Raw genomic sequence first — 57,671 nt, 5'->3', positions numbered from 1 at the left:
CTTCCTTACAACCACACCAGCACCAATCGCCGCACCCTCACCAATCTTTACACCAGGCAGAATAATCGTATTTGTACCTACTATTACATGTTTACCTATGTGAACCTTTGATTTCTTAACATTTGTGTATTTACTAGGTACTGTTGGGTTGGTCATTCCCCCCCCTAAAAAGTCGTCACTACCAGTTACGATCCGACAGCCAGCGCTCAAACCAGAAAAGTCTTCCATAATAAACTCACCTCCTCCCACAACGCTGCAAAAAGATGCGATATGCACAAATCGACCTATTTCAGTTCTTTCACCAGCATTTAGAAAAACAAAATCATCAACCTGAGAGTAGTCTCCAATAGTTAGTCGATCTATATTAACGATCTTTGCTTGGTCATAAATCTTTGCTTTCATCGCGGTTACCTGTAAATGGAAATGTTGTGACTTCTCCAGCGGCACTGATACCATCACGGATTAGTACTTTTTTAACCGTCAGAAATAAAATTCTGATATCTAACCAAATCGACTGATTATCCACATACCAGACATCCAGCTTAAACTTTTCTTCCCAACTGATTGAATTCCGGCCATTGACCTGTGCCCAGCCAGTAACTCCGGGGCGTAATTCATGGCGACGGTATTGTGCTGAATTGTAGAGTGGCAAGTATTCCATTAGCAGCGGACGCGGGCCCACCAAACTCATATCACCTTTAAGTACATTCCACAGCTCAGGCAGTTCATCCAGGCTGGTTGAACGTAACCAATGACCAAAATGTGTTAAGCGCTCGGAATCGGGCAACAAGTTACCTTCCGCATCAACCGCATCACGCATAGAACGGAATTTAATCATCTCAAAGGGCTTACCATCTTTTCCAGGGCGTACTTGCTTAAACAAAACTGGTGTGCCGAGATTTTTACGGATTTTCCAAGCGACAATTGCAATAACTGGTAATAAAATCAGCAAGCCAAAGGAAGAAGAAAAAATATCAAAAAAGCGTTTCATCATTTATAAAACCTGAAGTTCATTGAAGGTCAAGGGAGATATCCCTCAATTTCTGGGCAAAATATGAAATCTGTAAACGCTTACGTACTTCATCGCGCAGCGCAAAATCCCTGGCGTCAATTTCTTCTAACATAAAGAAGCACTTAACCAACTCATCATGATCAGGCTGACAGACGATACCGACCTGTTCCTGCTTAACCCAACGAGCTACACTGGTTTGCTCGCCACACACCGCCAGTACACCGGCGCCAGAAAGCGCATAACCAGAAGACTTACTGGGAAAAGCGTACTTAGTAACCTCATCATCGATTGGCAGCAATGCCCAACGGTGTTCATTGACCAACTCAGCTGCCTCGGTAGCTGGTAACACACCAAGGTAATCTACCTGCTCATAGGCATTGGCCAACGCCTGAATGTCAGGAGCATGAACACCACCACCGGCAAAGGTAAACCGTAGCTTGCCACCTTGCTGCAAGTAAGCACGAATAGCAGACATCAGCAAAGGTATACGCTGCAACCTACCGGCATTACCGCAGTAAACAATGTCTTTAGACCGTTCTTCCGCTGGCACGGGCGTAACAGAGAAAGACGGATTATCCAGCAACAATATAGGGCTTGAGGTATCGCTACGTTGCCGAATATAAACCTTCATATCTTCCGATAACGTAACAATGGCAGCCGCATGTCGGAGCGTATAATTATCAACTGCTTTAAGAATCCGCAGTAATAACCGATTAAGCGGAATAATAATCTCTGCTGCTTCAGGGTGAATATCCTGCAGGTGATACACATACCGGGCACCAAATAACCGGCAGTAGAGTGCCACTATAAATGGCACTACCACCGGTGGATTAGTGGCGACATACACATTGGCAGGTTTGGAACGAATCAGACTGACAAACGTAAACCCCATAAAGAACAACGCTTCAGAAATTCGTTTCAGCACTCCACTGGCAGATGTCGTATAGGCCTTACACGCCCGAATGCTAAGTCCAGTCCCACGGCTAGCAGTTGCCAGCTGTGCAGAGAGATCGGTTGCGGTTTGAGTGATCACACACACACGATGTTGCTCCGAAGCCTTTTCCGCGAATTGAAGCAACCCCTCACCAATAACTTGATCATGGGGCCAAAAGCCGCGATTGACGATGGCTAAATCCGTCTTTTTTGCCATCAATACTGCTTCCACACTGTTCGCATTACGTAATCACGGTAACTGTGAATAATGCGAACTACTTTGTCGGCCACATTGGGCATGCTGTAATCAGCCACTAAGCGTAAATCACGCAGCTCGCCACGGCTTTGTGTTTCCAGAATGGCCAGCCCCTGCATCACACGTTCCACTTCCAGGCCTGCCATCATCGCGGCCGTTTCTTCCATACCTTCCGGGCGCTCATGAGCTTCACGGATATTCAGAGCGGGGAAGTTCAGAATGGACGATTCTTCGTTGATGGTACCGCTATCAGACAATACCGCTTTCGCGCTTAACTGCAGCTTGTTGTAGTCTTTAAAGCCCAGCGGCTTCAGCAGTTGCACATTCGGGTGGAAAGTAACACCCATGGTATCAACGCGCTTTTGGGTACGTGGGTGGGTAGAAACAATCACCGGCAAGTTGTAATGCGCAGCAACGGTGTCCAGCACATCCACCAGTTTCATAAAGTTTTTGTCAGAATCGACGTTTTCTTCACGGTGCGCACTCACCACAAAGAACTGCCCTTCTTTCAGGTTCAGTCGTTCCAACACAGTAGAAGCTTCAATACCTTCACGGTAATAATTCAGCACCTCGAACATCGGACTGCCGGTTTTAATAATGCGGTCAGGCGGTAACCCTTCTGCCACCAGATAATCCCGTGCGATGGTGCTGTAGCTCATATTGATATCGGCGGTATGGTCAACAATACGGCGGTTGATCTCTTCCGGTACGCGCATATCAAAGCAACGGTTACCCGCTTCCATGTGGAAGGTCGGAATCTTACGGCGTTTGGCTGGCAGTACGGCCATACAGCTATTGGTGTCGCCCAATACCAGTACAGCTTCGGGTTTAACCTCGGCCAGAACCTGGTCAACCTTAATAATCACATTGCCAATGGTTTCCGCACCGGTACTACCCGCGGCACTTAAAAAGTGGTCTGGCTTACGGATACCTAAATCCTGAAAGAAAATCTCGTTCAGTTCGTAATCATAGTTCTGGCCGGTATGCACCAGAATGTGCTCGCAGTGTTCATCCAGTTTGGCCATTACGCGCGACAAACGGATAATTTCCGGGCGGGTTCCCACCACGGTCATTATTTTTAATTTCTTAACAGCGGTTGTCATAACAAAGTACCCAAGTATTTACGGAGCAGCAGGCGTTAACGGGCAAGCGTAGGTGTCCGGCTTTTCCCGATCAAAAATTTCATTTGCCCACAGCATAACAATCATTTCATCATCACCAATGTTGGTAATGTCGTGTGTCCAGCCTGGCATGGTCTCCACAATTTCTGGCTTTTCGCCGGTGGTTTCCAGCTCGTAAAACTCACCGGTGTGCATATGGCGGAATTTAAAGCTGGCCTTGCCTTTAATTACCAAAAACTTCTCAGTTTTGGTGTGGTGGTAATGTCCGCCACGGGTAATACCAGGGTGCGCCGTGAAGTAAGAAAACTGACCGGCATCCGGAGTTTTCAGCATTTCTACAAAAACACCACGCGGATCACCGTATTTAGGCACCTCGTAAGTAAAGCGCTCTTTCGGCACATAGCTGAGGTAAGTGGAATACAAGGCCCGAACCAACCCAGTACCCACGCGCTCAGTAATTAAACTTTGGCGGCTATCGCGGAAGCGATACAACTGCTCGGCCAATTCACCCACAGTAATTTGGTACACAGGCTGTACGGTTTCGAAGGCTTCGCCCGTGTGTTGAGCATCCAGCAGTGCCAGAAAATGCTCGATCACATCATCGACGTACACCAAATTAACTACCGCTGCCGGGTCATTAATCTGAATAGGTAAATCGTTCACAATGTTATGGCAAAAAGTGGCCACAGCGGAGTTGTAGTTGGGTCTGGCCCATTTACCAAACACATTCGGCAAGCGGAATACCGAAACGGGTATCCCCAGCTCGCGCAGTGCCAGCAAAGCATTTTCCGCCGCCCGCTTAGAAATACCGTAAGAGTTATCCAATTCAGCCTGAATGGAAGAGGTATACACAACCGGTGCTTTGCACCCCGTTGCCAGCATAGCCTTTGCCAACTGTTGGCTTAAGCCCGAATTACCCGTGGTAAACTCTGCCGGGTCTTGCGGGCGGTTAATACCAGCAAAGTGAAACACAAAATCCACACCCGCCAGCATGGCTGGCAATTCAGCCTCGGTATGTTCGCGGGTAAAACGAACGACTTCAATTTCTTTACGTTCAACCAGGTGCACCAAAAGATTTTTACCAATAAAACCGTCGGCACCGGTTACCAATACACGCATGGCTCAATCCTCGGGGTCTACGTAACGACCATCGCGCAGTTCACGAATGAACTCCAGCTTTAGCAGCAGTTGCTGCATGCCCGCCAGATCCAGGCGCTGGGTATTGTGCGAGTTGTAATCTTCAGCCTGAGAAATTTCCTGCTCACCCTGCTCCACAAACTTGCCATAGTTCAGATCTCGCAGATCAGGTGGAACGCGGTAATAACCACCCAGATCTTCGGCGCAGACCATTTCTTCACGGCTTAACAGTGCTTCATAAAGTTTCTCGCCATGACGGGTACCGATGACGTCAATGGGGTATCCGGGCTTGCCCAATAAATCAGACAATGCCTGCGCAAGCACCTCTACCGTCGCTGCAGGGGCTTTTTGCACAAACATATCGCCGTTATTACCGTGCTCGAATGCGTACAAAACCAGATCTACAGCATCGGCCAGCGTCATCATAAAGCGGGTCATGTTCGGATCGGTAATGGTCAGCGGCTTATTGGCACGCATCTGGTCAACAAACAGCGGAATCACCGAACCACGAGACGCCATAACGTTACCGTAACGGGTACCACAAATAACGGTTTTGGTGGGGTCTACGTTACGTGACTTGGCCACCATGACCTTTTCCATCATCGCCTTGGAAATACCCATCGCATTAATGGGGTAAACCGCTTTATCGGTGCTTAAACATACCACGCGCTGCACTCCGTTCTGAATGGCGGCTTCCAGCACGTTTTCAGTACCCAGCACGTTGGTTTTCACCGCTTCCATCGGGTGAAACTCACACGATGGCACCTGCTTTAATGCCGCCGAATGAAAAATGTAATCCACACCACGGGTCGCATTCAGCACTGCCTGATAATCACGCACATCACCGATATAGAACTTCAGCTTAGGATTCACGTATTTTTTACGCATATCATCCTGTTTTTTTTCGTCGCGGCTGAAAATACGGATTTCAGCGATATCGGTATCCAGAAAGCTTTTAAGAACAGCATTGCCGAATGAACCAGTTCCACCAGTTATCATCAATATTTTTTGCTTAAACATAACCACCCTTACTTACAACATCCTTCAAAATGGACATTGCTCTATTAAATCGTTGAAATTGATCTCCATAATTATTCAGAACGCGCTCTCTTTCAGCATCATCAATTACAGATGAGATAGATTTACACAATGCATCTGCTGCAGACTCTGCGGAGAGCGGAGAATAGTAATTCGCATAAGTTCCACACACCTCTCTCGAAAAATCTCTATCGGCAACAACCAGAGGCTTTGCCATAGCCATAGCCTCAAGATAACTCGTAGAAAAAGTCTCCAAAATGCTTGGAATAAAAACAACATCTATACTCTCATACAATTCACGAGCATTAGCGTATGAATAAGGCCCTACATTGCAAATGTGCGAACGCAGCGGAAACCCCTCTAAACATTTGACAAAATTACTATCTGATTGGGCCGTAGTAACAAACTCAAAGTTAATACTTTCTCTAGAACTTAAAATCGATACTAATTCAAAAATTATTTCGAGATTTTTATGTGAATAATAAGCTGAAGGAACAAATATTTTGACCTGATTCCAACAAACCGACTCCTTACGAACACTTGAATGTAAAAAGGCTTCACCTATTGCATTCTGCAATAAGGAAGTCCTCTCTTTGGGCAACATGTATCTTTTACAGAAGCCAAATCGTGAACTCTCTGTTTGAAACAGAAAGAAATCCGCATGCAATCGAGCATGAACACCTTTAAGAAACTCCACAACGCCAAAGCGAAGAGCCTCAACAAATGAACGATTCAATCTAAGCGATAAAAAATCCGCATGTGTTATATAAGGATCGCTAATTCCCATAACATGTGGAGATTTGAAATTAATATATGTCGGACCTGCCATTGTATACACGATATCAGGTTGGAAAAAACGTTCGAGATCTAAAGCTACTTTTCTGGAATGCATACTCCGAGCAGGAGAATCTACTAAAACTATATTATTTCCAGCAATCCCCCATGCAGTTAAGACAGAGAACACTTGATGAGAGACCAAAAAAAAGCACTCACACTGAGAATCAGCAAACGCGTATTTTATAAAATTTGCGGAATTCTGTATTGCGCCACCAACAACATTCACTGAACAATTAAACAATATTTTCATGTTCAACCCAATACATCTTCAAATAACTAGTATATACCAAGAATACAAGAATCATAATCATAGAGTACAAGTGTCTTGCCGCAAGCACATCCTCTTTAAAATTCATAATTAACGTCATAATGATAACCAAAAGAGAAAGATTTTTTATAAAACGCCCATCATCAGTCAGTCGCACGCTTTTACAGAGTAAATACAACAACCAAAAATAATAGAAAATAATAAAAAACAGACCAATCACACCTGACATATACCAATTCTTCATATATCCTATATCCGCATTGAGCCATAATCCCTCCGTCCTACCCGCAGACGTTGTGCCAAAAAGAAAATTATTCAGTGACTCCATCTCAGGAGGGAAGTGCAGCATCGTAAATAAAGCCTCCAATGTTGAAGATGACTGACTTATTTTTTCAGAGAGGCCAAACTCAGCAAGAACCCTATCATAAACCAGATAGATAGGAGAATTATTCACATCACCACTAGATAAGAAAACCATAAACAATGTAAATAACAATAAAATAAAGAAGACCTGATATTTCAGATACAAGAAATAATATCCATAAAAAAATACAACAACCAAAAGACCAACACGACCAGTCAAGAAAACCGAGAGGATCACAGTCACATTAGCAAAAAGCAACATCCAAGACGAGCATTTCCCGTAACGAATTAAGTATACAGAAAGACCAATTGCAATTGATTGAAAAAAGCTCAGCAAAGCAGAGCCGCCACCAGAGAAGCCAGCAATTCTGTACCGCCCTACATCTGTAAACATTAAATCTGAAACAGAGCTATATTCATATACAAATAACTTTATAGTCGGTGAGACAAACATTAAAACAATAATAGCCGCATGAACTACCAGAGACCAATAGATATCATGAACAACCCTATAAATAACACCCCTCCCATATAGTTCAAAATAAACTAACACAACCATATAAGAGAAGAATGCCAATAGCAAAAACTTAAAGGTAAACAGTAAATATTCAACTGAAGCCATTCCATTTAAAGTAGTTACAATCAATGAAAGGACAAAAAAAACATATAGTATAATAAAATTAATAACTATAGAGCCTGATATAACAAAAAAACCACGCCTAATATAAAGGGCAACAATTGTGAATAGCAGACCTGACAAAATGACTAAATCAACTCCAGACTTGAATTTGAATGACACTAGAAAAAAGAACAGCAATATACCCATAAAAGCTTCACTCAATACCCAAAACTAATTTAGCACGAGAGAGCCAAGAATACTTATGACGGACAAGTATTCTCCCTGACTTCGCAGGTTTAGTATTTTTTGTAGTCCGAATAACCGAGGCCAAATCCTTACTATCGCCAGCCTTAAAATAAAAGCAGTAATCACCCTGCAGCACCTCCCTGAGAACAGGCAAATCAGAAGCTATAATTTTTTTATCAAAAGCCAAATACTCAAACATCTTCAACGGCGACGTATACTTGCCAATATCCTCCCCATTAGCTGTGGTTACATTTTTCTCATTCGGTAAAACTACAACATCAAAGGCCTTTAAATATTTTTTAGTACTTTCATGCGACACAAATCCATAAAAGAAGATATTATTCTGAAACTTATAATTCTCCTTAAACTCATCGACTTCAACTCTAGCCCCCCCTACAATATGAAATCCAATATCATGCAAATCTAATGCAGCATCGCATAACAAGCCAACTCCCTTACCAGGTAATAAACTACCTACATAACCTACATTATACTTGAAATTTCCATTAAGCCGTAAAGTCTCAATAGAATCTAAGTCATATATGTCAGCACCATCATGCGCGACAACTAACTTATCATGCTTAAGGTCAAATGAATCTTTAATGTCATGAGCCAATGATTCAGAAATAACAACAAGTCTAGTCAATGCTCTTGAACCACAAATAAACCTGTCCAATTTATCCTGAATATAATTTGCAGAGATGCCGTGCATTTCATAATAATGACAAACACCCAGCACGCTTAATATAAATGAAGCATGCCTATTTCTTGAGTAAACAATTGAATCCTGCCTCCTATTCAACACAATCCAGAAAGGAATAACAAAGAGACTAATAAAAACTGACGAAAGAGGCAACCTTAACACATTGAAGAGTTTTATCTGAAATATTGGATCAACATCATAAACATTAAATAAGGAAAACTTATTAAACTTAGATGAAATACTTTTTCCAATGAGAGTCACATCAAAGCCATTCAAAGAAAATGCATTACACATTTTCATCACATGAACACTATTTGCAAATTTAGATGGTAGAACTGAGTTTGACACATATATTAATGACTGCGGCATAATACTACTCCGATTATGACATCCATCTGCGATACCACATCTGAAACACAATGATACCCCATAGCTTTGGTGCATAATAGGAATGCCCCGCAATGAACCTTTCCTTAAGCCAATGAACATATTCAGAATTAAGAATCCCTTGCTGCTCAAGAGTCGCCCGGTCTAGATACACCTCTAAATAATCTCTCAATTCATTATTCAGCCAATCATAAATAGGAACACTAAATCCTTTCTTTGGACGATCCATTATTTGTTGCGGAACATATCTGTGCACGACTTGCTTAAGCACGTATTTCTTTTGACCGTTTCTAACTTTTAAATGCAATGGCAACCTAGCTCCGAATTCAACTAGATGATAATCTAAAAGAGGTTCCCGCCCTTCCAAACCAACAGACATAGTTGCCCTATCAACCTTGGCCAAAATATCATCGGGAAGATATGAGTTAAAATCAAATATCTGCATCTCTTCTAAAGGAGACAAGCTATCAAAATTCAGATGCAATTCATCTGAGTTTAGGCCAAATGTCTTTTTATTTAATAACTGTTGAATCTCCCCCTTTTTAAACAACCTACCTGTCTCTCGCATAATTTCTTGTGGGCTACGAGATGAGAGAATTGACATCAAGTAGTGATACCTTCCAGAAAAGTTTTGCAATACATTATCGATTCCGATTTTTTCTGGTCGTACACATTGCAATGCCTTAGATAAAAACCTACTCGGCATAACCCTATTGATATTATTATAATACTGTAGAGACTGAGTATATCGCTCATAACCAGAAAAAACCTCATCCCCACCATCAGCACTCAATGCAACACTAACGCTCGACTTAGCTAACTGGCTTACCAAGAGCGTTGGTATTGTTGAATTATCCGAAATTGGCTCATCCCAGACTTCGACGAGAGTTGGTACAAGCCTTAAAATATCATTCTTTGTACAATAGTACTCAAAATGATCCGTTCCTAAATGACTCGCAACTGTCTTTGCAAAATCAGCCTCATTATACTTTTTATTTTCAAATCCTATAGAGAATGTTTTAACTTTTTCGGTACGTCCGCTTTGAATTAAAGCTGTTACAGCAGTTGAATCATACCCCCCACTCAGGAAAATCCCAACTGGGACATCCGATATCATTCGGTACTGACAAGAGGACTTTATCAGCTTTTCTGTTTCATCAACGGCCTCCTGCTCTGATATTTCAAACTTGGGCTTTTCAAAGTGATCTCTTACACTCCAATACTCACTAATATTAATATCACTTGAATTCAGATCCAACTTTAAAATTTGTCCAGCCTTCAACTTCCTAGTATTCTCAAATATTGTATTTGGCTGAGGTATATAACCATGTTCAAAATATAACGACACACCACTTGTACATATTTTTTTAGTGAAGCCCGGATGCAAATGAAAACTTCTCAACTCACTGCCAAATATAAATAGTCCGTTTTCATAGTACCAGTAAAGAGGTTTAACACCTAAACGATCTCGAATCAGAATAAGCGAGCAATCAACTTCATCAAATATTGCCATGGCATACATACCATTAAAATACTTAATAGCATCTAAACCCCAATTATGATAAGCCTTTAATATAACTTCGGTATCAGAATCAGATGAAAATAAATAGCCCAGCTCTTCTAATCGGCATCTTATTTCTTTAAAATTGTAAACCTCTCCATTATATACAATCGTTATGTGATCAAGCGACATTGGCTGATGGCCATGTGACGATAAATCAAGTATAGATAACCGCCTATGGCCAAGACCCACCTGACCGTATGGCATAACTTTAAAGCAATACCCCGAATCATCAGGGCCACGATGCACTAAGCTATCCGTCATCCCTTTCAACAAATTCAAACTGGATTTATTACTAAAATCTATAAAACCAACAATTCCACACATCTTATGCCCCCCTTTGACGAACAACAAAGTAGCGGCATGAATAAATAATTACATGAAAAATCTGACCTACAACCCATGTATATGCCAAACCAACAGCCTCAAAATAATAAATCATAGGAAAAACTATTATCATATTTAATAGCATTGTATAAAAAACAACTAAAGACACACCTTTAGAATCACCTAAAATTAATAAAGCATTTGTAAATGAAGAACCAAACGGTGCAACTACCATGGCAACACATAAAACAGAAAGCACCTCTATTATATTGTCATTAAAACCACCAGAAAGAAGCCATACAATCTCTTGCGAATATAAATATACAACTAAAGCAAAAGTTATAGACAAGACCAGCAGAGTCATATTTAGTCTGGCAAAAACCATATAGAAATACTTTCTAGAATTTTGATATAAATTTGCAAGATATGGATAGAACGCATAAGTTACCGGGCTTAATAGACCACTGAATGCCTGAAGTATTTTCTCTGCGATACTATAATAACCAACCATGACATTATTTGTCATAGCTCCTAGAATAACTATATTTGTCGTCGTGTACAAATTAACATATACCCTACTCAGAAACACATGCCAACCATCAGAAATCTGAAACTTCATGCCTTTTGCGCTAGGCCACTTCAGCTTGATATCATAATTATTGATTGCGAACACAAGCCCGTAGAACCCGGAAAATACATAACCCAGAGATGTCAGCGCAGGTACAAGCCAATAATCTTTTGGTTCATTGACAATAACAAATATTATTAATGTGAACAGTCCTTTTGATATAAGATTGATTATAGCGATGTGCTTCATGGCCTCCATTCCCTGAAAAAACCAAACTGGAAAAAGCGCCTGTCCCAGAACCATCCCAAAGCCTAGAAACCAAATAAATCTGTATTGCTCAAAGAAATCTACAAAAGAAGCTACACTTAGCAAAACAAAAAAACAAAAAACTACTAGTATTAACTTTACACCCAGAACTTCAATAAAAATATCACTATACTTCCCTTTATCATCCCGAGCATCTGATATCTGCTTTGTGGCAGTTAAATTGAATCCATAATCACTTAGCATCAAGAAATACATATTTAAAGCTGTTGCAAAAGCCAGGAGACCAAATTTTTCAACACCTAAAACTCGAACTAAGTATGGAACAGTTAAAAGTGGCAAAATATAGCCAACAATTTGCATTGTGCCGAGAGATAATATATTTGACAGCAACCTCCGATGCTTTACAGACAACCACTTCTGTTTACTATTACCAAGCATTTAATACCCTTTGTTGTAATATCCAGTAATAACAGTACATAGCAATCCGTAGCAAATACTAACAATATTCATTAATCGCTACCAAACAAATCACGGGTATATACTTTACCCGCCACATCTTCCAGCTCGGCGGATGGCCGGTTGGCAACAATCACATCAGAAATTTTCTTAAACTCTTCAAGATTATTGATCACCCGCGAGTGGAAGAATTCTTCTTCTTCCAGTACAGGCTCATACACCACCACTTCGATGCCCTTGGCTTTAATACGCTTCATTACGCCCTGAATAGCTGAGGCGCGGAAGTTGTCTGAGCCGGTTTTCATTACCAGACGATAAATGCCAACCACTTTCGGATTACGGCGCAGAATAGAGTCGGCCACAAAGTCTTTACGGGTGGTATTGGAGTCTACAATGGCGCGGATAATGTTATTGGGTACATCATCAAAGTTGGCCAGCAGCTGTTTGGTATCTTTCGGTAGGCAGTAACCACCGTAACCAAAGGAAGGATTGTTGTAGTGGTTGCCAATACGCGGGTCGAGGCCAACACCTTGGATAATCTGCTTGGCATCCAGTCCGTGGGTTTCGGCATAGGTGTCGAGTTCGTTGAAGTAGGCCACGCGCAGTGCCAGATAGGTATTGGAAAAAAGCTTTACTGCTTCTGCTTCGGTGCTGTCGGTAAATAAAACCTGAATATCTTGTTTTATCGCGCCTTGCTTCAGCAGGCCTGCAAAGGTCTCTGCGCGCTTGCTTTGCTCACCAACAATAATCCGTGATGGGTACAGGTTATCGTACAGCGCTTTGCCTTCGCGCAGAAATTCCGGAGAAAAAATGAGGTTTTCACAGCCGAATTCTTCTTTAAGTCGCTTGGTATAACCCACAGGAATGGTAGATTTAATCACCATGACTGCTGCAGGGTTAATTGCCATTACATCTTTAATAACTGACTCAACACTTTTGGTATTGAAATAGTTCGTTTGTGGATCGTAGTCAGTTGGTGTTGCAATAATGACAAACTCTGCACCGGCGTAGGCTTCTTCTTTATTTAATGTGGCGCGGAAATTGAGTTGTTTGTTCTGCAGAAAATCTTCTATTTCGGTATCTACGATGGGAGATTGCTTGTTATTAAGCATCTCGACTTTTTCGGCAATAATATCAACCGCGACCACTTCGTTATGTTGTGCCAGTAACATGGCATTGGAAAGACCGACGTAACCGGTTCCGGCAATGGCGATTTTCATATTGGTTCCTTGCTAGCTCTCACTGATCGCGACAAAAATATTGTTTATTCAGAGAGAGTGATGATTTCTGTTGATTGATTGGTCCGCTGAAACGGACTTTCGCGGGCATGGCCCGCTCCTACGATTTATGAAAACTTGCGCAGACATCGGCCTTGCTGCTAAAAATCCGGCATTCACGCCTTCAATGGCAACGGCCGCTCCTACAAATTTTTACGGCTAATTAAAGGGTTTTAATCCACTCACTGAAGGCTTTGCCTTCTTTTTCATGGCGCATGCTGTATTCCACAAAGGCTTTCATATAGCCCAGCTTACCGCCGCAATCATGTGACTTACCCGTCATATAAAAAGCATTGACTGAATTTTTTTTCATTAAAGTAAAAATGGCATCGGTCAGCTGAATCTCATCCCCTGCACCTGGTGCAGTATGCGCAAGAATATCCCAGATATCGGCAGGTAATACATAACGACCTACGACCGCCAGATTGGAGGGTGCTTCTTTTACAGCTGGCTTTTCGACGATCGTTGAGATCGGAGCGCTTTCGCCAGGCTTAATATCCGCTCCTGATATATCAACAATGCCGTATTTGTCGACGTCTTGCTGTGCAACGGCTTCGACCAGAATCTGGCTGGCACCTGTGGTTTCATACTCGCGAATCATTGCAGCAAGGTTTTCCTGCTCCAGATTGGCACTGGCATCATCAATCAATACATCTGGCAGCACCACGGCAAAAGGAGAGTCGCCAATCAATGGCTTGGCACAGAGCACCGCATGACCAAGACCTTTGGCCTGTCCCTGGCGAATATGCATGATGGTTACACCTTTTGGTGTGATAGAGCGAACTTCATCCAGTAACTGGCGTTTTACCCGTGCTTCCAGGGTCGATTCCAACTCAAAGGAGGTATCAAAGTGATTTTCGATCGCATTCTTCGATGAATGGGTTACCAGAATAATTTCAGTGATACCCGCAGCTGCGCATTCATTAACCACGTACTGAATCAGTGGTTTATCGGCCAATGTCAGCATTTCTTTGGGAATGGCTTTGCTGGCTGGCAGCATACGGGTTCCAAGACCCGCTACGGGAATTACTGCTTTAGTGACCTTTATCATAATTAAATCCGGGCCGGGCCCTCTCCTTAGGTTTTAATTCGTTTGCGTTCAACATTCATCATGGGTGTCATCGGTTCCAATAAACCTGCAAAAACTTCTGCCCAACGTTCAGACACGCTGCCGCCCGAAGGTTATTCGCGAATGTTCCCTGATATCGCATCGCTGCTCTTAATTTTCATTTTGGCCAATTTTTTCAGGCCAGTGCCAGCTCGCTCAATTCCACAAGCAATTCGCTCTGCTGGCCCAGCAGAGAAAGTAAGATTACCGCTCTCTCTGCACCATCATACTCTTGGAAGATGGCTTCATAGTGTTTAAAGGGTCCACTGCTTAATGCAACTCTTTGCCCTTTTGTATATAGGGCATCATTTTCATTGCAAGCGGTACGTCGCTGCAAGTCATCAACCAGTAAAGTGTTTACAACGGCAGGTTGCGATCCGAAATACAGCAAACCACGCGCGCCCAGCGTTGAGCGCACTTTGCTGAGAAGTGGATTTTCCGGGACTGATTTCAGAAAGAGATATCCAGGAAACAGCGCCTCCTGACGAAGCACCCGTTTGCCTTGCATAACACATTCGCGTTGAAAAAGAGGTAAAAAGACATGCGCCCCCTGCTGCTCAAGATGCTCCAGAGCCCGTTGTTCTTGCCGGGGCCGGGTCAGAACAACGTACCATTGAGATACCACATCCATGTTATTCCGCAGGCCTCAGCTAAGGCTTGCCAGAATCTGCTCACAGGCAAGAGCAGGATCGGAGGCCTGAGTAATCGGCCGGCCAATTACCATATAATTAACTCCTGCATTCTGTGCCTGCAATGGCGTTAACACCCGGCGCTGATCACCTTGCTCAGTCCCTTCCGGGCGGATGCCTGGAGTGACCGTCAGAAATTTCGGACCACAGGCAGCGCGAATTAAAGCGACTTCCTGCGCAGAACAGACAACGCCATCAAGCCCGGATTGCTCCGTTAATATTGCCAACCGTTCAACCTGTACCTGAGGATCAATATCCAAACCGATATCGGCCAGGTCTGCGCGCTCCATCGACGTCAGTACGGTGACACCGATCAGCAGTGGTCTATGAGATTTTTTCTCAATTTCATTGCGCGCCGCTTCCATCATACGCCGACCGCCAGAAGCATGGACATTCACCATCCATACACCTAATTCCGCGGCAGCACCGACGGCTTTAGCGCACGTATTGGGAATATCGTGGAATTTCAAATCCAGAAAAACATCAAAACCAAGATGATGCAGTGACTCTATGATCGCAGGGCCGGCAGCCGTAAAAAGTTCTTTACCAACTTTAACCCGACATTGTGCAGGGTTCAGCAGGCCAGCCATGGCCAAAGCCTGCTGCTGGTCCGGATAATCCAGCGCGACAACAACAGGCGAGCTGACAGCACAAGATGTATTTGCACGGTCAGAAGAGAGAGATTGCTTATTCATAAATCGAGCTTCGCTTTTGGCAACTGCGGCACAAAAGAATTAATGGTCGACCAGTCCTTGCAGCTAGGACAGCGCCAGTGAAATTCTTTGGCCTTAAAACCACAATTTTTACAAACGAACTTAGGCTCGTTTTCAACAATGCGCCGCAGAATATCATACACAACCAGCAACTGCGACTTGTCGAGCTGCTGCTTATGACGCACCACTAATTCTACCAACGCAAAAAAACCCAGGTTAGATGGTTGCGCTGCCAACTCAGACAACAGTGTCGTCATTGCCGGTACGATCCCCTGCATTTCGACTTCGCATTCGGCTTTAGCAACCAAAGCGGGAACGTACTGGCTGGTATGCCATTGCTTCGCCAAGTGGGCAACCAAACCGGAGCCATCATCGACATGTTGAAAAGAATCAACCATGCGCTCCAGCACCATAACAATCGCCTGACTATCAACATCCACCGCTTTTAAATAACAGCGAATAGCTTCGCGGGGCTCTTTCTGGCCATACGCCATATCGCCCTGAACCACAAAGGCCCGTGCGCAGCGGCTATCAATTTTCAGGGCCTGGCGGCAGAACTGTTGCGTCTCCAGGTAATCACCACGGGCCGAAGCGCTCTCTGCTAACTCACACACTGCATGTGCAATACGTTTATTGAGTGATGCACTGCCAGCAAGTTTCTTCTCCCGATACAAATCGAAAATACGCTGCCATTCCCCTTCCTCTTCATACAATTCAACAAGGTAACGGGATGCCTGCTCCTGAATGCGGCCACGCGCACCCAGCAATTCAACAAATAAACGCTCAGCACGATCCAGCAGACCGGCATAGGAATAATCGATGGCTAATTCCAACTCCAGCAGCATCTGCGTATTACGGGAGAGATCGGTACGGGCGAACAATGCCTGGTGCAGATGAATGGCACGATCAGCCTCTCCCTTTTCACGCAGAGAGCGGCCCAGCTTGAGAAACAGATCGATGGCATCATCGTCTAACTGAGGGACATTAAGAAGTCGTTCAAGCGAGGCGTCATTAGCTTCCGCCAACAAAAATTCAACACTGGGAATCCAGTCAGGAGAAGACTCTTTTTTAACCTGGCGGGCAAATCGATAGCCGAGGGTCCAGCCGATGGCAATCCCCAACAGCAGCAGCACATAAACCAGTGCAGAATCCATCATAGGTGCCTACGGCAGTTTATTCAGGCGTTGTTTAGTGTCTGCAAGCTCTTTCCGCAACTGTCGAAGCTGCAGTTTTTGCCGGGCATTAATGACGATACCACTTAACAGACCAGCCACCGCCCCAAGCAACAATACTGCGCCCATCCAAAGAGATACCGGCATAGCAATTGGCGAGCCAATCAAAAAATTTAACTCAACCAGCAAGCTGTTTTGCGCAGCAAACGCGAGCGTATAGGCCAAAACGGCAATAAAAAGCACGACACTCAGGCCTACTTTCAGCGTTTTCATAGCATCGACTCCATATACCGGGATAATTAATCATCTTCCGGACTGTCATTCACCTGATCACGCAGCTCTTTGCCGGGCTTAAAGTGAGGAACAAACTTCCCTTTAAGATCGACCGTCTCTCCGGTTTTAGGATTACGACCCATCCGCGGGGCACGATAATGCAGCGAAAAACTGCCGAAACCGCGAATCTCAATGCGATCCCCCGATGACAGAGTCTGCGACATGTGATCAAGCAAGGTCTTCACCGCCAGCTCTACGTCTTTCGACGACAACTGCGGCTGTCGGGTTACGATTTTTTCTATCAGCTCAGATTTTGTCATGGCTTTTCCCTCCTTGAGAACGAAGCATGGCAATAAACCTAGCCAAATCATGCAGTTAGCTCAACCCTTTTGCAAGTGTTGATTGTTTGTACAACGGATTTCCATTCATCCCGACCTAAATCTGTAACAAAGCACCGGAAAACCACCAGAAGAGGCCGAATTGCATAAGGAAAACCCCACAAATCCACCTTTTTGCTGCTCAGTACAAAGCAGCGCTAAAAGGAGACGCCTGCTCTCGCGAGCTACAAGCAGAACCGGGAACAAATCCGAAGCATAAAAAAACCCGCCGAAGCGGGTTTTTCAGATCAACTTAACTCAGCAAGACTTAGTCTTTCTGGTTCAGCTGCTCTTTGATCAGGTCACCAATAGTGGTAGGACCGGTCATTTCAGCATCGGCTTTAGCACGCTGTTCTTTCAGAGCCGCTTTGTCTTCAGCGCTGTCTTTCGCTTTCACGGACAGGCTGATGCCACGGTTCTTACGATCAACAGCAGTGATAACCGCTTCAACGCTATCGCCTTCGTTCAGTACGTTACGGGCATCTTCTACCTTGTCACGGCTGATGTCAGAGGCTTTCAGTACGCCTTCAACGCCAGGAGCGATTTCGATAACAGCCGCTTTCGCGTCAACAGAGATCACTTTACCGGTGATCAGAGTGCCCTTGTCGTTTTCAGCAACGTACTCAGAGAACGGATCGCTTTCCAGCTGCTTAACGCCCAGAGAGATACGCTCACGCTCAGGATCGATAGACAGGATCACAGTTTCCAGTTCGTCGCCTTTCTTGTAGTTACGAACGGCTTCTTCGCCGCTGTCGTTCCAGGAAATGTCAGACAGGTGAACCAGACCGTCGATGCCGCCATCCAGACCGATAAAGATACCGAAGTCAGTGATGGACTTGATCTTACCGGAGATCTTGTCGCCTTTGTTGAACTTGGTACCGAACTCTTCCCATGGGTTCATGGTGCACTGCTTGATACCCAGGGAGATACGACGACGTTCTTCGTCGATGTCCAGAACCATAACTTCGATTTCGTCGCCAACCTGAACCACTTTGCTTGGGTGGATGTTTTTGTTGGTCCAATCCATTTCGGATACGTGAACCAGACCTTCAACACCCTCTTCCAGCTCGGCGAAACAGCCGTAGTCAGTCAGGTTAGTTACGCGTGCTTTAACACGTGCGTGCTCTGGGTAACGCTCGTTGATGTTTACCCACGGATCATCACCCAGCTGCTTCAGACCCAGAGAAACGCGGTTGCGCTCACGGTCGAATTTCAGCACTTTAACGTCGATTTCATCGCCAACAGCAACGATTTCGCTTGGGTGCTTGATGCGCTTCCACGCCATGTCAGTGATGTGCAGCAGGCCGTCAACACCGCCCAGATCTACGAAAGCACCGTAGTCGGTCAGGTTCTTAACGATACCCTTAACAGACTGGCCTTCCTGCAGGTTAGCCAGCAGTTCTTCACGTTCCTGGCTGTTAGCAGCTTCCAGAACGGCACGACGGGATACAACCACGTTGTTACGCTTGGCATCCAGTTTGATAACTTTGAATTCCAGCTCTTTGCCTTCCAGGTGCAGAGTGTCGCGTACCGGACGTACGTCAACCAGAGAACCTGGCAGGAAGGCACGGATGTTTTTCAGATCAACAGTGAAGCCACCTTTGACTTTACCGTTGATGATACCCATAACCATTTCATCAGCTTCGAAGGCTTTTTCCAGTTCAATCCAGCTTTCTGCGCGTTTCGCTTTTTCACGAGACAGGCGGGTTTCACCGAAACCATCTTCAACGGCTTCCAGAGATACCTGAGTGGTGTCGCCGATAGCAACTTCCAGCTCGCCTTTTTCATTCAGGAACTGGCTGCGTGGGATAACAGCTTCAGATTTCAGACCAGAGTTAACGGTAACCCAATCGCTGTCGATATCGACAACAGTACCGGTAACGATGGAGCCTGGCTGCATGTCCAGTTCTTTAAGGGATTCTTCAAATAATTCTGCAAAGCTTTCGCTCATGCTCATGAGTATGTACCTATCTCGTTAAGGCGTGCTTCCGTGGGGTAATTAATGGAAGACAACGCGTACCAAATGGCCAGACATTCGGGGTTAGTCAAACATAAAAACAGGTGCGTTTTCTCATGTTCCCGCCTTGGGGAAAGAGCCGGCTAACGCACCGGTTTCATCTCAGATCAGTCCAGTAGTACGGACAAGATTCATTACCTGATCGCATACTTCCTCAATGCTCATTGAGGTGCTGTCGATCAGTACAGCATCTTGCGCGGGCTTCAATGGAGCGACAGATCGGTTACTGTCACGCTCATCGCGAGCTCGGATGTCTTCGATAAGGGCGGGTAAACTAGCACTAAATCCTTTTTCAAGCAACTGCTTGTAACGGCGTTGTCCACGTTCTTCAGCACTGGCGGTGAGGAACACTTTGACCGGTGCATCAGGGAAAACCACCGTCCCCATATCGCGGCCGTCGGCAATGACACCCGGAGCTGTGCGGAAATCACGCTGGCGCTGCAATAATGCATCGCGTACCGCCGGTAATGCCGCCACCTGAGAAGCCAGGCTACCGACTTCTTCGGTGCGGATTGAATCGGTCACGTCATCCCCTTCCAGGATAACCCGCACGCCTACCGGAGTCGGTTCAAAACGCACATCCAGACTGCCGGCGACCGCAGCAACCGCGACTTCATCATCCAGTTTCAGGCCTTTGCGGCTCGCAGCCAGACCGGTAATACGGTACAGCGCACCGCTGTCGAGCAGCTGCCAGTTCAGCACCTGTGCCAGACGGGCACACACTGTGCCTTTACCGGCACCGGATGGGCCATCGATTGTAATTACGGGGGCAGAAAAAGCGTTCATTCGATTTCCTTTTACTCAGCGGGCTTGCTGGTCACATCCAGTTGCAGGCCGGCATTATTGGCCAGACCAACAAAGTCCGGGAATGAGGTTGCTACGTTGGCGCAATCCAGCACGATAATCGGCTCAGCGGCGCGCACAGAGGCAATGGCAAAACTCATGGCGATACGGTGATCGTGATGAGTAACAATTTCGCCACCACCAAATACAACCGCGCCCATTCCCTGACCACCTTTACCCTGAATCACAGCGCCGTCTTCGGTGCCCCTGGCATCCACACCCAACGTGACCAGACCATCCACCATGGCCTGAATACGGTCACTTTCTTTTACCCGCAATTCTTCTGCACCGGTCAGAACGGTTTCGCCTTCGGCACAGGCGGCGGCAATAAACAGCGCCGGGAATTCGTCGATGGCCAGCGGCACCTGGTCTTCCGGAATATGAATACCTTTTAACTGCGCACTGCGGATGCGGATATCCGCCACTGGCTCACCGCCCACTTCGCGTTCGTTCAGCACGTCAATATTGCCGCCCATAGCGCGCAGAATATTAATGACACCGATACGGGTCGGGTTAATACCCACATGCTCAAGGGTAATGTCAGAGTCCGGTGCAATACTCGCGGCCACCATAAAGAAAGCTGCGGAAGAAATATCGGCTGGTACATCAATGCTGGTTGCGGTCAGCTTACCGCCGGACTGCAGCGTTACTGTGCTGCCATCGACCTGTACGTCATAGCCAAAGCCTTTCAGCATACGCTCGGTATGATCGCGGGTTGGCGCAGGCTCAGTCACCGAGGTTTCGCCTTCGGCGTACAGGCCGGCCAACAGCACACAGCTTTTTACCTGAGCACTGGCCATCGGCAGATCGTAGTGAATGCCTTTCAGCTTGCCGGCACCAAATACTTTGATTGGCGGACGACCGGCTTCGGCGGTTTCAACCACAGCACCCATCAGCTTCAGCGGATCGGCCACGCGCCCCATCGGGCGTTTGGACAGGGATTCATCACCGCTCATTTCGACATCAAAGCTCTGCCCTGCCATCAAACCAGCGAGCAGACGCATGGACGTTCCGGAATTACCTAAATACAGCGCATTCGGCGGCGCTTGCAGACCATTCAGACCAACACCATGAATGGTTACCCGGCCACGATGCGGCCCTTCAATCACCACGCCCATATCACGGAATGCCTGCAGCGTGGCAAGGCTGTCTTCACCTTCAAGAAAACCACTGACCTCAGTCGTACCCTCAGCCAGAGAGCCCAGCATGATAGAGCGGTGGGAGATGGATTTATCTCCGGGAACACGGAAACTGCCGCTCAGCGAACCGGCAGGTGAAGCAATATAAGTAACAGATGCGGTTTTCATAGGATCAACGTAGGCCCTGCGGGCGAGTATTTTGGAAAAATGGTCGCGCGCCACTTTAGCACGGGTCAACACGCCCATCACGGTGGTGGTGTCTTCCTGCTCGATCGCGCTGCGTAAAAAATTCAGGTCATGCTGAAACAGATCCAGCGTTTTCAGAATCTGTTCTTTATTGGCGGAAAAAATATCCCGCCACATCACCGGGCTGCTGGCAGCAATGCGGGTAAAGTCGCGAAAGCCACCGGCTGCGTAGTTAAAGATTTCTTTGTTTTCATGGCTGTTGGCCAGCGTATCCACCAGTGAATATGCCAATAAATGCGGCAAATGACTGGTCGCGGCCAACACTTCGTCATGATGGGCAACGGTCATGTGCTCGACATCCGCCTCAACCGCACACCAGGCCGCGCGCACCAGACGCAACGCTGCTTTATCGGTATGTGCCTGTGGCGTGATGATCACTTTATGGCGCACATAAAGATTTTCATCTGCGGCACTTACGCCGCTGCGTTCTGAACCGGCAATCGGATGGCCCAGTACAAAGCGGTTAAAATCTGCGCCAAAAACCGCCTCAACATCGCGGGCAACAGAGCCTTTAACCGAACCGACATCCGTCAGTACCGCGGTATCACGGATGGCGGGCGCAATATCCTGCAACACTTGACGTACGGCCAGAATCGGCACCGATATAATAATCAGGTCAGCATCGCGCACCGCGTCCGTTATTTCGGTACTGAAATCGTCAATCAAGCCGATCTGCAGTGCTTGCTGCATCGAATCCAGATTACGGTCATAGCCATGCACTTCGCCGACGCAACCACGTACCCGCAAACCTTTCACCCAGGAGCAGCCAATCAACCCGAGGCCAATAACGGTCACCCGGGGAATAAACAGAGAATGCTTTTTGCTCAAGACAACACCGCAGTCAGGGCATAAATAAAGGCCGTGTTTTCCGCCTCGGTACCGATCGAAACGCGCAGATATTCCGGCATTTCGTAGTTAGCAACCGGACGAACAATGACACCCCTGGCCAGCAGTTGTTTGTACACGTCCATGGCATTCACCCCATCCGGAACGCGGAAGGCAACAAAATTTCCAACCGATGGAATAAAGCTCAGTTCTAATGCCTTAAAGGCTGCTGTCAGTTGCTGCATTCCGGCATTATTAATGGCGATACTCTGCGCGACATAATCGTCATCCGTTAATGCGGCTGTCGCGGCCGCCAGAGCAAAAGAATCAACATTAAATGGCGGACGAACGCGGTTAAGCAAATCTGCCAGCTCAGGACTGGAAACGCCATAACCCACGCGCAAAGAGGCCAGACCATAGGCTTTGGAAAACGTACGGGTGATCACCAGATTCGGATAGTGGGGTAATAACTCAATGCCATCCGGAAAATCGGCTTCATTAACGTATTCGAAATAGGCTTCGTCCAGCAGCACCAGGACATTTTCCGGCACTTGATCGAGAAAATTCACCAGTTCGGTTTTGCCCAGCCAGGTACCGGTTGGGTTATTCGGATTGGTAATGAACACGATACGGGTTTTTTCCGTAATGGCAGCCAACATGGCGTCTAAATCGTGACCGTAATTTTTCGCCGGTGCCGCAATACAGTGAGCACCGACCATGCGGGCCACCAGACCATAAATCGCAAATGCGTGTTGAGACACCACCACGTCATCGCCGTCGTTAACAAAAACGCGGGTAATAAAATCGAGAATATCGCTTGAGCCATTGCCCAGAGTAATTTGCTCCGGTCCGATGTTATAAGCGTCAGTGCTCAGTTTATTGCACAGGGCTTTTTTCAATTCAAAGCCAGCACCATCAGGATAGCGGGTGAGGTCTGCCAGTTCCGCCTGAATCGCCGCCAGCGCTTTCGGGCTTGGGCCCAGCGGGTTTTCATTACTGGCGAGCTTAACAATGTCGGCTTCTTTCAGGCCGAGCTCGCGCGCCAGTTCATCAATAGGTTTACCCGGCTGATAGGGCATCAGGCCACGAACGCCTTCCACTGCCAGCTGCTGAAAATCGACTGCCATAGTGCCTGCCTTACAATGCGTTAATAGGGAAGAAAAGCCGGCTCAGAGCACGGCTTTCGGATAGGAACCCAGCCATTTGAAATCCAGCGCGACATCGCGCAGATCATCAATTAACGGCGCGATGCTTGCGTCGTGGCGGTGACCTTCAAAATCGATAAAAAATACGTAATTCCAGGTACCGCTGCGTGCCGGACGGGTTTCAATCCGGGTCAGGCTGATACCGGCCTTATGAAACGGCTCCAGTACCTGATACAGCGCACCGGGCTGGTTGCGGCTGGATACCAGCACCGAGGTTTTATCATCACCACTCGGCGTGGTTGCCTGACGGCCAATAATCAGGAAGCGCGTGGTGTTATCCGGACGGTCTTCAATATTGGCCGCCTGAATCCGCAGCTGATACAACTCCGCCGCCGCTTCACTGGCGATGGCTGCTGCATTGGCTTCTTTGCTGGCGCGACGTGCCGCTTCGGCATTAGAGCTGACGGCAATGCGCTCAACATTAGGGTAATTCTGATCCAGCCAGCGGCGGCACTGCCCCAGCGACTGGGCATGGGAATAAATGCGTTCTACCGGCTCAGCATCGGCTTTCACCAGCAGATGATGATGAATGCGCAGCGTCACTTCGCCACAGATCTGCAGATTGGAATCAAAGAAACTGTCGAGGGTATGGGTTACCACGCCCTCGGTGGAGTTCTCAACCGGCACCACACCGTAGTTAGCGGCACCGCTTTCCACTTCGCGGAATACATCGGCAATCGACACCTGACCGCGACACTGCACCGCATGACCAAAATGTTTCACCGCCGCCTGCTGGGTGAAGGTACCTTCCGGCCCCAAATAAGCCACCTGCAGCGGCTCTTCCAGCGCCAGACACTGCGACATAATTTCACGGAACAGACGCGCCATCGCTTCATCCGGCAACGGCCCCTGATTACGCTCCATCACTTTACGCAGCACCTGAGCTTCACGCTCAGGCCGGTAAAACACCACAAGCTCACCCGGCGATGCGTATTTCTGCTTAACCTCTGCCACCTGCTGAGCGCAGTGGGCACGCTGGTTAATCAGGTCCTGAATCTGCTGATCCAGTGAATCAATCTGCTGACGCAGCTGATCCAGCTCTTGTGCTTCGCTCATAGTGTTCTGCCGTTTTCTGTCTGTTTAGCCATGATCTGCAAGCCAGCGTTACTTAGCCGTGACGCTTGGCGAAATCACCCATAAAGCCGATCAGGACATCAACCGCCTGCTCCGATACCGCGTTATAAATAGAGGCACGCATACCACCGACGCTGCGGTGACCGGCCAGATTCAGCAGACCAGCCGCTTCACTTTCCGCCAGGAAGGTTTTATCCAGCGCAGCATCACGCAGAGTGAATGGCACGTTCATGATGGAGCGGTTATTTTTGACCACCGGGTTGGCGTAGAAGTCGCTGTTATCGATGTAATCATACAACTTGGCCGCTTTGCGATTGTTCACAACACCAATAGCCTCAACACCGCCCTGGGCTTTCAGCCACTGGAACACCAGACCAGCCAGATACCAGCTGTAAGTCGGAGGGGTGTTGTACATGGAGTCGTTATCGGCACAGACCTTGTAATCAAACATGGTTGGCGTGCCCGGCAGAGTGTCACCCAGAAGATCTTCACGCACGATCACCACACAGAGGCCTGCAGGGCCAATGTTTTTCTGCGCACCGGCGTAAATCAGGCCGAATTTCGATACATCAATCGGCTCGGACAAAATAGAAGACGAGTAATCCGCTACCAGTACTTTGTCACCGACGTCCGGGATGTAATCAAATTTAACGCCACCAATGGTTTCGTTCGGGCAGTAATGAACGTAGGCCGCATCCGGGCTCAGATTCAGTTCGTGCTGAGCAGGAACAGAGGTGAAATTATTGCCTTCGGTGGTCGCTGCAATGTGTACATCAGCGTAGCGTTTGGCTTCGCCAACGGCTTTTTTCGACCACTGACCGGTAACAATATAGTCGGCCTTTTTACCGCCACGCAGCAGGTTCATCGGTATCATGGAAAACTGGCTGCTGGCACCGCCCTGCATAAACAGAACTTTGTAATTCGCAGGAACAGCCAGCAGATCACGCAGATCCTGCTCGGCCTGTGCTGCCACACCAACAAACTCTTTGCTGCGGTGGCTCATTTCCATGATCGACAGGCCCTTGCCGTGCCAGTCCGTGATTTCATCACGGGCACGTTCCAGAACCGCCGTTGGCAATGCCGCAGGCCCCGCACAAAAGTTATATGCTCGACTCATTTTGCTTTGAACTCACTGATAACAAAAAGGCGCGGCTTTGTTAAAAGCCGCACCGGAAAACCAATATTCAGAGTTTTCATCACCGCTCTGTCAACGGGACTTCAACATTGCTGATATGCGCCGACGGCGATTGCCGATTTTAGACTTTTTGCGGCGTACCTGTGCAGCCGCCAGCAAGGCAAACATAACGCCCGCCATACCGCCGACTACGCCCGCCAAAGCAACGATCATTGCCTTACGTGGCTTGATCGGTTTCAGCGGTAACACGGCAGACTGGTCCAGCTGCACGAAACGGACGCTATCCCAGTTAACCTCTGCCTCTTCCAGGTTCTGAATTTTCCAGTTCAGTTCCGGTAACCCGGAAATATAAGCATCCTCACCACGCTCCGCGCGACTACGCATCTGCGAAAGCTCGGCATTAATAACCGTTTGTCCCATCATAAATAATGGTGGCTGCGCACCGAATACTGCATTATTACTGCCGGAATAAAACGGCATTTTTTGTTTGATGGAAGCAGCAATAGAAGATGCTTCTTCTAATGCCAACATACGCTGATTTTTCTGCGCCAGATATTTTGTCCGCAGACCATCCGCTTCAAGGCGCAAAGCGTCGAGCCTGGATTGTTTATTCAGATGAATGGTATTTCGTACTTCTGTCAGATAACGCTGCAGCACAAAATCGCTGTAGCGATTCAGTAACACGGTCGCCCATTGTGCATCGCTTAACGTAAATTTTATCCGCAAAAAAACATCACCATCTTTAGCACCGGGATCAACGTAAGCAAAAAATTCAGAAAACTTACTGAAGTTCTGCTCAGATGTAAGCCTTTCGTCATAAATAAGGGTAAGCAGAGAGTCATCCTTTTCTGCCAGCAGCTGATTATAAAATGCCCGCTTGGTATTGCCGGAGCGTGCAAGCGCACGCACCTCTTTAAAGGATTTTTCATTACTTAATGAAAAAACACCCTGTAGGCGCGGCTGATTGACCGGCAACAAGTCCGTATCTGAAACCTCTTTATAGACGACTTCAGTCTGATAAACGGGCGTCGTCGCAAACGCATACACGAGAGCCAAACAGAGGGACAACGCAACCGTCCCAATCAACCAATACCATTTATCTTTAATGTCATCGATCAGATCAAACAGATCAATTTCATCATTATTAGCGGTGTGTGACGTATCCATACTCATAAAACTTACTCGTCCTCGGCATCCGGTTCAGCGCTTTCTGCATGGTCATCTGCAGCACCATCAACCACTGCATCCGGATCAGTAACGACTTCACCTTCCAGCAGCTCGTCTTCAACTTCTTCGGCATCACAGATGCGCTCAACACCAACCAGTTTTTCTTTATCTGAAACTTTAATCAGAGTCACACCCTGGGTGTTACGACCCAGTACAGACACTTCATTCACACGGGTACGAACCAGCGTACCCTGATCACTGATCAGCATCACTTCATCGCCTTCGAACACCTGAACCGCACCGACCAGCGGACCGTTACGGTCACTGGTTACCATGGCGATAACACCCTGAGTGCCACGGCCTTTGGTTGGAAACTCGGTGACCTCGGTGCGTTTGCCGTAACCACGCTGTGAAGCGGTAAGGATGGTTCCACCCTCTTCCGGAATAATCAGCGAGATAACACGCTGACCTTCCGCCAGTTTAATACCACGCACACCACGCGCCGTACGGCCCATTGCACGCACGTCAGACTCTTTAAAGCGTACCGCTTTACCGGCATCGGACAGCATCAGAATATCTTTACTGCCATCAGTGATCGCAACGCCGACCAACCAGTCACCTTCGTCCAGTTCACAGGCAATCAGACCAGAGGAACGCGGACGACTGAACTGATCGAGCGTGGTTTTCTTCACCGTTCCACGGGCCGTTACCATAAAGACGTAACGTTCCGCAGTGTACTCATCAACCGGCAGAATGGCGGTAATGCGCTCACCTTCTTCCGACATATTCAGCACGTTGACAATCGGACGACCGCGCGCGTTTCGGCTGGCCTGGGGAATATCGTATACAGTCAGCCAGTACACCTTACCGGCGTCGGTAAAGCACAACACGGTGTCATGGCTGTTAACCACCAGCAGGCGCTCAATAAAGTCTTCATCTTTAACCGAGGTGGCGGATTTACCTTTACCGCCACGTTTCTGCGCCTGATAGGCATCCATCGGCTGGGTCTTGGCATAACCACCGTGCGACAGTGTCAGTACCAGCGTTTCTTCCGGGATCAGGTCAGCCATGGTCAGGTCGCGCTTAACCGCCATAATTTCGGTCTTACGGGCATCGCCGTATTCTTCACGCACCGCTTCCAGCTCTTCGCGGATCACCTGCATCAGGCGATCGGCGCTGCCCAGAATTTCCAGATATTCGGCAATTTCGGTCAGTTTCAGCTGATATTCTTCAATCAGTTTTTCGTGTTCAAGGCCGGTCAGTTTCTGCAGACGCAGATCCAGAATTGCCTGCGCCTGAGCCGGAGACAGATAATAGTTACCATCACGGAAACCGTATTCTTCCGGCAAATCATCCGGACGACAGGCATCCGGGCCGGCACGTTCCAGCATATCCAGCACATCACCCGGCGCCCATGGTGTGGCAATCAGGTTTTCTTTCGCTTCGGCGGCGGTCGGGGATTTTTTGATCAGCTCAATCACCGGATCAATATTCGCCAGCGCCAGCGCCAGACCTTCCAGCAGATGACCACGTTCACGCGCCTTGCGCAGATCGTAGATAGTACGACGGGTCACCACTTCACGGCGGTGTTTAACAAAAGCTTCGAGCAGCTGCTTCAGGTTCAGAATTTTTGGCTGACCATCAACCAGCGCCACAGTATTGATACCGAACACACCCTGCAGCTGGGTCTGGGCAAACAGGTTGTTAAGCACCACTTCCGGCATTTCGCCACGGCGCAGTTCAACCACGATGCGCATACCGTCTTTATCCGACTCATCGCGCAGTTCGGTAATGCCTTCCAGTTTCTTCTCTTTAACCAGCTCGGCGATCTTTTCGATCAGGCGGGCTTTGTTCACCTGATACGGGATCTCGGTGAAAATAATCGACACTTTGCCGTTACGCTCATCTTCTTCAAAATGATGACGCGCACGCAGATAAATACGGCCACGGCCAGTGCGGTAAGCTTCAACAATGCCATCACGGCCATTAATAAAGGCACCGGTCGGGAAATCCGGACCCGGGATATATTCCATCAGCGCATCGACATCCAGTTCCGGATCATCAATCAGCGCCAGACAGCCATTCAGCACTTCGGTGAGGTTATGTGGCGGAATATTGGTCGCCATACCCACCGCAATACCGGACGAACCATTGACCAGCAGGTTCGGAATACGGGTCGGCATCACCGCGGGAATCTGTTCAGTGCCGTCGTAGTTCGGTACCCAATCCACGGTTTCTTTATCAATATCAGCCAGAATGTCATGGCTGATTTTTTTCATCCGCACTTCGGTATAACGCATGGCCGCTGCGGAGTCGCCGTCGACCGAGCCAAAGTTACCCTGACCATCCACCAGCGTGTAACGCATGGAGAAGTTCTGCGCCATACGTACGATCGTGTCGTACACCGCAGAGTCACCGTGCGGGTGGTACTTACCGATCACATCACCGACCACACGCGCCGACTTTTTATAAGGCTTGTTCCAGTCGTTACCGAGCACATTCATCGCGTGTAATACGCGGCGGTGTACGGGCTTAAGGCCATCACGTACATCCGGCAATGCGCGACCCACGATAACGCTCATGGCGTAATCGAGGTAGGACTGCTGCAGTTCATCTTCAATGTTAATCGGAAGAACTTCTTTGGCTAACTCACCCATAGATACTCGGCCCGTGTTCTGCGGATCACCCTTTTATGGTCATTTTCAGGTGATTCTGTCCTTGTTGTTGACGACCTCACCGGATGCACAAGGCTCTGTGCTGACACCGTCCGGACGAGGCTGCCAATAAAGTGCCGAATCATACCATAAATCAACAAGATACCTAGCGGGTCCGGTAACCACCTGAACGCAAGACGGGAAGAGCCAGCACGTTTATAATGCTGGCCTTTGTGCCGATGAATAAGAAGGAAGCCGAGCCATGCAGGCCGACCTGAGAATCAATGCTCGCTGGGTAATCCCGATGAGCGGCGACCAAACCGACAACCAGACCGGAAACCATGCCAACCTGCTGCACCATCAGGCCGTCTTTATCAAAGATGGGCGCATTCTGGCCGTTCAGGATCAGGCAGCCGTGAGCCATGAGGCCACAGAAACCATCAACCTGCCCGACCATGTATTGCTTCCCGGGTATGTAAACGCTCACGGCCACGCCGCAATGTCATTATTCCGTGGTATGGCCGACGATCTGGCCTTAATGACCTGGCTGCAGGAGCACATCTGGCCAGCCGAAGGCTGCTGGGTCGATGATGCCTTTGTCCGTGACGGCACCCGTCTTGCCATCGCCGAGATGCTGAAATGTGGCACCACCACTTACGCCGATATGTATTTTTATCCGGGTTCCGGCGTGGAAAGCGCACTTGAAGCTGGTATCCGTAATGTCAGCTTTACTCCGGTGCTCGATTTTCCCACCAATTTCGCCCAGAACGCCGATGAGTACATCAGCAAGGCACTGGCAGTACGCGATCACTATAAACACCATCCGCTGCTGACTCTGGGCCTTGGCCCGCACGCACCCTACACCGTTTCCAACGGCCCGCTGCAGGAAATCACCACGCTGGCCGACCAACTCGACATGCCCATCCAGATTCACCTGCATGAAACGGCTTTTGAGGTAGCACAAAGTATTGAACTGTTCGGCTGCCGGCCGACTCAGCGCCTGGCCGAACTGGGCTTTATGACCGAACGCGTTAGCTGCGTGCATATGACGCAAATCAACGAGCAGGATCTCAGCATCCTGCAACATAGCGGCGCTTCGGTGGTGCATTGCCCGGAATCCAACCTGAAGCTGGCCTCCGGCTTCTGCCCGTCGGCACAGCTGCTGAACAGTCAGATTAATGTCGCTCTCGGTACCGACGGTGCCGCCAGCAACAACGACCTGAACATTCAGGGTGAAATGAAAACCGCCGCTATGCTGGCCAAAGCCGTCGCCAGCGATGCTGCCGCCGTCCCTGCCGCGCAGGCGCTGTATATGGCGACCATGGGGGGGGCCAAAGCACTGGGACTGGATGATCAGACCGGTTCACTGACCCCCGGCAAATGGGCCGATCTGCAGGCTGTCGACTTATCACAACTGGCGCAGCAGCCGCTGTACGATCCGATTTCCCAACTGGTTTACACCGACAGCAGCCGCGCCACCAGCCATGTCTGGGTTGCCGGTAAACTGCTGTTGAACAAAGGCGTACTGACCACCCTGGACGAAGAACAGATACAGCACAACGCCCGCCAATGGGCTGCACGCATCAGCAAATCCTGACGCAGGATCTTAACGAATTACTTTTTGCAGGAACCGAGCATGGAACAGACACAGAACGTTGATCGCGCCGAAATTGCCAAATTCGAAGCCCTGGCCTCACGCTGGTGGGATCTTGAAAGCGAGTTCAAGCCACTGCACGACATCAACCCGCTGCGCACCAACTACATTGATCGTTACGCCCCGTTAGCCGGCAAAACAGTTCTCGATGTCGGTTGTGGCGGCGGCATTCTGAGTGAAGGCATGGCCAATCGTGGCGCCGTAGTCACCGGTATCGACATGGGCGAAGCCAACCTCAACACCGCCAAACTGCATGCGCTGGAATCCGGCGTAAAGGTCAGCTATCAGTGCATTCCGGTGGAAGAGCTGGCGGCACAGCAACCGGAAAGCTTTGACGTCGTGACCTGTCTGGAAATGCTTGAACACGTGCCCGATCCGGAATCCATTATCCGCGCCTGTTACCAGCTGGTAAAACCCGGCGGCCAGGTGTTTTTCTCCACCATTAACCGCAACCCTAAAGCCTATGCTTTTGCCATTCTCGGCGCCGAATACCTGATGCGCCTGCTGCCGGCCGGCACCCACGATTACCACAAGTTCATCAAGCCCAGCGAACTGACCCGCTGGTGCCGTAACGTGGGCCTGGAAGTGCAGCACATGACCGGCATGGTCTACAACCCGCTGACCAAGATCTACAAACTGAAAGACAACGACGTCAGCGTGAATTACCTGATGGCAACGCGTAAGCCGGACAGCGCGGTATGAGCCTGACCCGCCCAAAAGCCATCCTGTTTGATCTCGACGGCACCCTGGTCGATTCCGCACCGGATTTTTATGCGGTGGTGAACGGTCTGCGCCAGGAAGCCGGCAAAGCCTCCTTAACCGATGCCAGCATCCGCGAGCAGGTCAGCAACGGCGGAGCCGCCCTTACCCGCTTAACCTGGGAAATCGACGACAGCCAGGCCGACTTTGCCGATTACCGCGCCCGCTTACTGGCGCGCTACAGCGACCATATCGGTTCTGCCAGCGCCCTGTTCCCGGGCTTTGCAGAAACACTGAGCTGGCTTAATCAGGAACAGATCCTGTGGGGCATCGTCACCAACAAACCACGGCCATATACCGAACCCCTGCTGCAACGGCTGAATATTCAGGCTGCCGTCGTGGTTTGCCCGGATGATGTCAGCCACGCCAAACCGCATCCGGAGCCACTGTTAAAAGCCGCAGCCGACCTCGGCCTGCAGGCCGCTGACTGCTGGTATGTCGGCGATCATATCCGTGATATCGACGCCGCACTGGCCGCCGGCATGCTCAGCATCGCCGCCACCTTCGGCTATATCGAAAGTGGTGACGATCCCAGAGACTGGCAGGCTGATCTGCAGATTGACCAACCCCACGACCTGATCACCTTGCTCCGGGCAACGCTCTGAGCCTGCAGACAGGCCGATAAACAGACATTAAAGATGACAAAGCGGCAAACAATCATTGCCGCTTTGCCGCTGACACAAACAATCATTTGCACAAAAGGTAGACCGATGGAAACCGCCCCGAACTCACTGACTGGCCGCATTATTCTGGTAACCGGCGCTGGCTATGGCATCGGACGTACGGCCGCCCTGACCTACGCCCGGGCCGGGGCCACCGTACTACTGCTGGGCCGCACCCAGGAAGCGCTGAACGACACCTACGACCTGATTGAAGCGGAAAACCTGCCGCAGGCCGCCGTACTGCCCTTCGATCTGGAGCAGCATGACGAAGAACCGTTCCGCCAACTGGCGGAACTGATCGAAGAAAACTTCGGCCACCTCGACGGCGTGTTGCTGAATGCCGGTGTGCTGGGTCAGCGCACCACACTGGAAAACTACGACTGGAACACCTGGCAGAAAGTAATGCAGATTAACGTCAACGGCCAGTTTGCGCTGATGAAGCACCTGCTGCCGCTGCTGCGCAACGCCAGCAACGATGCCTCCGTGATTTTTACCAGCAGCAGCGTGGGACGCGAAGGCCGTGCCTACTGGGGCGCATATTCGGTGTCTAAATTTGCCACCGAAGGCTTAATGCAGGTGATGGCGCAGGAGCTGGAAAACACCAGCAACATACGCGTTAACTGCATCAATCCCGGTGGCACCCGCACCAGCATGCGGGCAGCAGCCTACCCGGCTGAGCACCCCAGCAATGTACCGGAAGCCGATACCATTATGGCGCTCTACCTGCACCTGATGAGTCCGGCATCCATCGGCACCCATGGCCAAACCCTGGATGCCCAACCGAAGAAATAATCCGTAAAGCCCGCCTCCCGCACAGCACTGTGGTTACTGTTTAGTACCACTGTTGCTGCAGCGGGTACGGTTTTTCCCGCCCGCCCCTTCTACTTTTGCCCAAGCTGCTCTTTACCCCACCGTGCTTTTCCTGTCCAATCCGTCAGAATATTGCTGATTCATCAGGGCGCAGATGCGCAGGAGACACATGTATGGCTGGCTTACTTCCCGACCTTGATCCCGAAGGCCTGCTCGAATATTCCGTGGTATTTACCGACCGCTCTCTGAACCATATGTCGAAGCGCTTTCAGGGGGTTATGAACGATATTTCCGCCACTCTGAAGTCGGTTTATAACGCCGATGCGGTGGCCGTGATTCCCGGTGGCGGCACCTATGGCATGGAAGCCGTGGCACGCCAGTTTGCTCAGGATAAAAAGACACTGGTGATCCGCAACGGCTGGTTCAGCTACCGCTGGACCCAGATTTTTGACATGGGCAAGATTCCGGCGTCCAGCACGGTACTCAAAGCGCGCCGCAGCGGAGATGAAGCTCAGGCTCCCTTTGTTCCAGCCCCCATCGACGAAGTCATCACCACCATTAAAAAAGAAAAACCGGATGTGGTGTTCGCGCCCCACGTTGAAACCGCTTCCGGCATGATTTTGCCGGATAATTACCTGAAAGCGGTGGCCGATGCCGTACACTCTGTCGGCGGCTTGCTGGTACTCGACTGTGTTGCCTCCGGTACCCTATGGGTCGATATGAAAGCCGTTGGCATCGATATTTTGATCAGCGCCCCACAAAAAGGCTGGAGTTCCTCCCCTTGCGCGGCATTAGTCATGATGAATCAGGCCGCACTGGATGTGATGGCAACCACCACCAGCACCAGCTTTGCTGCCAACCTGAAACAGTGGCATATGATCATGCAGGCCTACGAGAACGGCGGCCATGCCTATCACGCCACCCTGCCGACCGATGCTTTAACCAAATTCCGCGACACCATGCTGGAAACCAAAGCCTACGGTTTTGATAAAGTGCGGGACGAACAGCTCGCACTGGGTAAGCGCGTGCGCCAGATGCTGGAAAGCAAAGGTATCAACAGCGTCGCAGCCGAAGGCTTTAAAGCACCGGGCGTGGTGGTGAATTACACCAGCGATGCCGAACTGCAGAACGGTAAAAAGTTTGCAGCCCTGGGCTTACAGGCCGCAGCTGGCGTACCACTGATGTGTGACGAAGGTGACGATTACCGCTCCTTCCGCATTGGTTTATTCGGACTGGATAAGCTGCACGACATTGACGGCACCGTTGCACGCCTGGAAAAAGTGATAGATCAGATCATGTGATCGCTGAGCCGCTGGCGCAGCGGCAAAGGCCGGCGGCATATATCTGCCGCTGGCCCTGATAAATCCCCTCCCTATCCCCATCCCTGATTATGTTCTGCACAAAAGCTACTGGCAGCAGGTCAGAACAAACCATTATTTGTTCAATTTTTGTCATTATTCTCTGACCAAACAGTCATTTTATTGGCAAATAGCCAAAACAGCCGACAGTCAAATTGCCAACTTCCTGCCATACCAAATACAACAAAGCCTATAAGTCTTTGTTTTTAAAGAGAAATAAAGACCCAAAAATACTGGCACAAAAATAGCTTTGCACTGATCAGGAATCATTTACCTGTACGAGGTAACTCATGGTCAGTCCGTTACACAGCAACGGCCGGGCAGAACTCCAGGACGACAAGATCGTATCCAGTATCGGAGACCTGGCACCCAAGCCTGATATACGCCCGGAAGTGCTGCTGAGGCTGTCGGGCAAATTGCAGACAACTCTGGAGCTGTCACAGCTGCTGGAAATCTTCTTTGAAGAAATTCAGCAGGCGGTGTTGGTCGACGGCATCAGTTTCAGCCATAACGCCCACAACCTGCTGCTCAGTTATGGCCGTAACAGCGTTCACAGCGCCAGTTACCGTCTGCAGACCCAACAGGATTATATGGGTGATCTGGCGTTTCACCGCTCTACCCGCTTCCGCGAGCATGAGCTGGCAAACCTGGAAGGTCTGCTTACCACACTGGTCTACCCGATGCGTAACGCCCTGCGTTACCACGAGGCGCTGGCGGCGGCGTTCCGCGATCCGCTGACCGGAGCCGGCAACCGGGTCGCACTCGATAAAACGCTGCAACGGGAAATCGAGCTGACCAAGCGCCATGGTCAGCAGCTGTCGATTCTGATGCTGGATCTTGATCACTTCAAACTGGTCAACGACGACTTTGGCCACAGCATGGGCGACAAGGTGCTGAAAGAAGCGGTTACCTGCATTACCGGCTGCATCCGCCAGACCGACATGTGCTTCCGCTATGGTGGCGAAGAGTTTCTGGTCATGCTCAGCAATGCTGAACACGCCGGGGCACTGCGCATTGCAGAGCGAATCCGTATGAGCATCAGTTCACTGGCTTTCAGTAATGAAAAAGGCCGCTTGCAGGTCACCACCAGTATCGGCTGCGCCACACTGACCATGGAAGACAGTATGGATTCACTGGTACAACGTGCCGATAAAGCGCTGTATCAGGCCAAACACAACGGCCGTAACCGGGTCGTGTGTGATACCGACGACGAGCTGGATACTCCGCCGTCCAAAAGCTTGCTGTAGCCCGCCTGATGGCATAAAAAAGCCGCTCATTGAGCGGCTTTTTTATGCTGAATCAATTCGACACTCAGTCGATCTTTTTCTTCTGCCGTGGCTTTGGCGCCGAGGTCTTACGGGCGGTCGCCTGCTGACGGATCTTCTGGCGTTTGGCTACACGCTGGAACTGTTCTTTCTCGCGCCCGATCATGCGTTTGGTTTGCTTACGCTCAATCCCCACCAGATCGGCCAGGTCGTTGACTTCACGCTGCCCCAGCTCAACCCAGGTACCAACAGGAACGTTGGACGGCATAAATATGCAGCCATAACGTACGCGTTTCAGACGGCTGACGGCAATGCCCTGACTCTCCCACAGACGACGGACTTCACGGTTTTTACCCTCCATCAGTACCACGTGATACCACTTGTTCTGGCCTTCACCATCGAAGAACTTCACGTCGGTAAAGCGGGCCACGCCATCATCCAGCATCACGCCTTCTTTCAGGCGTTCGATCATCGCTTCATCAACGTCGCCACGGACGCGTACGGCGTATTCGCGGTCAACTCCGGAGGATGGGTGCATCAGTTTATTAGCCAGCTCACCGTCGGTGGTAAACAGCAACAAACCGCTGGTATTGATGTCCAGACGACCGATATTAACCCAACGCTCGCCTTTGGTTTTCGGCAGGTGATCAAACACCGTTGGCCGGCCTTCCGGATCTTTCAGGGTGCAGACTTCACCCACCGGCTTGTTATAGGCCAGTACACGGCGTGAGCGACCAGCATCTTCCAGGTTCACCTGGCGGCCATCGACACGCACATCGTCATAACGGCTGGCACGGTCGCCGAGTTTGGCGGTTACGCCGTTAACACTGACACGGCCTTCGCCGATCCAGCGCTCGACTTCACGACGGGAAGCCACACCGGCCAGTGCCAGCAATTTTTGGATACGTTCATTCATGATTTATCGGTCTTCTTTATTCGCAGCTGCGTCAGGGGCATCCGGCCGCACCACGTCAGGGGTTTGGTTAAATAAACTCGGAACTTCCTGAGTCCGTTGAACGGGAACGTCGCTGGCATCATTGCCGTGCTGTTCACCGGGTGTTTGTATGTGTTCTGGTTCTGTTGCTTCCGGCTCTGCTGTTTCAGCAGCGTCGGCGGCGGTTTGCTCTGCCGTTGCTGCGGCAGCCTCAGGTTCTTCTGTCGCCACCGCCAGGTCATCGGCTACGGACAATTCATCCGCTGCCGGGGCATCGGCGACTTGTGTTTCCTGTTCTCGCTCTTCTTCAGCGGCTTTCTGTTCCAGCCGCTCCAGCAAATCGCCGATGCTGCGCTTTTTCGGTTGGCCACCATTATCCGCTTCGTCATCGTCGCCGTCATCCCGCGCAAACAGATTACTTTCTACCCGTGCGACAATATCGGCGGCTTTGGCCAGATCTTCTTCGGTGGTGGCGAGTACATCGGCACCGCGCTGCGCCACTTCTTCGTCGCTGCGGAATTCAAAATCTTTGGCCGGTTCTTTACGCGCTTCAGCATCGTCGCCCAGTTCCAGCTTACGATTGGCGTCATCCAGCTCGCGGATTTCTCCCAGACTGGGCAGGTCTTCGAGGCTTTTTAAGCCAAAATAGTCAAGAAACTCACGCGTGGTGGCATACATCGATGGCCGCCCGGGCACATCGCGGTAACCCACAACCCGGACCCATTCGCGTTCGAGCAGCGTTTTCATAATGCTGGAACTGACCACCACACCACGCACATCTTCAATATCGCCACGGGTAATGGGCTGACGATAGGCAATCAATGCCAGGGTTTCCAGCAGCGCCCGTGAATATCGCTGCGGCCGCTCATCCCATAAACGTGCCACCCAGGAGGCCACTTCGGTACGCACCTGCAGGCGATAACCGGAGGCCACTTCCGTCAGCTCAATTCCCCGGCCGAGTAAATCCTGCTTCAGCTCAGTTAATGCGGCTTTTAATTCAGACGGCAACGGAAGGCGGTCTTCATCAAACAGGCTCTGCATGCGCTCCAGCGATAACGGGCCACCAGCCGCCATCAACGCTGCTTCGAGGATATTTTTTAATGGCGGTTGCATCATGACAGCTCTCCGTCCTGCTGATACGAGGGCGCCCCTGCGGCGCTGTGTTCCCTGGCACGCAAGTGAATCGGGCCGAAAGTATCCTGCTGCACAATGTCGATCAAGGATTCTTTCACCAGTTCAAGAATCGCCAGAAAGGTGACGACCACCCCCAGCTTGCCTTCACTGGGATCAAACAGCGCCCGGAACGACATAAAGTGTCCACTCTGCAGCCGCGCCAGTACGTCGCTCATGCGCTCACGGGTCGATAACTGTTCACGGTGGATTTCGTGGTGTTCAAAGCGCTCAGCACGGCGCAGTACTGCAGCAAACGCCAGCATCAGCTCACGCATTTCCACTTCCGGGTGCACCCGTTCCTGAATGCGGTCGGGAGCATCCACTTCCGGCAGAAAAATATCGCGCTCCAGCCGGGGCAGCTCGTCGAGATTTTCGGCCGCTGTTTTAAAGCGTTCGTATTCCTGCAGGCGTCGCAGCAACTCAGCGCGTGGGTCATCTTCTTCCTCGTCGCCATTGCCTTCGCGGTTACGCGGCAACAGGACGCGGCTTTTAATTTCCGCCAGCATGGCCGCCATCACCAGATATTCTCCGGCCAATTCCAGCTGCATGGCCTGCATCATATCGATGTATTCAATGTACTGATCAACGATTTCGGAGACATTCACTTCAAGAATGTCGAGATTCTGCTTACGGATCAGGTAAAGCAATAAATCCAGCGGGCCTTCGAACTGCTCAAGAATCACTTCCAGCGCATCCGGCGGAATGTACAGATCCAGTGGCAGCTGGGTCATCGGTTCGCCCTGCACCAGCGCGAACGGCATCTCCTGCTGACCGGTTTTTACCCGCATCCGCGCTTTGGATAAATCGGGCACAGGCTCTGCGGCAACCACTGGCGGCAGAATGTTGTCTGCAGGCTCGTTCGTACTCATCGGTAACCCAATCCCATCGCTTCCCGTACCTCAACCATGGTGCTGCGCACCGCATCCCGCGCCCGTTCACTGCCTTCAGCCAGAATACGCGCCAGTAATTCCGGATTTTGTTCAAACTGTTGTGCACGTTCACGGATCGGCGTCTGTTCGGCAATGATCGCATCAGTGACCGGCTGCTTGCATTCCAGACAACCCCAGGCTGCGCTGCGGCAGTTATTCTGCACGCGTTCGCAGGTAGCAGCATCGGAATACACCGTATGAAAATGCCAGACCGGGCATTTCTGCGGATCTCCGGCATCGGTCAGACGGATACGCGCCGGATCGGTCTGCATGGTGCGCACTTTTTTCGCGACATCATCCGGCTCTGCGCGCAGCGGAATCATATTGCTGTACGATTTGGACATCTTTTGTCCATCCAGTCCTGGCATCCGTGATGCTGTCGTCAGCAAGGCCTGCGGTTCAGCCAGAATATTTTTGCCGATGCCTTCGAGATAGCCCAGCAATCGTTCTTTGTCCGCCAGGGTCAGATTGCTCTGCTCTTTCACCAGCGCCTGAGCGGTATGCAACGCCTCGACATCACCATGGCTGAGGTAAGCATTGCGCATCTGTTGGTACAGCGCGGAAGCTTTTTTACCCAGCTTTTTGACCGCCGCCAACGCATTGGCTTCAAAGCCGGGTTCACGGCCATACAGATGGTTAAAACGGCGGGCAATGTCACGGGCGATTTCAATATGCGCTTCCTGATCACCGCCAACCGGCACCAGGCCTGCACGGTAAGCCAGAATATCGGCACTCTGCAGCAGTGGGTAACCCAGAAAACCGTAGGTATTCAGATGTTTATCCAGCAGTTTGTCCTGCTGATCTTTATAGCCCGGCACCCGCTCCAGCCAGGAGATAGGCGTAATCATCGACAGCAGCAAATGCAGTTCGGCCAACTCCGGCACCTGACTCTGCACAAACAGCGTCGCTGAGCCGGGATTAACCCCCGCCGCTAACCAGTCAATCAGCAGATTGCGGCTTGAGCGCTGGGTGCCGGCAGCAGTTTCATAATCGGTGCTTAACGCGTGCCAGTCGGCAATAAAAAAGAAGCACTCAAATTCGTGCTGCAGTTTTACCCAGCTTTTTAATACGCCGTGATAGTGGCCCAGATGCAGCTGACCGGTCGGGCGCATGCCCGACACTACCCGCCTCTGCGGATCCACGGCACTCAACGGCTATTCCTCTTGCGCTCGCGTCTTAAAGACATCAGGCCAGCTTAAAGATGCCAACGGCTTCGCGCACCTGTTCCAGCAACGGCTGGCTGATGGCGCGGGCTTTGACAGCACCTTTCTGCAGTTCGGCTTCGATATCGGCCGGACGTGCCAACAGATCATTGTAACGCTCACGCGCTTCGCCGATTTCGGCGTTAATCAGGCCAAACAGTTGTTTTTTGGCATCGCCCCAGCCAATACCATCAGCAAATGCCTGACGCATTTCAGCGGTTTGCTCAGCCGTGGCAAACGCCTGCCAGATCTGGAACACGGTAGAGGAATCCGGATCTTTCGGCTCACCCGGTTCCAGCAGGTTGGTTTTGATTTTGTTGATGTGTTTCTGCAGCTGCTTTTCGGTCAGGAACAGCGGAATGGTGTTGCCGTAGCTTTTGCTCATTTTACGGCCATCAAGGCCCTGCAGTACCGACACCTGATCGTCTACCTGGTAATCCGGCAGCGTCAGCAGCGGCTCTTTTTTGCAGTAGATATGGTTAAAACGGCCAGCGATATCGCGCGCCATTTCAACGTGCTGAATCTGATCTTTGCCGACCGGTACTTTATTGGCGTTAAACATCAGAATATCGGCGGCCATTAATACCGGGTAGCTGAACAGACCCATGGTGATGGCTTTGTCGGCATCTTCGTTTTCGGCCAGATTGGCATCCACCGCAGCCTTATAAGCATGGGCGCGGTTCATCAGGCCTTTGGCGCAGACACAGTTAAAAATCCAGGTCAGTTCCGGAATTTCGCGAATATCCGACTGGCGGTAAAACACGGAGTTATTGGTGTCCAGGCCCAGCGCCAGCCAGGTGGCGGCGATTTCCATGGTAGACTGATGCACCGCGGCCGGGTCCTGACATTTGATCAGGGCATGATAATCGGCGAGGAAATAAAACGTATCGTTAGCCTGATCCTGACTGGCGGCAATGGCCGGACGGATGGCGCCAACATAGTTCCCCAGATGCGGGGTGCCTGTGGTTGTAATACCGGTTAATACACGCTGCTTGCTCATACTGCCCTGCTTGGTCAACGACGGAATCTGAAAACGCGCCATCATACCGGTTTTAGCGGCGCGTTTCAGTCTCTGTTAGCCGTTGTTGCCTGCCGTTTTTGCGACTCAGAGAAAATCACTGGCGTCGCCGACGCCCTGACGCAGCACGACCGGTATTTCATCGGTCATATCAATCACCGTGGTCGCCTCAAATCCGCAATGGCCGCCATCAATCACCAGCTCCAGCTCATGCTCCAGTGATTGACGGATATCGTAAGGATCCGACAGCGGCAGCTCATCACCAGGCATGATCAGTGAGGTGGTCATCAGTGGCTCGTTCATTTCTTCCAGCAACGCCATGGCGATGGGATTGTTGGGCACGCGAATACCAATGGTGCGTTTTTTCGGATGCATCAGCAGGCGCGGTACTTCGCGCGTGGCTTCCAGAATAAAGGTGAAGGCTCCCGGCGTGTGCGCCTTTAGCATACGGTATTTGGTGTTGTCGACCTTGGCGAACAACGACAGTTCGGACAAGTCCCGGCACAGCAGAGTGAAGTTATGCTTTGGCGGTAACTGACGCAGACGATGGATCCGGTCGGTGGTTTTTTTATCGCCAATGCGGCCAGCCAGCGCATAAGCACAGTCGGTTGGAATAACCGCCAAACCGCCATTACGGATAATTTCTGCAGCCTGTTTGATCAGCCGCGCCTGAGGATTGTCAGGATGAATCTGGAAAAATTGGCTCACTAAAGCTCCTTAAAGCCTGCTGACAGCAGCGATCGCTGCTGCTCAGGTATCATAAAACGATGACAGAATCAGGCCCAGCTCTGCCACACGGGCGTCACATCCGCCGGGAATGGCGGCATAACCCCCAGATCAAGTCCGAAACGATTCGGGCCATGAAAATCACTGCCACAGGAACCCAGCAGTTCAAATTCGCGGGCAAGCCCTGCCATCTGACCACGCTGGTTATTGTCCATCTGGCCATACGCCACTTCCAGTCCACGACCACCGGCATCGACAAAATCGGCCAGACAGGCACGCAGTTTGGTTCGGGTCATATTATAAAGATGGGCATGGGCCATCACCGGAATACCACCGGCGGCGGCAATCCACTGCACCACCGTTGCCATCTCTGGCCAGCTGGCTTTGACATCACCGGGTTTACCGGCACCGAGGTATTTATTAAAGGCCACCGCCATCGACGGCACCAGACCTTTATCAATCAGATATTGAGCAAAATGCGGACGACCAATGGATTCTCCACCGGCATACGCCTGAACTTCGGCCAGATCGATGTCGTGCTTCAGACGCTTGCCGACACGTTCAGCAATAATCTGTGAACGACTGCTGCGGGCTTCCGTCTGCGCCTGCTCAGCGGCGCGCATGACGTCGGATTCGGGGTCAAAATTAAGGCCGACAATGTGAATAGTGACACCGCCCCAGATGCAGGACAGTTCAATACCGGGAATCAGCCGCACGCCGAGTTCCTGTGCGGCAGCCTGACCAAGACGATAGCCTTCGGCGGTATCATGATCAGTAATGGCCAGGGTTTTTACGCCGCGTTCCGCCGCCCGCGCAACCAGCTCAGCCGCCGGTAATTTGCCGTCGGAAGCGGTGCTGTGGCAATGAAGATCGATTTCTGAGTTCACGTGGACGCTCACTCCTGGTTACGCCATAATCGCCCCATTGTAATGACACTGAAGCCACTAAGCGAATGAAGTTACTTCTCGACTACCTGCCCATCGTCCTTTTCTTTCTGGTTTATAAGTGGGCTCCCGAGCTGACCGGGCAACTGGCACCGTATCTGTCTGACGAATACATCACCCTGTTTCATGAAATGCCAATGCTGCTGGCTACTGCCGTTTTAATTCCGGCCACCATTCTGCAGGTTCTTTATATCCGCGCCACCACCGGTAAGGTGGAAAAAATGCATCTGATTACCCTGGCCATGGTGGTTCTTCTCGGCGGAGCCACCCTGATTCTGCGCGATCAGGTCTTTATTATGTGGAAGCCGACCATCGTTAACTGGTTATTTGCGGCGGCCTTCCTCGGCAGTCAGTGGTTTACCCAAAAATCGTTTCTGCAACGCATGATGGAGCAAGCCGTTACCTTGCCTGCCGACGTCTGGGCACGTCTGAATTACGCCTGGGTGGCTTTCTTTGTGTTAAGCGGTGTGGCAAACCTGTACGTGGCCTATACCTTCTCTGAAGATATCTGGGTTGATTTTAAATTCTTCGGTTTGCTGGGGCTGACCATCCTATTTATTATCGGCCAGTCACTGTTTTTATATCGCTACATGAATAAAGAGGAGCAGTAAGCATGTGGTACGCCATTATCAGTCAGGATGTGCCTGACAGCCTGGAAAAACGTCTGTCTGTACGTCCGGCTCACCTGCAGCGCCTGCAGGATTTAACCGCCGCCGGTCGTCTGCTGATTGCCGGTCCGCACCCCGCGATCGACAGTGAAGATCCGGGCAGTGCCGGTTTCAGCGGCAGCCTGGTTGTGGCTGAATTTGCTTCTCTTGCAGACGCTCAGGCCTGGGCTGATGCCGATCCTTACGTCAGCGCTGGTGTATACCAGCAGGTAACGGTTAAGCCGTTCCGTAAAGTCCTTCCCTGAACGGAAAAATAAAAAGGTATTTGTTGTGAAAAAATTTCTGATTACCCTATCACTTCTGGCCATTGTAGCGACTGCTGCTGCGGTTGAAAAACGCTACGTTACCGATACCCTGTGGCTGCAACTGCGCTCCGGCCCAAGCCAGGAATTCCGCATTCTGAAAGCTCTGCCGAGTGGCGAGCATCTGATTTTTATCGAAGAAGATGCCGAAACCGGTTACACCAAAGTACAAACCGATAAAGGTGTTGAAGGTTACGTCTTAACCCGATTCCTGGAAATGGAACCCATCGCCAAAGAAAAATTAATTCTGGCGAACCGTGAGCTGGATAAAGTAAAAGCCGAACTGGAAACCACCAAAACCCAGCGTGCTGAATTCCAGAGTGAAGTGGAAAAACTGAAAGCCGACCGCTCCGGTCTTGGCCGTGAAAACGGCGATCTGGAAAAAGAACTGGAACGCATCAAAAGCATTTCGGCCAATGCCCTGGCGCTGGACGAAAAATCGAAAAAGCTGACCATGCGCAACCAAGAGCTGGAAATTCAGGTAGAAGCACTGACCGCTGAAAATGCGCAAATGCACGACAACCGTCAGCAAACCTTTATTCTGTATGGCGGCGCGCTGGTGATTATCGGCATCCTTGCCGGCCTTATCCTGCCGTCGATCCGGGGTAAACGCAGCAGCGGCTGGTCGTAAGGTTCAGCCAACAAAAGGGAGCCCAGGCTCCCTTTTTTATTTTGCAGATCAGCGTTTAATCTGCCTCAGCGTCAAGCTCGCAATGCCCAAGAGACGCGTCCGGCGCAATCGTGTCACGCAACAGCCGCTTTAATTCGGCAACCTCAGGGAAACCATGATTTTCTTTTCGGTCCCACAGACACTGATCATTCGCCCAGACCTGAAACTGCCCGGATTCACCGACCACCAATTCGATGGCTGAAAGCTTGCCCTGAAAGGTCGAGAACAGCTCTTGCGCATACCAACCCGAACGCAATGCCCACTTACAGCCTTCACAAAATACGATTCTTACTTTAGCTTTAGCCAAAAGCCCGACCTCATATGAACCATTTAACAAAACCCGGCACTAAACCGGATACTTTTTCCCGCGGAGATCATTGATGCAACGACTGATAAAAACAACCCTGCAAAGCGCCGCTCTGAGCCTGTCTGTACTGCTGGCACCGCTGAGCCTGCAGGCTGAAGAAGCAGCCGCCGATAACGTTCATGTACTGATGAAGACCACCGCCGGCGAAATTGAGCTGGAACTCGACCGCAGCAAAGCGCCAGTCAGCGTCGATAATTTTTTAACCTACGTTGAAAGCAAGCATTACGACGGCACCATTTTTCACCGTGTGATCCGCGACTTTATGATTCAGGGCGGTGGCTTCGGTGCGGATATGCGCCAGAAAGCAACCCTGCCACCGATTAAAAACGAAGCTGAAAATGGTCTGAAAAACACCCGTGGCAGCATCGCGATGGCACGCACCAGCGTGATCGACAGTGCAACCAGCCAATTTTTCATCAACGTAAAAGACAATAATTTTCTTGATCATGGCAGCCGTGACTTTGGTTACGCGGTGTTCGGTAAAGTCGTTAAAGGCATGGACGTGGTCGATGCCATCGCCATCAGCCCGACCGGCGCCCGCGATATCCCACGCGAGACCATTCTGATTGAATCCGTCAGTGTCATCAGTGATGAGAGCAAAGCGACCGCTACTGCGGAATAACGCGACCTCAGAGCCACCCTCGCGGTGTCCGGGCCCCCGGACACCAGACATTAAGGCACTTCTGAATCATTCAGTGTCCACTACGGTCAGCGCGGCCAAAACCGGTCGTCACGCGAATCAGCAACAGCACCATAAGAGCGAACATTTCAGTTATCATGAGCGGATAATACATGAGCCGTACACTGTTCGTTTGCCACAGACTGGCGATAAAATAGTGCCTGCCTACACCTCTTTACGCCCTGAGAATTATTGTGTCTTCCAGCTCATCTGACCATGCTGATCACAGCCTTTTAAACCGTGACGCTTCGGACAAAACGCCTTCATGCCACACGTCCGATAACTGCACGCTTGCGGCACCGGAGTTGCAGTGGAGCAACGATGGCCTGCCCGTATCGCGGGAATTCAATGACCCGTATTTTTCCGTGGAAAACGGTCTGGAAGAAAGCCGTCATGTGTTTTTGCAGAACAATGGCCTGCCGCAACGCTGGCATGACTGGCAGGGCGATTTCAGCATTATAGAAACCGGCTTCGGCACCGGACTGAACTTCCTGATGACCTGGGAAAGCTGGCGACACGCCGAAAAGAACGACAGCGCCTGGCTGCACTTCAGCAGTATTGAAAAATTTCCGCTAACGCTGCAGCAACTGCGGCAAGCTCTGGCCTTATGGCCGCAACTCAGCGAATACAGCGCCTTACTGTTTGAACAATACCCGTTACCGGTAGCCGGCTTTCATCGCCTGAGCTGGCCGCAAGAACGTATTTCCCTGACGCTGATTTTTGCCGATGTTAAAGATGCCCTGCCGCAATTAAGCGGGCCGGTACACGCCTGGTATCTGGATGGGTTTGCCCCGGCTAAGAACCCACAGATGTGGTCCGAAGGGTTGTTCAGCGGTATGCGCCGTTTAAGCCAGCGCCAACCCTTACAATATGGCGGAGAGCAACCCGCCAGCGTCGCAACCTTTACCTCCGCCGGTTTTGTGCGCCGCGGCCTGCTCGGAGCCGGATTTAACGTCAAACGCGTGCCCGGCTATGGCCGCAAGCGTGAAATGCTGGCTGGCTGTTTTAATCGTCGCCAGGGGCCGGAGCTGACACCGGTTCATCAACATAAACCCTGGCTCTTAAACGAAACAACCAACCTGCCACCTGCGCAGATTACCATTATCGGGGCCGGTCTGGCGGGCGCAACGACCGCGCGGGCGCTGGCAGAACGTGGCCTTAAAGTGCGCGTCATTGATGCCAACGGTATCGCCCGCCAGGCTTCGGGCAACCCCCAGGGCGGCTTGTACGTAAAACTCGCCGCTGGCGACAACGCCATTCATACCGACTTTTATCTGGCCGCGTTTCAATATGCCCTGCCTTATATGCGCCGCTATTTAGGACCCGGTGATGGCGACAGCCATAACCCGTATTGGTCGCAATGCGGTGTATTGCAGTTGGCGTATGACGATAAAGAAACCCAGCGTCAGCACAAATTCAGCCAGACCCGTCCCCTGCCACAGGAACTGGTTCGCACACTGACACAGGAACAGGCCTCGGTCATCGCCGGCAATCCACAAAACAGCGGCGGGCTGTTTTTCCCGCAGGCAGGCTGGGTCAGTCCGGCAGAGCTGTGCCGTGTATTACTGCAACACGCCAACATTAGCTTTGAACAACGGACCGTCGATGCGCTGGAAGCCACCCCACAAGGCTGGCGCCTGCACAGTACAGAAGGTGCTCTGGACAGCCGCCAGCTGGTCCTCGCCTGCGCGGCGGCGGCCAGAACGCTGCTACCAGCAGCCTACCTGCCGCTGAAACAGATTCGCGGTCAGCTCAGCTATCTGAACGCCGAACAAACACCGCCGCTCAACACCGTGCTTTGCGGTCGCAGCTATATGGCACCGGCCCGAAATCAACGCCTGTGCCTGGGGGCAACCTATAACCTGCGTGATGATGAAACCGCACTGCGTGACAGCGATCATCAGACCAACCTCAATCACCTGCCCGATTTCGGCCCGCAGTGGCAGGCTTTAAATGAACAACAGGGAATGTCCGCCATTCTGGGGGGCCGGGTCGGCTTCCGCTGCACCACTCCGGATTACCTGCCGATGGTGGGTGCGGTACCGCACAGTCAGGCGTTTGTCCGTAGCTTTGCCGGACTGGTACGCAACGCCAAACGCATTCCGGCCAAAACAGCGCCACACTATCCGGGGCTCTGGCTGAATATTGGTCATGGTTCACGTGGACTGGCTTCTGCCCCGCTGTGCGCAGAATTACTGGCCCAACAGATTGTTGGCGCTCCTCTGCCGGTCGCACTGGATGTGGCCGAAGCCTTATGGCCGGGACGTTTTTTACTGCGGGATATGGTGCGGCGCAAATTGCCGCAGGAACTCACTCAGAACTGAGGAGGAATAACATCAGACAACGCGCTTGATGCGCTTGCGCCGCTCGGCTTCGAGCTTTGCTTGCTCAGCATCTTCGCGTATCTGACGCATGGCGGCGGCAAGCTCGGCACAGCAACGGCGGACTTCGGCCAGCTGAGCCTTCATCTCATCAATATCACCGATGGCGCTGCGCAGGCGTCGTTTCAGTTGTTGTTGCTTGAGATCATCCATTGTCACCACCAGACCAGCCATGACTGCGTAATACGCGTGTCATTTCAATGTGGCAGGTCTGCTGAATGGGGTCAAACAAAAGTATGGCACTGCCATCGGCCAACTGCGCCTTAACCTGGACTTTTTTATCGGCCAGGCTTACGTCGTAATCGCCGTAATCCGTGCCTTCACGGCAGACAAAGTCTTCCAGAATGGCGTCCAGTGCCTCGGCACTCAGACGCTGATAAGGAATTGCCAGCACCCCTTCCTGCGGCGCATCTTCACCGTAAGGAGCATCTTCGCAAGAAGTACTGGTGTAGTCGTGGTCATCAGACGGTACGGAATCAGATGGCAAAACCCGCCTCCCGTTCCCACTCGCAGCTCATACGCAAATCGGCATCCGAAGGCACATGGCCCTGATCGGTATTCCAGTTAAAGGTGTGCTTACCGGATAACTCGGTTTCCAGATGCACCGTGGCTGATACCCAGTACATGCTTTTCAGCAGAGTCTCAAACTGGCGCAGCCAATGTTCCCACTCATACTCCACCGCTTTATAAGAAGCCGCAAAGTGAATTAACTGAGTGTGATAGGTGCCGCTAAAGACATCATCACCGGGCATTGAGAACATTTCCCGGCACAGCAGTGACCAATCATCATCAACACCCAGAGGCAACGATTGAATGGCACTCCAGTTGGCACGACGATGAAGACGGGCGCTGAACTCATCCGTGGCCGGAATATGGCGGATCACGCCGTAAACGATGGATTCCTGATCGAATTGTGACACGCAAAATCCTTACAACTGAATGCTGCGGCCATCATAGCGGAATTATAGAAAAACAAAAACGGCGCCTGAGCGCCGTTTTTGTGAGCCAGTAATCAGTGATGATTACTTATGCAGCACATCGATGATGCGTTGCTTAACATAACGCCCCGGAGCGTCTTCGATAACGGCGAGCTTACCAGAACCCGGCTGGCGGGCTTCGGTCTGTTCCGTGCCCCCCTGAGTCATAGTCCACTGCTGCCAATCGAGCCACCAGGAGCCGTCATGCTGTTCGGCATTCCGATACCATTCTTCCGGATCCTGCGGTAATGCTTCGTTTGTCCAGTAGCCGTACTTATTGGCCGACGGCGGATTAACCACACCGGCAATGTGTCCGGAACCACCCAATACAAAGCGATTTTTACCGCCCATCAGCAAGGGGCCTTTATAGGTTCCCTGCCACAGCGCAATATGATCCTGAGCGGTAGACAGAAAATAAGTCGGGATGCTGATCGCACTCAGGTCGATTTTCTGACCGTCTAATTCCAGCGCATTTTTTTGTACCAGTTTATTATCCAGGTACATATTACGCAGATAGAAAGAATGCATGGTGGATGGCAAATTGGTGCTGTCGGTATTCCAGTACAACAGATCAAAAGCGGCCGGACGTTCACCCTTCAGATAGTTGTTAATAAAGAATGACCAGAACAGATCATTTTCCCGCAGCGTATTAAAACTGAAGGCCATTTGCCGGCCATCGTAATAGCCGAGTAAATTCATCTGTTTTTCCAGGGCAGAAATAGCCGTCTCATTGATAAAGACGCCAATTTCACCTGGCTGAGAAAAATCGGTCAGAGTGGCCAGAAACGTTGCCGACTTAATCGGTTCTTGTTTCTTTTTCTTCAGATAAGCCAGCGTTGCCGCCAGCAGAGTACCGCCCAGACAGTAGCCGATGGCGTTCACTTCTTTCTCACCGGTTGCCTGCTCAATGGCATCCAGCGCCGCAATCGGGCCTTCGAGCATATAGTTATCGAAGCCTTTAGCACGCAATGCCGGGCCCGGGTTGACCCAGGAAATACAGAAAACCGTATGCCCCTGATCCACCAGCCACTTCAGGTAAGAATTATTCTCGCGTAAATCGAGAATATAATATTTGTTAATAAACGGAGGAATGACCAACAGCGGACGCTGATAGGTTTTTTCTGTCGTCGGGGTGTACTGGATCAGCTGAATCAGATCGTTCTGAAAAATAACCTTACCTGGCGTTGTTGCCAGATTACGGCCAACCTGAAACGCACTGGTATCGGTCATGGCGACGTTAAGCGAACCCTTAACACTGGCTTCCAGATCTTCGCCCAGCTGTTCCATTCCGGCATAAAGATTGGCACCGCCGCTTTCCAGTGTTTTACGGATAACTTCGGGATTCAGTGCTGCAAAATTGGTAGGCGCCAGGGCATTAACGTACTGACGTACGAAATACTCTACTTTCTGATGTGCGTGCTCGCTGATGCCATCAGTGTCTTTTACCATCTGCATCAGGGTACTGCCCTGCAACAGATATAATTGTTTGATGAAATCAAACAGTGGATTCTCGCTCCACTGCGCATCTTTAAAACGTTTATCGCTTTTTTCCGGGGTTATAACCGGATCGACTTCCTTTCCTAAAAAGCGCAGAGCCGTGTGCTGATATAACTCCTGCTGTTTTTTCAGCAGCTCCATCTGATAGCCCATCAGCTTGCCGGGATTTTCCAGCATATGTTCGCCCAGCTCGCGAAACGCTTCACTGAAATCCGTCAGAACAGAAGCCGCCGGATCATCTGCGGTTGTTGGCTGGTTCACTGTTTTTTCCAGCAAGCGTCCATACTGCTCTGCCACACGGGTGGTCATATCATAAAAATCACTAACGGCTGTTTCTATGCTTTCCATTGGCATATTTCCTGTATTACCTGCATTCAGAAACGATTCAGCAAAAAAGGCCACCCGGAGGTGGCCTTTTGTATCACAACAGATCAGGCAGCTGATTTAGGTTTAGCAGCAGCTGGCTTAGCGGTCGTTGTTGAAGCGGCTGCGGTTGAGCGCGCTTCTTCCATGATGCCTTCAATCTGAGTTTTGAATTCCATCGCCATGTCAGAAAATGCTTTCGCATCGTCCATCACTTTTTTGTTCAGCGCAGAAGCCGTTTCTGCTTGAGTGGCGGTGAAAGAACGCATGCTTTCTGCATCTTTAACGTCAGCAGCTTTTTTCATCTGCTCAAGACCCATATCTGCATACGATTTAATGGCGTTCAGTTGGAACTCCGTCATTTTTTCCATGTTGTCGACAAACAGACTGTTAAATTTCGCCATGGGTGCGTACATGGTTTTAGCCTGCTCTGCGAATGCATTAAGAATATTCTCTTGCATAGTCTTGCTCCTTCAAAAGTCTAATAGCAGTTGGTGTAAATCTATACTAGGGCATTTTATCTTACACTTAAATGACAGCATCGCATTCAGTGAAAAATTTATTGACTAATATCATCCTTTATCATGATCGATTTTCAGGGCGTCTAACAATGAGGTCAAACGCTGGCGTCAATTGCCCTAGAGCATTCACTTTAATTTTAACTGTTATTCTTATCAGAAGAAGATGACGATGCGCCGGACATCATACTCAGCATCATTTTCTGAAACTGACCCATGGCGTTCATGCCTTCATTAAACATCGGCTGATACAGACTCATGGCATCGTACCCCTCTTCACCGGATTTCATCTTTTCCAGCATGCTGGCAAAAAGTTCCTGCTGAAACTCCTGCACATCCGGTAATCCCATAGCACGGCGTAATTCTTCAGGCGTAAGATCAAAAGTGACATTAATTTTCATTGTTTATTCCCTGTCGTTCTATATTGTCGTTCTGAGCTTTTTTTTATTGAGTATTCTGATATTTCAGCCCCTCAGCCCTCGGTCGCCTTAAGGCCTTTCCACGCAACCAAAGCGCCCAGCAGTGCTGCCAATGTAGCCAGAAAAAATACCTGACTGCCACCCCAGGGTTGCCAAAGACTGCCACTGACCCAGGCACCGATCGCACCACCGATGCCAAAGCCGACACTGGAATACAATGCCTGAGCGCGCGCCTGCAGTTGCTGCGGAAATAAATGCTGAATATAACGCATAGAAATTGCGTGCATGGCGGCAAAGCTAAACGCATGTCCCAGTTGAGCCAAAATCAGCCAGCCCCAGAAATCCACCAGACTGCCAATCAGCGTCCAGCGGACAGCGGTAATCAGTAAGCTCAATACGCACCAGGTTCGCCAGCTGAAAAAGTTGACCACCCGGTGAAATTTCCAGAATAAAAAAACTTCGGCCATAACTCCCAGCGACCATAACAAACCGATCTGCGCAGGTTTATATCCATGATTTTCAAGGTAAATACTGAAAAACGTATAGTAAGGTCCATGACTGATCTGCAGCAGAATATTCATCAGAATAAACACCTGCACCGGACGCGATTTTAAAACATTTAAAAACTGTCCGGGCGCACTGTGTTTCCGGTTGGAAGCGTCAGCCTCTGGCAGTGTCAGGCTGTTAATACCAATGAGCGCCATCAGCGTCAGCATCACGACCGGCAGCCAGCCAACAGACACCAGCTCAAACAGATAACCGGCGCCCAGCACCACCAGCACAAAACCAATCGAGCCCCACATGCGGATCTGGCCATAGGCCTCAACCTGAGTGCCACAGTGCTGTAATGTCATGGCCTCGTACTGGGGCAGCATGGCCGCCCAGAAAAAACCGTACAAAATCATCACCGCAGCCATCGTCCAGAAGCTGTCGGCCCACCAGATCAGCGAGAAGCACAACATGGTCAGCACACCGGCCGTTCGTACCATTTGCATCGGCGAGCGGAAATAACGACTCCAGTAGGCCCAGAGATTAGGGGCAAGAATGCGCACCAGACCAAAGCACGCCATCAGCTGACCGAGCTGTTCCGGATCAAAGGCACGGTTCTGCAGAAACAGCCCCCAATAAGGCGCGATGCAGCCGAGCAAGGCAAAGTAGAGTGCGTAAAAGAAAGAAAGCCGTTTAAACGGCAAAGCGGAAGACATCATGGCGTTGAAGACCAGCCTCATGCCTGAAAGGGTTGCATCAAAAAGGGCCGGCAAAGCCGGCCCTTCCTATTTTTACTCTGCCTCGGCGGCAATCACTGGTGTTGTGCATTGCACATCAGCGTTCTGCCCACGATGACGCAGCAGATGGTCACACAGCACCATCGCCATCATGGCTTCAGCAATGGGGGTTGCCCGAATGCCCACACAAGGGTCATGACGACCTTTGGTGATGACTTCGATCGGATTGCCATCGGAGTCAATCGAGCGACCCGGAATAATCAGGCTGGAGGTTGGCTTCAGTGCGATATGCGCAATGATGTCCTGCCCCGTAGAAATACCACCCAATACACCGCCGGCGTGATTGCTTAAAAAGCCTTCCGGTGTCATTTCGTCACGATGCTCACTGCCCTTCTGTTCAACACAGGCAAATCCGTCACCAATTTCCACGCCTTTTACCGCGTTGATGCTCATCAGTGCATGCGCCAGTTCAGCATCCAGACGATCAAAAATCGGTTCACCCAGGCCCGGAAACAGACCGCTGGCGACGACCGAAATTTTCGCCCCGACGGAGTTGCCTTCTTTGCGCAGCGCGTTCATGTAGGTTTCCATCTCCGCCACTTTAGAGGCATCCGGACTGAAGAACGGATTTTGCTCTACCTGATCCCAATCGAACTGTTCAATTTTGATCGGTCCCAGCTGGCTTAAATAACCACGCACCTGAATGCCTTTAGCGGCCAGTACTTTTTTGGCAATAGAGCCTGCCGCTACACGCATCGCGGTTTCGCGGGCGGACGAGCGGCCGCCCCCGCGGTAATCGCGGAAACCGTACTTTTGCGTGTAAGCGTAATCGGCATGCGCCGGACGGAAGGTCTTGGCAATATCGGCATAATCTTTCGAACGCTGGTCGGTATTTTCAATCAGCAAACCAATGGGGGTCCCGGTGGTTTTACCTTCAAATACGCCGGACAGGATTTTTACTACATCGTCTTCGCGACGCTGAGTGGTGTAGCGTGAGGTGCCTGGTTTGCGACGATCCAGATCCAGCTGCAGATCGGCTTCGCTCAGCTCAATGCCCGGCGGACAGCCATCAACGACAGCCACCAGTGCCAGACCATGACTTTCACCGGCGGTGGTAACGGTGAAACTTTTGCCAAAGGTATTTCCGGACATAATCAGTCTCTTATTTCAGGGCCGGTCAGGCGGCCGTCAATTAATTCAGTAAATCCAGGTCGCGCGCCTGCAGTACAAACACGCCGTGTCCGCCGTGCTCAAACTCCGGCCAGACAAAAGGTAACTGCGGGTAGGCGGCGGCCAGTGCCGGCCAGCTGTTACCCACTTCGACCACCAGCAGACCATCATCGGTCAGATACTGGCGGGCTTCTTTCAACATAATATGTACCAGATCGAGGCCATCGTCACCGGCCGCCAGCGCCAGCTCCGGCTCGTGGTGGTACTCCTCCGGCAGGCAGCTCATATCATCGGCATCGACATAAGGCGGGTTGGACACAATCAGGTCGTATTTGCCGCTGGCGGCAGCAAACAGATCCGATTGCAGCGCCATTACCCGGTCTTCCAGCTGATGACGCTGAATGTTTTCATCCGCAACTTCGAGTGCTTCGAACGACAGGTCGAGCAGCTCAACCTCCGCCTGCGGGAATTTTTTCGCCATGGCGATGCCAATGCAGCCACTGCCGGTGCATAAATCGAGTATGCGCCGGGGTTCCGGCTGGCCCTGGGAAATATGTCCCTGCCACCAGGTGGCAAAGCCCTGGTCAATCATCTGACCGATGGGCGAACGGGGAATCAGCACCCGTTCGTCAACCAGAAAGGGTAAATTACAAAACCAGGCAACGCCGGTTAAATACGGCGCCGGCACACGCTGCTCAATGCGCGTAAGAATCAGATCAATTGCCGCCTGACGCTCTACGCGGGTCAGCTGCGCATTGCGCCATTCGTTGGCCAGATTCCACGGCAGATGCAGGGCATGGGTCACCAGCAACAAGGCTTCATCCCAGGGATTATCGGTGCCATGACCATAATAAATACCGGCCTCTGACATACGGCTGACCGACCAGCGGATAACGTCCTGCAGGGTGTGAAGTTCATCAACCGCAAGTTCGGCGTGACGCTGTAAATCCATAAAAGAAGCGGCTCTTTAGAGTGAATCGGGCAGAAAGTGCGCTAGTTTACCTATTTTGCCGGCTCAGGGCATCTTTCCGCCGTTGCCACGCAATGATTCCGACCCCGGCTTCAGCGGCATTCAGCCCATGCGCTGGCCATACAAACTGCTGTTACCGGCCTCAAAGGCATCCAGCGCCTGATCGGCGATATTACGCCCCAGTGCGATCATTTCTTCGGCGCGGTAAAACTCATACACCTCACAGCAGTTAAGCGGAATTTTAATCAGCAGGTCCGGCGGATAACCGGCGATTTTGTACTGGGTCAAAGATGCCGACATCACCTCAAACACCTGATTCAGAATATCCAGTTTTCCCAGACTATCGTTGGCTTCTTTGCGCGCATTGTTCTTGTTTTCGAACCACTGACTGGCTTTATCGACCAGCGTGTTAAACCAGTCCTGCTTTTCTTTGCGCTCGTTTTCCGGATCGATGACCAGCTCTTTGGGCACCGGCACTTCGGCATTCAGATCCACGGCGATAATAAAATCAGCATGCGCGGAGACACAGGGGGTAATCGGCAGCGGATTCAGCACCGCACCATCAACCAGCAAACGGCCGTTATTCGCCACCGGCGACAATAAGCTCGGAATTGCTGCCGACGCGCGTACAGCATCCTGCAGCGATCCGCGCTGAAACCAGATTTCTTTTTTGTTGGTGAGGTCGGTAGCCACCGCGGTAAACGGAATGGGCAGCTCTTCGATATTCCGGCCGTTAAGCATTTCACTGATGATGTTAAAGACCCGGTCGCCACGGATAACACCGCCCGACAGCAAACTCAGATCCACCAGTTTAAGGACATCCAGATATTTCAGACCACACACCCAGTCGCGATAAACGTCGAGCTGACCGGCACAATAAAAGCCGCCAACAACCGCGCCCATCGAACAGCCGGATACCATCACAATATCGTAACCGCGGGCTTCCAGCGCATCGATAACGCCGATATGGGTATAGCCACGCGCAGCGCCGCTGCCGAGTGCCAATGCCACTGTTTTCTTCATACTTACCTCCCTGGCCAGAATATAAAACGTAAAGCCGGCTGCAGGCTGTTGTCCGGTGCCGGTGTCAGCGCGCCATGACCATCAATATTCAGTTCGAACTGACCATCAAAGGTCGCCAGACGCAATTGCTCAGCCAACCGCTGCGAGCACTGAATGTTGTCGCTCATATGGCTGGCATCGTAATAATGGACCAGCAGATAGAGGCGACGTTTCATGCTCGGCGTGAGATTTTTCAGATAGCTGATCAATGCGCTGCTTTGCTGTTCATTAATCCGGCCATTATCCGTCACCAGTCCGGGTAACCAGCCGTTACTGCTGACCAGCGCCTGTTGAATCAGGGCGTTCATATCAGCTTGTTCTTTTACCGCGTCAGTGGTGGTCAGCACATCCAGATTCACCATCACCTGCTTAGACCCGCGCTCAATGATGTACAGCACGTAGAGCGTTTTTTCTTGCTTGGCAGGGTCTTCCAGCAGCGCCACCCGATAAAACTGATTCTGTTCGCGACCACCCAGACGGGCATTGCGGAATATTTCGTTAGCCCAGAATGGATTGCTGCCACAATCCAGTGCGCGACACTGATACAGCACCTGGCTGTCGCTCAATTGCTGTGTGTAATAATCGATCACCGTATCCAGCTGCACACGGTCTTCCACCGCCCATACCCGCCGCCAGAGTTTGCCACTCAGGCGCCGCTCGTGTTCACCGTAGGTCGTTGCCTGATTGCGCTTCAGGCCAGACAACACCAGGCGGTAATTTTTAACTTCCTGCGTTTTGTCATCCTGCAGGGCCGCCTGAGGAAAACCCTCCAGAGCCCACAGTGGCGACATCATCAGACTCGCTAACAATAACAACCAGCGCATTGGTCACTCCTCTCTAAGATACCTAGGGCCTGTCGACACTAATTAAACAGACCTGTTATCGGCTAAAAATTTCTCAGGCAAGGCGCTGAGAGTGTGGCCTAACGGGTTCAGCGAGCGAACAGCAACGCAGG

General features: G+C 50.6%; 56 protein-coding genes (1 of these 56 only partly in view). 11 read left to right on the top strand and 45 right to left on the bottom strand.

Features of this window, described 5'->3' with window-relative positions; translation table 11 throughout:
* The 26 genes from NYR02_RS19405 to gyrA all read right to left on the bottom strand — a co-directional run.
* A protein-coding gene (locus tag NYR02_RS19405) for an acyltransferase (protein ID WP_270049514.1) crosses the window boundary here: on the bottom strand, positions 1–402 show its 5' portion. The gene continues 114 nt to the left of window position 1, outside the view; 402 of the gene's 516 nt are visible here — the first part of the coding sequence; it begins with the start codon at positions 400–402; the stop codon falls past the left edge of the window.
* Positions 383–994 carry a sugar transferase gene (locus NYR02_RS06060; RefSeq protein WP_260975484.1) on the bottom strand — a complete coding sequence of 204 codons (612 nt, stop codon included), beginning with the start codon at positions 992–994 and terminating at the stop codon, positions 383–385. Before NYR02_RS06060 ends, NYR02_RS19405 begins: the two co-directional genes overlap by 20 nt.
* Positions 995–1,010: 16 nt before the next feature.
* Positions 1,011–2,177 carry a glycosyltransferase gene (locus NYR02_RS06055; protein ID WP_260975483.1) on the bottom strand — a complete coding sequence of 389 codons (1,167 nt, stop codon included), beginning with the start codon at positions 2,175–2,177 and terminating at the stop codon, positions 1,011–1,013.
* Positions 2,162–3,304 carry a non-hydrolyzing UDP-N-acetylglucosamine 2-epimerase gene (gene wecB, locus NYR02_RS06050; protein WP_260975482.1) on the bottom strand — a complete coding sequence of 381 codons (1,143 nt, stop codon included), beginning with the start codon at positions 3,302–3,304 and terminating at the stop codon, positions 2,162–2,164. Before wecB ends, NYR02_RS06055 begins: the two co-directional genes overlap by 16 nt.
* An 18-nt stretch (positions 3,305–3,322) precedes the next feature.
* Positions 3,323–4,441, bottom strand: coding sequence for a UDP-2-acetamido-2,6-beta-L-arabino-hexul-4-ose reductase (gene wbjC / locus NYR02_RS06045; protein ID WP_260975481.1), 1,119 nt, complete (start codon positions 4,439–4,441; stop codon positions 3,323–3,325).
* Between the two features lie 3 nt (positions 4,442–4,444).
* Positions 4,445–5,479 (bottom strand): polysaccharide biosynthesis protein, encoded by a 1,035-nt coding sequence (locus NYR02_RS06040; protein ID WP_260975480.1) that lies wholly within the window; start codon positions 5,477–5,479, stop codon positions 4,445–4,447.
* Complete coding sequence (locus tag NYR02_RS06035) at positions 5,472–6,584, bottom strand: glycosyltransferase (RefSeq protein WP_260975479.1); 1,113 nt, start codon at positions 6,582–6,584, stop codon at positions 5,472–5,474. The genes NYR02_RS06040 and NYR02_RS06035 overlap by 8 nt, the downstream gene beginning before the upstream one ends.
* Entirely contained in the window at positions 6,568–7,791 is a 1,224-nt protein-coding gene (locus NYR02_RS06030; protein ID WP_260975478.1) for a hypothetical protein, read from the bottom strand. Before NYR02_RS06030 ends, NYR02_RS06035 begins: the two co-directional genes overlap by 17 nt.
* A gap of 7 nt (positions 7,792–7,798) precedes the next feature.
* The gene (locus tag NYR02_RS06025) at positions 7,799–8,902 is read right to left on the bottom strand and encodes a glycosyltransferase family 4 protein (protein ID WP_260975477.1); all 1,104 of its coding nucleotides are present in this window, start codon (positions 8,900–8,902) and stop codon (positions 7,799–7,801) included.
* 13 nt (positions 8,903–8,915) lie between these two features.
* Positions 8,916–10,808, bottom strand: coding sequence for an asparagine synthase (glutamine-hydrolyzing) (gene asnB, locus NYR02_RS06020; RefSeq protein WP_260975476.1), 1,893 nt, complete (start codon positions 10,806–10,808; stop codon positions 8,916–8,918).
* 1 nt (position 10,809) lies between these two features.
* Positions 10,810–12,081, bottom strand: coding sequence for a flippase (locus NYR02_RS06015; RefSeq protein ID WP_260975475.1), 1,272 nt, complete (start codon positions 12,079–12,081; stop codon positions 10,810–10,812).
* 71 nt (positions 12,082–12,152) lie between these two features.
* A complete protein-coding gene (locus NYR02_RS06010; protein ID WP_260975474.1) occupies positions 12,153–13,319 on the bottom strand; it encodes a nucleotide sugar dehydrogenase in 1,167 nt (388 codons plus the stop codon).
* Between the two features lie 220 nt (positions 13,320–13,539).
* Complete coding sequence (gene galU, locus NYR02_RS06005; RefSeq protein WP_270049513.1) at positions 13,540–14,427, bottom strand: UTP--glucose-1-phosphate uridylyltransferase GalU; 888 nt, start codon at positions 14,425–14,427, stop codon at positions 13,540–13,542.
* Positions 14,428–14,620: 193 nt separating this feature from the next.
* A complete protein-coding gene (locus NYR02_RS06000) occupies positions 14,621–15,115 on the bottom strand; it encodes a transcription termination/antitermination NusG family protein (protein WP_260975473.1) in 495 nt (164 codons plus the stop codon).
* 15 nt (positions 15,116–15,130) lie between these two features.
* Positions 15,131–15,868, bottom strand: coding sequence for an orotidine-5'-phosphate decarboxylase (gene pyrF / locus NYR02_RS05995; protein WP_260975472.1), 738 nt, complete (start codon positions 15,866–15,868; stop codon positions 15,131–15,133).
* Complete coding sequence (locus tag NYR02_RS05990) at positions 15,865–17,043, bottom strand: hypothetical protein (protein WP_260975471.1); 1,179 nt, start codon at positions 17,041–17,043, stop codon at positions 15,865–15,867. Before NYR02_RS05990 ends, pyrF begins: the two co-directional genes overlap by 4 nt.
* Before the next feature lie 6 nt (positions 17,044–17,049).
* Entirely contained in the window at positions 17,050–17,331 is a 282-nt protein-coding gene (locus NYR02_RS05985; RefSeq protein WP_260975470.1) for a lipopolysaccharide assembly protein LapA domain-containing protein, read from the bottom strand.
* Positions 17,332–17,357: 26 nt separating this feature from the next.
* Positions 17,358–17,651: an integration host factor subunit beta gene (gene ihfB, locus NYR02_RS05980; protein ID WP_260975469.1), complete on the bottom strand. Its 294-nt coding sequence runs from the start codon at positions 17,649–17,651 to the stop codon at positions 17,358–17,360.
* A gap of 325 nt (positions 17,652–17,976) precedes the next feature.
* Positions 17,977–19,659 carry a 30S ribosomal protein S1 gene (gene rpsA, locus NYR02_RS05975; RefSeq protein ID WP_260975690.1) on the bottom strand — a complete coding sequence of 561 codons (1,683 nt, stop codon included), beginning with the start codon at positions 19,657–19,659 and terminating at the stop codon, positions 17,977–17,979.
* A 168-nt stretch (positions 19,660–19,827) separates the two neighbouring features.
* Complete coding sequence (gene cmk / locus NYR02_RS05970; RefSeq protein WP_260975468.1) at positions 19,828–20,511, bottom strand: (d)CMP kinase; 684 nt, start codon at positions 20,509–20,511, stop codon at positions 19,828–19,830.
* Between the two features lie 11 nt (positions 20,512–20,522).
* The gene (locus tag NYR02_RS05965; protein WP_260975467.1) at positions 20,523–22,781 is read right to left on the bottom strand and encodes a bifunctional prephenate dehydrogenase/3-phosphoshikimate 1-carboxyvinyltransferase; all 2,259 of its coding nucleotides are present in this window, start codon (positions 22,779–22,781) and stop codon (positions 20,523–20,525) included.
* Positions 22,778–23,905, bottom strand: coding sequence for a histidinol-phosphate transaminase (gene hisC, locus NYR02_RS05960; protein WP_260975466.1), 1,128 nt, complete (start codon positions 23,903–23,905; stop codon positions 22,778–22,780). Before hisC ends, NYR02_RS05965 begins: the two co-directional genes overlap by 4 nt.
* 42 nt (positions 23,906–23,947) lie before the next feature.
* Positions 23,948–25,039: a prephenate dehydratase gene (pheA, locus tag NYR02_RS05955; RefSeq protein WP_230330840.1), complete on the bottom strand. Its 1,092-nt coding sequence runs from the start codon at positions 25,037–25,039 to the stop codon at positions 23,948–23,950.
* A gap of 52 nt (positions 25,040–25,091) precedes the next feature.
* The gene (gene serC, locus NYR02_RS05950) at positions 25,092–26,174 is read right to left on the bottom strand and encodes a 3-phosphoserine/phosphohydroxythreonine transaminase (RefSeq protein ID WP_260975465.1); all 1,083 of its coding nucleotides are present in this window, start codon (positions 26,172–26,174) and stop codon (positions 25,092–25,094) included.
* Between the two features lie 90 nt (positions 26,175–26,264).
* A complete protein-coding gene (locus tag NYR02_RS05945) occupies positions 26,265–27,365 on the bottom strand; it encodes a Wzz/FepE/Etk N-terminal domain-containing protein (RefSeq protein ID WP_260975464.1) in 1,101 nt (366 codons plus the stop codon).
* A 5-nt stretch (positions 27,366–27,370) separates the two neighbouring features.
* A complete protein-coding gene (gene gyrA / locus NYR02_RS05940) occupies positions 27,371–30,016 on the bottom strand; it encodes a DNA gyrase subunit A (RefSeq protein ID WP_260975463.1) in 2,646 nt (881 codons plus the stop codon).
* 259 nt (positions 30,017–30,275) lie between these two features.
* Here gyrA and NYR02_RS05935 point away from each other — a divergent pair, with 259 nt between their 5' ends.
* From NYR02_RS05935 to NYR02_RS05910, 6 genes are all read left to right on the top strand, one after another.
* On the top strand, positions 30,276–31,610 hold the full coding sequence (locus tag NYR02_RS05935; RefSeq protein WP_260975462.1) for a TRZ/ATZ family hydrolase: 1,335 nt from the start codon (positions 30,276–30,278) through the stop codon (positions 31,608–31,610).
* Between the two features lie 39 nt (positions 31,611–31,649).
* Positions 31,650–32,369 (top strand): bifunctional 2-polyprenyl-6-hydroxyphenol methylase/3-demethylubiquinol 3-O-methyltransferase UbiG, encoded by a 720-nt coding sequence (gene ubiG, locus NYR02_RS05930; RefSeq protein WP_260975461.1) that lies wholly within the window; start codon positions 31,650–31,652, stop codon positions 32,367–32,369.
* The gene (locus NYR02_RS05925; protein WP_260975460.1) at positions 32,366–33,031 is read left to right on the top strand and encodes an HAD-IA family hydrolase; all 666 of its coding nucleotides are present in this window, start codon (positions 32,366–32,368) and stop codon (positions 33,029–33,031) included. The genes ubiG and NYR02_RS05925 overlap by 4 nt, the downstream gene beginning before the upstream one ends.
* A 105-nt stretch (positions 33,032–33,136) precedes the next feature.
* Complete coding sequence (locus NYR02_RS05920) at positions 33,137–33,880, top strand: YciK family oxidoreductase (RefSeq protein WP_260975459.1); 744 nt, start codon at positions 33,137–33,139, stop codon at positions 33,878–33,880.
* A 191-nt stretch (positions 33,881–34,071) separates the two neighbouring features.
* Entirely contained in the window at positions 34,072–35,199 is a 1,128-nt protein-coding gene (locus NYR02_RS05915) for an aminotransferase class V-fold PLP-dependent enzyme (RefSeq protein ID WP_260975458.1), read from the top strand.
* A gap of 347 nt (positions 35,200–35,546) precedes the next feature.
* Complete coding sequence (locus NYR02_RS05910; protein ID WP_260975457.1) at positions 35,547–36,503, top strand: GGDEF domain-containing protein; 957 nt, start codon at positions 35,547–35,549, stop codon at positions 36,501–36,503.
* Between the two features lie 64 nt (positions 36,504–36,567).
* On the opposite strand, the gene rluB is transcribed toward NYR02_RS05910, so the two are convergent.
* From rluB to NYR02_RS05875, 7 genes are all read right to left on the bottom strand, one after another.
* The gene (gene rluB / locus NYR02_RS05905; RefSeq protein WP_260975456.1) at positions 36,568–37,437 is read right to left on the bottom strand and encodes a 23S rRNA pseudouridine(2605) synthase RluB; all 870 of its coding nucleotides are present in this window, start codon (positions 37,435–37,437) and stop codon (positions 36,568–36,570) included.
* 3 nt (positions 37,438–37,440) lie between these two features.
* The gene (gene scpB / locus NYR02_RS19505; RefSeq protein WP_338055924.1) at positions 37,441–38,571 is read right to left on the bottom strand and encodes an SMC-Scp complex subunit ScpB; all 1,131 of its coding nucleotides are present in this window, start codon (positions 38,569–38,571) and stop codon (positions 37,441–37,443) included.
* A complete protein-coding gene (locus NYR02_RS05895) occupies positions 38,568–39,497 on the bottom strand; it encodes a segregation and condensation protein A (RefSeq protein WP_420864297.1) in 930 nt (309 codons plus the stop codon). Before NYR02_RS05895 ends, scpB begins: the two co-directional genes overlap by 4 nt.
* Positions 39,494–40,708 carry a tryptophan--tRNA ligase gene (locus NYR02_RS05890; RefSeq protein ID WP_260975455.1) on the bottom strand — a complete coding sequence of 405 codons (1,215 nt, stop codon included), beginning with the start codon at positions 40,706–40,708 and terminating at the stop codon, positions 39,494–39,496. The genes NYR02_RS05895 and NYR02_RS05890 overlap by 4 nt, the downstream gene beginning before the upstream one ends.
* Before the next feature lie 34 nt (positions 40,709–40,742).
* Positions 40,743–41,759, bottom strand: coding sequence for a tryptophan--tRNA ligase (gene trpS, locus NYR02_RS05885; RefSeq protein ID WP_260975454.1), 1,017 nt, complete (start codon positions 41,757–41,759; stop codon positions 40,743–40,745).
* 105 nt (positions 41,760–41,864) lie between these two features.
* Positions 41,865–42,485, bottom strand: coding sequence for an L-threonylcarbamoyladenylate synthase (locus tag NYR02_RS05880; protein WP_260975453.1), 621 nt, complete (start codon positions 42,483–42,485; stop codon positions 41,865–41,867).
* 68 nt (positions 42,486–42,553) lie between these two features.
* Positions 42,554–43,390: a PHP domain-containing protein gene (locus NYR02_RS05875; protein WP_260975452.1), complete on the bottom strand. Its 837-nt coding sequence runs from the start codon at positions 43,388–43,390 to the stop codon at positions 42,554–42,556.
* Between the two features lie 65 nt (positions 43,391–43,455).
* Between NYR02_RS05875 and NYR02_RS05870 the strand changes: the two genes are divergently transcribed.
* Genes NYR02_RS05870 through NYR02_RS05860 form a run of 3 tightly spaced genes read left to right on the top strand, consistent with a single transcriptional unit; the run spans position 43,456 to position 45,048 of the window.
* Entirely contained in the window at positions 43,456–44,058 is a 603-nt protein-coding gene (locus tag NYR02_RS05870; RefSeq protein WP_260975451.1) for a septation protein A, read from the top strand.
* A gap of 2 nt (positions 44,059–44,060) precedes the next feature.
* Positions 44,061–44,360 (top strand): YciI family protein, encoded by a 300-nt coding sequence (locus NYR02_RS05865; protein WP_260975450.1) that lies wholly within the window; start codon positions 44,061–44,063, stop codon positions 44,358–44,360.
* A gap of 25 nt (positions 44,361–44,385) precedes the next feature.
* The gene (locus NYR02_RS05860) at positions 44,386–45,048 is read left to right on the top strand and encodes a TIGR04211 family SH3 domain-containing protein (protein ID WP_260975449.1); all 663 of its coding nucleotides are present in this window, start codon (positions 44,386–44,388) and stop codon (positions 45,046–45,048) included.
* A gap of 55 nt (positions 45,049–45,103) precedes the next feature.
* Here the strand turns inward: NYR02_RS05860 and NYR02_RS05855 are convergent, their stop codons facing one another.
* Positions 45,104–45,394: an Rdx family protein gene (locus NYR02_RS05855; RefSeq protein WP_260975448.1), complete on the bottom strand. Its 291-nt coding sequence runs from the start codon at positions 45,392–45,394 to the stop codon at positions 45,104–45,106.
* A gap of 73 nt (positions 45,395–45,467) precedes the next feature.
* Here NYR02_RS05855 and NYR02_RS05850 point away from each other — a divergent pair, with 73 nt between their 5' ends.
* The gene (locus NYR02_RS05850; protein WP_270049512.1) at positions 45,468–46,076 is read left to right on the top strand and encodes a peptidylprolyl isomerase; all 609 of its coding nucleotides are present in this window, start codon (positions 45,468–45,470) and stop codon (positions 46,074–46,076) included.
* Positions 46,077–46,327: 251 nt separating this feature from the next.
* Positions 46,328–48,457: a bifunctional tRNA (5-methylaminomethyl-2-thiouridine)(34)-methyltransferase MnmC2/FAD-dependent 5-carboxymethylaminomethyl-2-thiouridine(34) oxidoreductase MnmC1 gene (gene mnmC, locus NYR02_RS05845; RefSeq protein WP_260975447.1), complete on the top strand. Its 2,130-nt coding sequence runs from the start codon at positions 46,328–46,330 to the stop codon at positions 48,455–48,457.
* Positions 48,458–48,469: 12 nt separating this feature from the next.
* On the opposite strand, the gene NYR02_RS05840 is transcribed toward mnmC, so the two are convergent.
* The 11 genes from NYR02_RS05840 to NYR02_RS05790 form a co-directional block, all read right to left on the bottom strand.
* Positions 48,470–48,667 (bottom strand): hypothetical protein, encoded by a 198-nt coding sequence (locus NYR02_RS05840; RefSeq protein ID WP_260975446.1) that lies wholly within the window; start codon positions 48,665–48,667, stop codon positions 48,470–48,472.
* Positions 48,660–49,001: a YheU family protein gene (locus NYR02_RS05835; protein ID WP_260975445.1), complete on the bottom strand. Its 342-nt coding sequence runs from the start codon at positions 48,999–49,001 to the stop codon at positions 48,660–48,662. The genes NYR02_RS05840 and NYR02_RS05835 overlap by 8 nt, the downstream gene beginning before the upstream one ends.
* Positions 48,991–49,434, bottom strand: coding sequence for a hypothetical protein (locus tag NYR02_RS05830; protein ID WP_260975444.1), 444 nt, complete (start codon positions 49,432–49,434; stop codon positions 48,991–48,993). The genes NYR02_RS05835 and NYR02_RS05830 overlap by 11 nt, the downstream gene beginning before the upstream one ends.
* Positions 49,435–49,536: 102 nt before the next feature.
* The gene (gene phaC, locus NYR02_RS05825; protein WP_260975443.1) at positions 49,537–51,336 is read right to left on the bottom strand and encodes a class I poly(R)-hydroxyalkanoic acid synthase; all 1,800 of its coding nucleotides are present in this window, start codon (positions 51,334–51,336) and stop codon (positions 49,537–49,539) included.
* Between the two features lie 83 nt (positions 51,337–51,419).
* Positions 51,420–51,812 carry a phasin family protein gene (locus NYR02_RS05820; protein WP_260975442.1) on the bottom strand — a complete coding sequence of 131 codons (393 nt, stop codon included), beginning with the start codon at positions 51,810–51,812 and terminating at the stop codon, positions 51,420–51,422.
* Between the two features lie 197 nt (positions 51,813–52,009).
* Complete coding sequence (locus tag NYR02_RS05815) at positions 52,010–52,270, bottom strand: DUF6489 family protein (RefSeq protein WP_260975441.1); 261 nt, start codon at positions 52,268–52,270, stop codon at positions 52,010–52,012.
* 71 nt (positions 52,271–52,341) lie between these two features.
* Positions 52,342–53,496: an MFS transporter gene (locus NYR02_RS05810; RefSeq protein WP_260975440.1), complete on the bottom strand. Its 1,155-nt coding sequence runs from the start codon at positions 53,494–53,496 to the stop codon at positions 52,342–52,344.
* Positions 53,497–53,568: 72 nt separating this feature from the next.
* Positions 53,569–54,666: a chorismate synthase gene (aroC, locus tag NYR02_RS05805; RefSeq protein ID WP_260975439.1), complete on the bottom strand. Its 1,098-nt coding sequence runs from the start codon at positions 54,664–54,666 to the stop codon at positions 53,569–53,571.
* 40 nt (positions 54,667–54,706) lie between these two features.
* Positions 54,707–55,636 carry a 50S ribosomal protein L3 N(5)-glutamine methyltransferase gene (prmB, locus tag NYR02_RS05800; protein WP_260975438.1) on the bottom strand — a complete coding sequence of 310 codons (930 nt, stop codon included), beginning with the start codon at positions 55,634–55,636 and terminating at the stop codon, positions 54,707–54,709.
* 120 nt (positions 55,637–55,756) lie between these two features.
* On the bottom strand, positions 55,757–56,677 hold the full coding sequence (locus NYR02_RS05795; protein WP_260975437.1) for a patatin-like phospholipase family protein: 921 nt from the start codon (positions 56,675–56,677) through the stop codon (positions 55,757–55,759).
* Between the two features lie 2 nt (positions 56,678–56,679).
* On the bottom strand, positions 56,680–57,540 hold the full coding sequence (locus NYR02_RS05790) for a DUF4892 domain-containing protein (protein ID WP_260975436.1): 861 nt from the start codon (positions 57,538–57,540) through the stop codon (positions 56,680–56,682).
* Positions 57,541–57,671 lie beyond the last annotated feature (131 nt).

This window comes from Thalassolituus pacificus (genome assembly GCF_025318105.1).
Lineage (GTDB): Bacteria > Pseudomonadota > Gammaproteobacteria > Pseudomonadales > Oceanobacteraceae > Venatoribacter > Venatoribacter pacificus.
This window is presented reverse-complemented; position numbering and strand designations above follow the sequence as displayed.

What these genes read in the sequence shown, in the direction of transcription:
- NYR02_RS06060 (WP_260975484.1), bottom strand. Translation starts at nt 994, where the DNA reads ATGATGAAACGCTTTTTTGATATTTTTTCTTCTTCCTTTGGCTTGCTG.
- wecB (WP_260975482.1), bottom strand. Translation starts at nt 3,304, where the DNA reads ATGACAACCGCTGTTAAGAAATTAAAAATAATGACCGTGGTGGGAACC.
- wbjC (WP_260975481.1), bottom strand. Translation starts at nt 4,441, where the DNA reads ATGCGTGTATTGGTAACCGGTGCCGACGGTTTTATTGGTAAAAATCTT.
- NYR02_RS06040 (WP_260975480.1), bottom strand. Translation starts at nt 5,479, where the DNA reads ATGTTTAAGCAAAAAATATTGATGATAACTGGTGGAACTGGTTCATTC.
- NYR02_RS06035 (WP_260975479.1), bottom strand. Translation starts at nt 6,584, where the DNA reads ATGAAAATATTGTTTAATTGTTCAGTGAATGTTGTTGGTGGCGCAATA.
- NYR02_RS06030 (WP_260975478.1), bottom strand. Translation starts at nt 7,791, where the DNA reads ATGGGTATATTGCTGTTCTTTTTTCTAGTGTCATTCAAATTCAAGTCT.
- NYR02_RS06025 (WP_260975477.1), bottom strand. Translation starts at nt 8,902, where the DNA reads ATGCCGCAGTCATTAATATATGTGTCAAACTCAGTTCTACCATCTAAA.
- asnB (WP_260975476.1), bottom strand. Translation starts at nt 10,808, where the DNA reads ATGTGTGGAATTGTTGGTTTTATAGATTTTAGTAATAAATCCAGTTTG.
- NYR02_RS06015 (WP_260975475.1), bottom strand. Translation starts at nt 12,081, where the DNA reads ATGCTTGGTAATAGTAAACAGAAGTGGTTGTCTGTAAAGCATCGGAGG.
- NYR02_RS06010 (WP_260975474.1), bottom strand. Translation starts at nt 13,319, where the DNA reads ATGAAAATCGCCATTGCCGGAACCGGTTACGTCGGTCTTTCCAATGCC.
- galU (WP_270049513.1), bottom strand. Translation starts at nt 14,427, where the DNA reads ATGATAAAGGTCACTAAAGCAGTAATTCCCGTAGCGGGTCTTGGAACC.
- NYR02_RS06000 (WP_260975473.1), bottom strand. Translation starts at nt 15,115, where the DNA reads ATGGATGTGGTATCTCAATGGTACGTTGTTCTGACCCGGCCCCGGCAA.
- pyrF (WP_260975472.1), bottom strand. Translation starts at nt 15,868, where the DNA reads ATGAATAAGCAATCTCTCTCTTCTGACCGTGCAAATACATCTTGTGCT.
- NYR02_RS05990 (WP_260975471.1), bottom strand. Translation starts at nt 17,043, where the DNA reads ATGATGGATTCTGCACTGGTTTATGTGCTGCTGCTGTTGGGGATTGCC.
- NYR02_RS05985 (WP_260975470.1), bottom strand. Translation starts at nt 17,331, where the DNA reads ATGAAAACGCTGAAAGTAGGCCTGAGTGTCGTGCTTTTTATTGCCGTT.
- ihfB (WP_260975469.1), bottom strand. Translation starts at nt 17,651, where the DNA reads ATGACAAAATCTGAGCTGATAGAAAAAATCGTAACCCGACAGCCGCAG.
- rpsA (WP_260975690.1), bottom strand. Translation starts at nt 19,659, where the DNA reads ATGAGCGAAAGCTTTGCAGAATTATTTGAAGAATCCCTTAAAGAACTG.
- cmk (WP_260975468.1), bottom strand. Translation starts at nt 20,511, where the DNA reads ATGAACGCTTTTTCTGCCCCCGTAATTACAATCGATGGCCCATCCGGT.
- hisC (WP_260975466.1), bottom strand. Translation starts at nt 23,905, where the DNA reads ATGGCAGTCGATTTTCAGCAGCTGGCAGTGGAAGGCGTTCGTGGCCTG.
- pheA (WP_230330840.1), bottom strand. Translation starts at nt 25,039, where the DNA reads ATGAGCGAAGCACAAGAGCTGGATCAGCTGCGTCAGCAGATTGATTCA.
- serC (WP_260975465.1), bottom strand. Translation starts at nt 26,174, where the DNA reads ATGAGTCGAGCATATAACTTTTGTGCGGGGCCTGCGGCATTGCCAACG.
- NYR02_RS05945 (WP_260975464.1), bottom strand. Translation starts at nt 27,365, where the DNA reads ATGAGTATGGATACGTCACACACCGCTAATAATGATGAAATTGATCTG.
- gyrA (WP_260975463.1), bottom strand. Translation starts at nt 30,016, where the DNA reads ATGGGTGAGTTAGCCAAAGAAGTTCTTCCGATTAACATTGAAGATGAA.
- NYR02_RS05935 (WP_260975462.1), top strand. Translation starts at nt 30,276, where the DNA reads ATGCAGGCCGACCTGAGAATCAATGCTCGCTGGGTAATCCCGATGAGC.
- ubiG (WP_260975461.1), top strand. Translation starts at nt 31,650, where the DNA reads ATGGAACAGACACAGAACGTTGATCGCGCCGAAATTGCCAAATTCGAA.
- NYR02_RS05925 (WP_260975460.1), top strand. Translation starts at nt 32,366, where the DNA reads ATGAGCCTGACCCGCCCAAAAGCCATCCTGTTTGATCTCGACGGCACC.
- NYR02_RS05920 (WP_260975459.1), top strand. Translation starts at nt 33,137, where the DNA reads ATGGAAACCGCCCCGAACTCACTGACTGGCCGCATTATTCTGGTAACC.
- NYR02_RS05915 (WP_260975458.1), top strand. Translation starts at nt 34,072, where the DNA reads ATGGCTGGCTTACTTCCCGACCTTGATCCCGAAGGCCTGCTCGAATAT.
- NYR02_RS05910 (WP_260975457.1), top strand. Translation starts at nt 35,547, where the DNA reads ATGGTCAGTCCGTTACACAGCAACGGCCGGGCAGAACTCCAGGACGAC.
- rluB (WP_260975456.1), bottom strand. Translation starts at nt 37,437, where the DNA reads ATGAATGAACGTATCCAAAAATTGCTGGCACTGGCCGGTGTGGCTTCC.
- scpB (WP_338055924.1), bottom strand. Translation starts at nt 38,571, where the DNA reads ATGATGCAACCGCCATTAAAAAATATCCTCGAAGCAGCGTTGATGGCG.
- NYR02_RS05895 (WP_420864297.1), bottom strand. Translation starts at nt 39,497, where the DNA reads ATGAGTACGAACGAGCCTGCAGACAACATTCTGCCGCCAGTGGTTGCC.
- trpS (WP_260975454.1), bottom strand. Translation starts at nt 41,759, where the DNA reads ATGAGCAAGCAGCGTGTATTAACCGGTATTACAACCACAGGCACCCCG.
- NYR02_RS05870 (WP_260975451.1), top strand. Translation starts at nt 43,456, where the DNA reads ATGAAGTTACTTCTCGACTACCTGCCCATCGTCCTTTTCTTTCTGGTT.
- NYR02_RS05865 (WP_260975450.1), top strand. Translation starts at nt 44,061, where the DNA reads ATGTGGTACGCCATTATCAGTCAGGATGTGCCTGACAGCCTGGAAAAA.
- NYR02_RS05850 (WP_270049512.1), top strand. Translation starts at nt 45,468, where the DNA reads ATGCAACGACTGATAAAAACAACCCTGCAAAGCGCCGCTCTGAGCCTG.
- NYR02_RS05840 (WP_260975446.1), bottom strand. Translation starts at nt 48,667, where the DNA reads ATGGATGATCTCAAGCAACAACAACTGAAACGACGCCTGCGCAGCGCC.
- phaC (WP_260975443.1), bottom strand. Translation starts at nt 51,336, where the DNA reads ATGGAAAGCATAGAAACAGCCGTTAGTGATTTTTATGATATGACCACC.
- NYR02_RS05820 (WP_260975442.1), bottom strand. Translation starts at nt 51,812, where the DNA reads ATGCAAGAGAATATTCTTAATGCATTCGCAGAGCAGGCTAAAACCATG.
- NYR02_RS05815 (WP_260975441.1), bottom strand. Translation starts at nt 52,270, where the DNA reads ATGAAAATTAATGTCACTTTTGATCTTACGCCTGAAGAATTACGCCGT.
- NYR02_RS05810 (WP_260975440.1), bottom strand. Translation starts at nt 53,496, where the DNA reads ATGATGTCTTCCGCTTTGCCGTTTAAACGGCTTTCTTTCTTTTACGCA.
- aroC (WP_260975439.1), bottom strand. Translation starts at nt 54,666, where the DNA reads ATGTCCGGAAATACCTTTGGCAAAAGTTTCACCGTTACCACCGCCGGT.
- prmB (WP_260975438.1), bottom strand. Translation starts at nt 55,636, where the DNA reads ATGGATTTACAGCGTCACGCCGAACTTGCGGTTGATGAACTTCACACC.
- NYR02_RS05795 (WP_260975437.1), bottom strand. Translation starts at nt 56,677, where the DNA reads ATGAAGAAAACAGTGGCATTGGCACTCGGCAGCGGCGCTGCGCGTGGC.
- NYR02_RS05790 (WP_260975436.1), bottom strand. Translation starts at nt 57,540, where the DNA reads ATGCGCTGGTTGTTATTGTTAGCGAGTCTGATGATGTCGCCACTGTGG.